57 protein-coding genes, 1 pseudogene and 1 riboswitch are annotated in these 56,526 nt (G+C 67.0%); of the genes and pseudogenes, 23 read left to right on the forward strand and 35 right to left on the reverse strand.

Translation table 11 applies throughout. The features are described 5' to 3' along the window. Positions 1–170: 170 nt before the first annotated feature. The 8 genes from MKW15_RS14110 to ftsH form a co-directional block, all read right to left on the reverse strand. Positions 171–923 carry a hypothetical protein gene (locus MKW15_RS14110; RefSeq protein WP_240859243.1) on the reverse strand — a complete coding sequence of 251 codons (753 nt, stop codon included), beginning with the start codon at positions 921–923 and terminating at the stop codon, positions 171–173. Between the two features lie 70 nt (positions 924–993). Further along, on the reverse strand, positions 994–2,211 hold the full coding sequence (locus MKW15_RS14115) for a DUF6779 domain-containing protein (protein WP_240859245.1): 1,218 nt from the start codon (positions 2,209–2,211) through the stop codon (positions 994–996). Between the two features lie 69 nt (positions 2,212–2,280). Further along, positions 2,281–2,802, reverse strand: coding sequence for a DUF3180 domain-containing protein (locus MKW15_RS14120; RefSeq protein ID WP_240859247.1), 522 nt, complete (start codon positions 2,800–2,802; stop codon positions 2,281–2,283). Then, positions 2,799–3,362 carry a 2-amino-4-hydroxy-6-hydroxymethyldihydropteridine diphosphokinase gene (gene folK, locus MKW15_RS14125; protein ID WP_240859248.1) on the reverse strand — a complete coding sequence of 188 codons (564 nt, stop codon included), beginning with the start codon at positions 3,360–3,362 and terminating at the stop codon, positions 2,799–2,801. The genes MKW15_RS14120 and folK overlap by 4 nt, the downstream gene beginning before the upstream one ends. Then, on the reverse strand, positions 3,359–3,736 hold the full coding sequence (gene folB, locus MKW15_RS14130) for a dihydroneopterin aldolase (RefSeq protein WP_240859255.1): 378 nt from the start codon (positions 3,734–3,736) through the stop codon (positions 3,359–3,361). Before folB ends, folK begins: the two co-directional genes overlap by 4 nt. Next, entirely contained in the window at positions 3,729–4,586 is an 858-nt protein-coding gene (gene folP, locus MKW15_RS14135; protein ID WP_240859480.1) for a dihydropteroate synthase, read from the reverse strand. The genes folB and folP overlap by 8 nt, the downstream gene beginning before the upstream one ends. Positions 4,587–4,609: 23 nt before the next feature. After that, the gene (folE, locus tag MKW15_RS14140; protein WP_240859257.1) at positions 4,610–5,233 is read right to left on the reverse strand and encodes a GTP cyclohydrolase I FolE; all 624 of its coding nucleotides are present in this window, start codon (positions 5,231–5,233) and stop codon (positions 4,610–4,612) included. Beyond that, complete coding sequence (gene ftsH / locus MKW15_RS14145; protein ID WP_240859265.1) at positions 5,230–7,623, reverse strand: ATP-dependent zinc metalloprotease FtsH; 2,394 nt, start codon at positions 7,621–7,623, stop codon at positions 5,230–5,232. The genes folE and ftsH overlap by 4 nt, the downstream gene beginning before the upstream one ends. 543 nt (positions 7,624–8,166) lie before the next feature. On the opposite strand from ftsH, the gene MKW15_RS14150 reads away from it, so the two are divergent. Next, the gene (locus tag MKW15_RS14150; RefSeq protein ID WP_240859268.1) at positions 8,167–8,838 is read left to right on the forward strand and encodes a DUF4395 family protein; all 672 of its coding nucleotides are present in this window, start codon (positions 8,167–8,169) and stop codon (positions 8,836–8,838) included. A gap of 16 nt (positions 8,839–8,854) precedes the next feature. Here MKW15_RS14150 and hpt read toward each other — a convergent pair whose 3' ends face one another. Both hpt and MKW15_RS14160 read right to left on the reverse strand, forming a co-directional pair. Further along, on the reverse strand, positions 8,855–9,430 hold the full coding sequence (gene hpt / locus MKW15_RS14155) for a hypoxanthine phosphoribosyltransferase (protein WP_240859270.1): 576 nt from the start codon (positions 9,428–9,430) through the stop codon (positions 8,855–8,857). 75 nt (positions 9,431–9,505) lie between these two features. After that, positions 9,506–10,174, reverse strand: a complete 669-nt coding sequence (locus tag MKW15_RS14160) for a TetR/AcrR family transcriptional regulator (RefSeq protein WP_240859277.1) — start codon at positions 10,172–10,174, stop codon at positions 9,506–9,508. 96 nt (positions 10,175–10,270) lie between these two features. Between MKW15_RS14160 and MKW15_RS14165 the strand changes: the two genes are divergently transcribed. Together MKW15_RS14165 and MKW15_RS14170 are read left to right on the forward strand one after the other, a co-directional pair. Next, the gene (locus MKW15_RS14165; RefSeq protein ID WP_240859278.1) at positions 10,271–11,713 is read left to right on the forward strand and encodes an MFS transporter; all 1,443 of its coding nucleotides are present in this window, start codon (positions 10,271–10,273) and stop codon (positions 11,711–11,713) included. Then, positions 11,706–12,218, forward strand: coding sequence for a hypothetical protein (locus MKW15_RS14170; RefSeq protein WP_240859281.1), 513 nt, complete (start codon positions 11,706–11,708; stop codon positions 12,216–12,218). The genes MKW15_RS14165 and MKW15_RS14170 overlap by 8 nt, the downstream gene beginning before the upstream one ends. Here the strand turns inward: MKW15_RS14170 and tilS are convergent. From tilS to dacB, 3 genes are read right to left on the reverse strand one after another with little or no spacing between them, the layout of a single operon-like run. Then, positions 12,213–13,166 (reverse strand): tRNA lysidine(34) synthetase TilS, encoded by a 954-nt coding sequence (gene tilS, locus MKW15_RS14175; RefSeq protein WP_240859286.1) that lies wholly within the window; start codon positions 13,164–13,166, stop codon positions 12,213–12,215. The two genes, MKW15_RS14170 and tilS, sit on opposite strands and share 6 nt — an antisense overlap. Beyond that, complete coding sequence (locus MKW15_RS14180) at positions 13,145–14,230, reverse strand: zinc-dependent metalloprotease (RefSeq protein WP_240859287.1); 1,086 nt, start codon at positions 14,228–14,230, stop codon at positions 13,145–13,147. The genes tilS and MKW15_RS14180 overlap by 22 nt, the downstream gene beginning before the upstream one ends. Continuing rightward, positions 14,221–15,618, reverse strand: coding sequence for a D-alanyl-D-alanine carboxypeptidase/D-alanyl-D-alanine endopeptidase (gene dacB / locus MKW15_RS14185; protein WP_240859293.1), 1,398 nt, complete (start codon positions 15,616–15,618; stop codon positions 14,221–14,223). The genes MKW15_RS14180 and dacB overlap by 10 nt, the downstream gene beginning before the upstream one ends. A 117-nt stretch (positions 15,619–15,735) precedes the next feature. Between dacB and MKW15_RS14190 the strand changes: the two genes are divergently transcribed. Then, a complete protein-coding gene (locus MKW15_RS14190; RefSeq protein WP_012835696.1) occupies positions 15,736–16,248 on the forward strand; it encodes an inorganic diphosphatase in 513 nt (170 codons plus the stop codon). Between the two features lie 140 nt (positions 16,249–16,388). Here the strand turns inward: MKW15_RS14190 and MKW15_RS14195 are convergent, their stop codons facing one another. Both MKW15_RS14195 and MKW15_RS14200 read right to left on the reverse strand, forming a co-directional pair. Continuing rightward, the gene (locus MKW15_RS14195; protein ID WP_240859295.1) at positions 16,389–18,077 is read right to left on the reverse strand and encodes an MDR family MFS transporter; all 1,689 of its coding nucleotides are present in this window, start codon (positions 18,075–18,077) and stop codon (positions 16,389–16,391) included. Beyond that, positions 18,074–18,556, reverse strand: a complete 483-nt coding sequence (locus tag MKW15_RS14200; RefSeq protein WP_012835698.1) for a MarR family winged helix-turn-helix transcriptional regulator — start codon at positions 18,554–18,556, stop codon at positions 18,074–18,076. Before MKW15_RS14200 ends, MKW15_RS14195 begins: the two co-directional genes overlap by 4 nt. 171 nt (positions 18,557–18,727) lie before the next feature. Here MKW15_RS14200 and alc point away from each other — a divergent pair, with 171 nt between their 5' ends. Further along, positions 18,728–19,708, forward strand: a complete 981-nt coding sequence (gene alc, locus MKW15_RS14205; protein ID WP_223375408.1) for an allantoicase — start codon at positions 18,728–18,730, stop codon at positions 19,706–19,708. Between the two features lie 732 nt (positions 19,709–20,440). Here alc and MKW15_RS14210 read toward each other — a convergent pair. Then, entirely contained in the window at positions 20,441–21,430 is a 990-nt protein-coding gene (locus MKW15_RS14210) for a DUF222 domain-containing protein (protein WP_240859298.1), read from the reverse strand. Positions 21,431–21,758: 328 nt separating this feature from the next. Between MKW15_RS14210 and MKW15_RS14215 the strand changes: the two genes are divergently transcribed. Continuing rightward, a complete protein-coding gene (locus MKW15_RS14215; RefSeq protein ID WP_240859489.1) occupies positions 21,759–21,905 on the forward strand; it encodes a hypothetical protein in 147 nt (48 codons plus the stop codon). A 95-nt stretch (positions 21,906–22,000) separates the two neighbouring features. Here MKW15_RS14215 and MKW15_RS14220 read toward each other — a convergent pair whose 3' ends face one another. Together MKW15_RS14220 and MKW15_RS14225 are read right to left on the reverse strand one after the other, a co-directional pair. Further along, entirely contained in the window at positions 22,001–22,456 is a 456-nt protein-coding gene (locus MKW15_RS14220) for a hypothetical protein (RefSeq protein WP_240859299.1), read from the reverse strand. Between the two features lie 16 nt (positions 22,457–22,472). Next, positions 22,473–23,744: an aminotransferase class V-fold PLP-dependent enzyme gene (locus MKW15_RS14225; RefSeq protein WP_240859302.1), complete on the reverse strand. Its 1,272-nt coding sequence runs from the start codon at positions 23,742–23,744 to the stop codon at positions 22,473–22,475. A 16-nt stretch (positions 23,745–23,760) separates the two neighbouring features. Further along, positions 23,761–23,874: riboswitch (SAM riboswitch) on the reverse strand. 90 nt (positions 23,875–23,964) lie between these two features. Here MKW15_RS14225 and MKW15_RS14230 point away from each other — a divergent pair. Together MKW15_RS14230 and MKW15_RS14235 are read left to right on the forward strand one after the other, a co-directional pair. Then, positions 23,965–25,089 (forward strand): isochorismate synthase, encoded by a 1,125-nt coding sequence (locus MKW15_RS14230; RefSeq protein WP_240859304.1) that lies wholly within the window; start codon positions 23,965–23,967, stop codon positions 25,087–25,089. Positions 25,090–25,125: 36 nt separating this feature from the next. Further along, positions 25,126–25,275, forward strand: coding sequence for a hypothetical protein (locus tag MKW15_RS14235; RefSeq protein ID WP_012835703.1), 150 nt, complete (start codon positions 25,126–25,128; stop codon positions 25,273–25,275). Between the two features lie 12 nt (positions 25,276–25,287). Here MKW15_RS14235 and MKW15_RS14240 read toward each other — a convergent pair whose 3' ends face one another. From MKW15_RS14240 to MKW15_RS14250, 3 genes are read right to left on the reverse strand one after another with little or no spacing between them, the layout of a single operon-like run. Then, positions 25,288–26,514 carry an O-succinylhomoserine sulfhydrylase gene (locus MKW15_RS14240; protein ID WP_223372596.1) on the reverse strand — a complete coding sequence of 409 codons (1,227 nt, stop codon included), beginning with the start codon at positions 26,512–26,514 and terminating at the stop codon, positions 25,288–25,290. Then, the gene (locus MKW15_RS14245; protein WP_012835705.1) at positions 26,499–26,912 is read right to left on the reverse strand and encodes a rhodanese-like domain-containing protein; all 414 of its coding nucleotides are present in this window, start codon (positions 26,910–26,912) and stop codon (positions 26,499–26,501) included. Before MKW15_RS14245 ends, MKW15_RS14240 begins: the two co-directional genes overlap by 16 nt. Then, the gene (locus MKW15_RS14250; RefSeq protein WP_240859305.1) at positions 26,909–27,406 is read right to left on the reverse strand and encodes an Rv0361 family membrane protein; all 498 of its coding nucleotides are present in this window, start codon (positions 27,404–27,406) and stop codon (positions 26,909–26,911) included. Before MKW15_RS14250 ends, MKW15_RS14245 begins: the two co-directional genes overlap by 4 nt. A gap of 85 nt (positions 27,407–27,491) precedes the next feature. On the opposite strand from MKW15_RS14250, the gene MKW15_RS14255 reads away from it, so the two are divergent. Further along, positions 27,492–28,511, forward strand: a complete 1,020-nt coding sequence (locus MKW15_RS14255) for an ABC transporter substrate-binding protein (protein WP_240859306.1) — start codon at positions 27,492–27,494, stop codon at positions 28,509–28,511. A 138-nt stretch (positions 28,512–28,649) separates the two neighbouring features. After that, positions 28,650–30,047 carry an FAD-dependent oxidoreductase gene (locus MKW15_RS14260; protein WP_240859307.1) on the forward strand — a complete coding sequence of 466 codons (1,398 nt, stop codon included), beginning with the start codon at positions 28,650–28,652 and terminating at the stop codon, positions 30,045–30,047. A gap of 122 nt (positions 30,048–30,169) precedes the next feature. On the opposite strand, the gene MKW15_RS14265 is transcribed toward MKW15_RS14260, so the two are convergent. Then, entirely contained in the window at positions 30,170–30,619 is a 450-nt protein-coding gene (locus MKW15_RS14265; protein WP_240859308.1) for a hypothetical protein, read from the reverse strand. Positions 30,620–30,839: 220 nt separating this feature from the next. On the opposite strand from MKW15_RS14265, the gene MKW15_RS14270 reads away from it, so the two are divergent. From MKW15_RS14270 to MKW15_RS14280, 3 genes are read left to right on the forward strand one after another with little or no spacing between them, the layout of a single operon-like run. Then, positions 30,840–31,844 carry a FecCD family ABC transporter permease gene (locus tag MKW15_RS14270; RefSeq protein ID WP_240859482.1) on the forward strand — a complete coding sequence of 335 codons (1,005 nt, stop codon included), beginning with the start codon at positions 30,840–30,842 and terminating at the stop codon, positions 31,842–31,844. Next, the gene (locus MKW15_RS14275) at positions 31,841–32,929 is read left to right on the forward strand and encodes a FecCD family ABC transporter permease (protein ID WP_240859309.1); all 1,089 of its coding nucleotides are present in this window, start codon (positions 31,841–31,843) and stop codon (positions 32,927–32,929) included. The genes MKW15_RS14270 and MKW15_RS14275 overlap by 4 nt, the downstream gene beginning before the upstream one ends. Next, positions 32,926–33,774, forward strand: a complete 849-nt coding sequence (locus MKW15_RS14280) for an ABC transporter ATP-binding protein (RefSeq protein WP_240859312.1) — start codon at positions 32,926–32,928, stop codon at positions 33,772–33,774. Before MKW15_RS14275 ends, MKW15_RS14280 begins: the two co-directional genes overlap by 4 nt. Here the strand turns inward: MKW15_RS14280 and MKW15_RS14285 are convergent. The 4 genes and pseudogenes from MKW15_RS14285 to MKW15_RS14300 all read right to left on the reverse strand — a co-directional run. Continuing rightward, a pseudogene (locus MKW15_RS14285) lies at positions 33,771–34,325 on the reverse strand (YoaK family protein); the annotation flags it as partial. The gene MKW15_RS14280 and the pseudogene MKW15_RS14285 sit on opposite strands and share 4 nt — an antisense overlap. Next, positions 34,319–34,798 carry a DUF456 domain-containing protein gene (locus tag MKW15_RS14290; protein WP_240859314.1) on the reverse strand — a complete coding sequence of 160 codons (480 nt, stop codon included), beginning with the start codon at positions 34,796–34,798 and terminating at the stop codon, positions 34,319–34,321. The gene MKW15_RS14290 and the pseudogene MKW15_RS14285, both read right to left, overlap by 7 nt. 7 nt (positions 34,799–34,805) lie before the next feature. Continuing rightward, positions 34,806–36,641 (reverse strand): formate-dependent phosphoribosylglycinamide formyltransferase, encoded by a 1,836-nt coding sequence (gene purT / locus MKW15_RS14295; RefSeq protein WP_240859316.1) that lies wholly within the window; start codon positions 36,639–36,641, stop codon positions 34,806–34,808. Between the two features lie 25 nt (positions 36,642–36,666). Further along, complete coding sequence (locus tag MKW15_RS14300; RefSeq protein WP_240859318.1) at positions 36,667–37,008, reverse strand: UBP-type zinc finger domain-containing protein; 342 nt, start codon at positions 37,006–37,008, stop codon at positions 36,667–36,669. A gap of 35 nt (positions 37,009–37,043) precedes the next feature. Here MKW15_RS14300 and MKW15_RS14305 point away from each other — a divergent pair, with 35 nt between their 5' ends. Next, entirely contained in the window at positions 37,044–38,636 is a 1,593-nt protein-coding gene (locus tag MKW15_RS14305; RefSeq protein ID WP_240859320.1) for a Na+/H+ antiporter, read from the forward strand. A gap of 498 nt (positions 38,637–39,134) precedes the next feature. Here MKW15_RS14305 and MKW15_RS14310 read toward each other — a convergent pair whose 3' ends face one another. Genes MKW15_RS14310 through MKW15_RS24670 form a run of 3 tightly spaced genes read right to left on the reverse strand, consistent with a single transcriptional unit; the run spans position 39,135 to position 40,065 of the window. Beyond that, complete coding sequence (locus MKW15_RS14310) at positions 39,135–39,338, reverse strand: hypothetical protein (RefSeq protein WP_240859326.1); 204 nt, start codon at positions 39,336–39,338, stop codon at positions 39,135–39,137. A 47-nt stretch (positions 39,339–39,385) separates the two neighbouring features. Continuing rightward, entirely contained in the window at positions 39,386–39,820 is a 435-nt protein-coding gene (locus tag MKW15_RS14315) for a type II toxin-antitoxin system VapC family toxin (RefSeq protein WP_240859329.1), read from the reverse strand. Then, the gene (locus MKW15_RS24670) at positions 39,817–40,065 is read right to left on the reverse strand and encodes a type II toxin-antitoxin system VapB family antitoxin (RefSeq protein ID WP_355279609.1); all 249 of its coding nucleotides are present in this window, start codon (positions 40,063–40,065) and stop codon (positions 39,817–39,819) included. The genes MKW15_RS14315 and MKW15_RS24670 overlap by 4 nt, the downstream gene beginning before the upstream one ends. A 244-nt stretch (positions 40,066–40,309) precedes the next feature. Here MKW15_RS24670 and MKW15_RS14320 point away from each other — a divergent pair, with 244 nt between their 5' ends. After that, complete coding sequence (locus MKW15_RS14320; RefSeq protein ID WP_240859335.1) at positions 40,310–41,401, forward strand: Fic family protein; 1,092 nt, start codon at positions 40,310–40,312, stop codon at positions 41,399–41,401. A gap of 36 nt (positions 41,402–41,437) precedes the next feature. Continuing rightward, the gene (locus tag MKW15_RS14325) at positions 41,438–42,328 is read left to right on the forward strand and encodes a DMT family transporter (protein WP_240859337.1); all 891 of its coding nucleotides are present in this window, start codon (positions 41,438–41,440) and stop codon (positions 42,326–42,328) included. Here the strand turns inward: MKW15_RS14325 and MKW15_RS14330 are convergent. Next, positions 42,313–43,863 carry an adenylate/guanylate cyclase domain-containing protein gene (locus tag MKW15_RS14330; protein WP_240859338.1) on the reverse strand — a complete coding sequence of 517 codons (1,551 nt, stop codon included), beginning with the start codon at positions 43,861–43,863 and terminating at the stop codon, positions 42,313–42,315. The genes MKW15_RS14325 and MKW15_RS14330 overlap by 16 nt on opposite strands. A 52-nt stretch (positions 43,864–43,915) precedes the next feature. On the opposite strand from MKW15_RS14330, the gene MKW15_RS24440 reads away from it, so the two are divergent. The 3 genes from MKW15_RS24440 to MKW15_RS14350 all read left to right on the forward strand — a co-directional run bounded on the left by MKW15_RS24440 (position 43,916) and on the right by MKW15_RS14350 (position 48,774). Then, positions 43,916–46,636, forward strand: coding sequence for a helix-turn-helix transcriptional regulator (locus MKW15_RS24440; protein WP_276614996.1), 2,721 nt, complete (start codon positions 43,916–43,918; stop codon positions 46,634–46,636). 102 nt (positions 46,637–46,738) lie between these two features. Next, positions 46,739–47,350, forward strand: coding sequence for a hypothetical protein (locus MKW15_RS14345; protein ID WP_240859340.1), 612 nt, complete (start codon positions 46,739–46,741; stop codon positions 47,348–47,350). Positions 47,351–47,376: 26 nt separating this feature from the next. After that, positions 47,377–48,774: a carotenoid oxygenase family protein gene (locus MKW15_RS14350; RefSeq protein ID WP_240859343.1), complete on the forward strand. Its 1,398-nt coding sequence runs from the start codon at positions 47,377–47,379 to the stop codon at positions 48,772–48,774. On the opposite strand, the gene MKW15_RS14355 is transcribed toward MKW15_RS14350, so the two are convergent. Further along, positions 48,771–50,057: an adenylosuccinate synthase gene (locus tag MKW15_RS14355; RefSeq protein WP_240859344.1), complete on the reverse strand. Its 1,287-nt coding sequence runs from the start codon at positions 50,055–50,057 to the stop codon at positions 48,771–48,773. The genes MKW15_RS14350 and MKW15_RS14355 overlap by 4 nt on opposite strands. A 78-nt stretch (positions 50,058–50,135) precedes the next feature. Between MKW15_RS14355 and MKW15_RS14360 the strand changes: the two genes are divergently transcribed. From MKW15_RS14360 to MKW15_RS14375, 4 genes are all read left to right on the forward strand, one after another. Further along, complete coding sequence (locus tag MKW15_RS14360) at positions 50,136–50,807, forward strand: hypothetical protein (protein WP_240859346.1); 672 nt, start codon at positions 50,136–50,138, stop codon at positions 50,805–50,807. Continuing rightward, a complete protein-coding gene (locus MKW15_RS14365) occupies positions 50,804–51,637 on the forward strand; it encodes a site-2 protease family protein (RefSeq protein ID WP_240859348.1) in 834 nt (277 codons plus the stop codon). Before MKW15_RS14360 ends, MKW15_RS14365 begins: the two co-directional genes overlap by 4 nt. Before the next feature lie 76 nt (positions 51,638–51,713). After that, complete coding sequence (locus tag MKW15_RS14370; RefSeq protein WP_240859350.1) at positions 51,714–52,067, forward strand: VOC family protein; 354 nt, start codon at positions 51,714–51,716, stop codon at positions 52,065–52,067. Between the two features lie 166 nt (positions 52,068–52,233). Continuing rightward, complete coding sequence (locus MKW15_RS14375; RefSeq protein WP_240859352.1) at positions 52,234–53,064, forward strand: SDR family oxidoreductase; 831 nt, start codon at positions 52,234–52,236, stop codon at positions 53,062–53,064. 4 nt (positions 53,065–53,068) lie between these two features. Here MKW15_RS14375 and MKW15_RS14380 read toward each other — a convergent pair whose 3' ends face one another. The 4 genes from MKW15_RS14380 to MKW15_RS14395 form a co-directional block, all read right to left on the reverse strand. Beyond that, positions 53,069–53,899 (reverse strand): polysaccharide deacetylase family protein, encoded by an 831-nt coding sequence (locus tag MKW15_RS14380; RefSeq protein WP_240859353.1) that lies wholly within the window; start codon positions 53,897–53,899, stop codon positions 53,069–53,071. 60 nt (positions 53,900–53,959) lie between these two features. Continuing rightward, on the reverse strand, positions 53,960–54,880 hold the full coding sequence (locus MKW15_RS14385) for a cation diffusion facilitator family transporter (protein ID WP_240859356.1): 921 nt from the start codon (positions 54,878–54,880) through the stop codon (positions 53,960–53,962). Between the two features lie 74 nt (positions 54,881–54,954). Beyond that, positions 54,955–56,058 carry an FUSC family protein gene (locus tag MKW15_RS14390; RefSeq protein WP_240859357.1) on the reverse strand — a complete coding sequence of 368 codons (1,104 nt, stop codon included), beginning with the start codon at positions 56,056–56,058 and terminating at the stop codon, positions 54,955–54,957. Continuing rightward, the gene (locus MKW15_RS14395) at positions 56,055–56,498 is read right to left on the reverse strand and encodes a DUF3151 domain-containing protein (protein WP_240859359.1); all 444 of its coding nucleotides are present in this window, start codon (positions 56,496–56,498) and stop codon (positions 56,055–56,057) included. The genes MKW15_RS14390 and MKW15_RS14395 overlap by 4 nt, the downstream gene beginning before the upstream one ends. Positions 56,499–56,526: the final 28 nt, after the last annotated feature.

A 56,526-nucleotide genomic window follows, 5' to 3' on the forward strand; every position in this document is an offset into this window, starting at 1 on the left:
CCTGCCCACCCACTACCAAGGAATCCCAGTGAAAAGGCTGACACAAGTCAGCGAATACCACACGCCCACAACACAATCCGGCACGAAATCAGCCAGACACGACCCCCGTAAACCCGATCCACGGATCCAGGCTCAGGGAGCGGTAGGAACCTCAGGGAGCGGCACGAACCTCAGGCGGCGGACGGTGCAGACGCTGTACCTCGCGAGACGATCGCTCCGAACCCGGCGTCGATCGCCCAGAGCAGAAGGATTCCGGCGATGAGGTCGGCGACGTCGCCGAAGGTTTGACGGGTGATCGGCCAGAACGGCGGGTTAGCTGCGCTCTGGATTCCGTCGGCCGTGCGCTCGAGGACGACGTCGGTCGGATTGGGGAACCATTCCGGATGCCGGCTCGCGTTGACCGCGAGCACCGCGATGATCGGCACCCCGAGCAGCCACCATGGATGTCGGCGTCGGGCGATCGACCACGCGACAATCATCAGCGCGACGAAGACCGCCGCATGCTTGGCCGCATCGATCACGAGGTTGTCCTGCGCCGAGAGGAGCAGCGGCACCTGACCACCCCAGAACCCGATCGCTCCGACCGCCGCGATGGGGGCCGCAATCACCGCCCGGCGGGGACTGCGCGCCCACCACACGATGACCGCGACGAAGTACACCACGATGATCGCCGTCAGCGCCCAACGCAGAATCAGACTCGCGTTGGGGCCGTCGGCGTTGAACGCCGCGACGCGGGCGGGACCGCTTTCGCCATGGTGCGGGTCAAATTGGTAGAGCCACAACGACATCGGCCACCAGGCGACGATCGGCACGAACAGTGCGGCGCTCACCAGACACTGCTGCCACGCGGCACCGCGCTCGCCGAGGCGAGGACCGTGATCCTCGCCTACGACCGCACTCTGGGCGTATGTCGCCGCCGTCATGGAAGCAGTCTAATGCCGTCTCACCACGCAAAACGTCGGTTGATCCGCCGACAGACGGGCAGAACGTAAGTCAGTCGGCTCGCCGACGCCTGCCGCCGGTCGACTCGGCCGCACGGAGCTGACCCAACAACTCCGAGACCGGCAAGCCTGCCGAGTGGGAGCTCTCGTTGTCGTCGACGTCGCGTCGACGCCGACGGCCGAAGCTCGCGGCCGGCGTCGCGTCGGGTCCGCCTTCGTGACGGCCCACCGCAGCGTCGGGAGCGACGTCGGCCGGGGCCTCCTTGGCTGCATTCGCGACGGCCTCCCGAGCCCACTCGTCGGTGGGGGTCTCGTCGGTGAACGGTGCCGGCGGCGTGGTCCCCGGGGCAACCGGGGGTTCGGAACCGACGTAGAACCCGCCCGAGAACGGCATCGACTGTGCGGGGGTTTCGGCGGCCTGCGGTGGCTCCTCGACGACCGGCTCCGACGGAGGTTCGACGACCTCCGCGTCCGAGACCTCACCAACGGCCTCGGTGACTGAGACCTCGTCGTCCGCAACGTCCTCGAGCGGAACCTCGGTGGCGATCCGGCCGGAGAGCGGGTCATCGATGACCACAGGGATGACCTCGGTCATCTCGTTGGGGTCGACCACCTTGTCGATGTGCCGACCGTCGTCACCGGCCGGTGCGGTGGCGGCGAAGTCACGTGCAGCGAGTGCGTCGTCGTCGGCAAATCCCGAGGAGCGACCGTAGTCGGGTGCGCCGGCACCGAAGGGTGACCCCCGAAATCCCGGGTCCCCGAATCCCGAATCCCCATAGCCCGAACCGAGACCCGACGCCAGCTCGCGCATCTTCTCGTTCGGCAGCGCCGTGCGCTGATCGGGAAGGGGCTCGCCGATGAGCATCTCGAGGCTGGAACGCAGCGCGAGGACCTGGGCCTTCAACTCGGAGAGCTCTTCGTTGGCCTCCGCGCTGACCTCGCGCCGGATGGTGGTCTCCACATCGAGTTCGTACTGTCGACGCGCGGCGATCTCGCGTTCGAGCTGCAGCTCGTAGACGAGTCGCAGGTCGCGGCTCTTGGCCTCGGCGCTCTCGGCCTGTCGACGGAATTTGGTGACGAGAATGGCGCCGATGACCGCTGCCCACAGCGCGGCGATCACCGCGAGGGAACCGGGGATCGACAGCTGATCGGTGAAGACCATCAGAATGCTCGCTGCCAGCGCCAGGACGATCAGCAGCCCGAGCAACCATTGGCCCACCGACCGACCGGAACGTCGGGGCTCGGTGGAACGGCCGTTCGAGGTCGTCATGACCGAGAACTTACCGGTTGACCGGTCATTCGTCGGCCAAGCTGTTCCGGAGAGTCATGAATCTCCGATTCAGGCCGGTGGGGAATGGTCGGACGTGGGGTCGTCGGGAGCGCGGCAGCAATACTCCAACCACAGCGCGGCGACCGCGAGAAAGACGCCGCCCACCAGCCCGATGATCGCACCCGGTTTGTCGTGATCGGCGGCCGCCAGATCGTGCTGGTTGAGCAGGAAAGCGAGCAGCCCGACCCACACCCCGATCGCGATGGCCGCCAGGATCGCCGACGCCTTGGCCAGCGCGAGCACACGCGCGGCGGTCAGTGGGTGCAGTTGCCCGTTCGCCGCACCGATGTCGCGGGACGCGACGCGGGATCGCACCACGAACGCGATCACCACTTCGAGGACGGCCAGCACATACAGCACGATGCCGGCCAGCAGCGGCAGCGGCGGCAGGTCGGAGTAGTTGTAGCGCACCAGAATCCACGACGCCACGGCGACCACCGCGGCGATGATCACCAGGTCCCGCACGCGGGTGGGACCCATCTTCGGCTCGTCGTCGTGCGGCGGGTGACCCGCAGGCAGGGGCGACGTCATGCCGAGGCCCACCCGATCGTGTCGACGCGACGAACCCCTAGCTTCTCCGAGTCGTCGAGCTGCTTCAGGAGCCCTTCGACCGGGACAACGCCGTCTGGGGTCCAGAGTGCGGCTGCCGGGTCGATCTCCAGCCACGGAATGAGCACGAACGCGCGTTGCGCGGCCCGTGGATGCGGGAGGGTCAGCACGGGGTCGTCGCTGACCACCACCCCGTCGTCATTGTCGGAGACGGTGGTGTTGTCGTCGGAGACGGTGGTGTGGTCGTCGGAGACGGTGATGACGTCGACGTCGAGGGTCCGCGGCCCCCACCGGACCTCCCGAACACGATCGGCCGCTTCTTCGAGCGCCGCGCCGCGAGCCAGCCACTGTGCCGCCGACAACGGGCCGTCGACGATCAGGGCGATGTTGTAGAAGTCGTCCTGCTCGACACCACCCCAGGGTGGGGTCGCATACACGCTCGATACCGCGACGAGTTCGTCGGCGAACCCCGACACCACACTTTCGAGGTGCGCACGCCGGTCACCCACGTTGGAGCCCGCCGACAGCACCGCGCGACTCATCGGCCGCCCATCGCCTTGCGGGAACGGCGCGTCACCACAGCGACGTCGTCGAAGGTCAACGGGATCGGCGCGGACGGTTTGTGCACGGTGACCTCGCAGGCGGCGAGTCGCTCGTCGGCCATCACCCGTTCGGCGATCTCCGCGCCGACCGTCTCGATGAGGTCGCGCGGTTCGCCCGAGACGATGTCGGCGACCGTCTGCGCCAGAACCCCGTAATCGACGGTGTCGGCGAGGTCGTCGGAAGCAGCCGCAGCGCTCAGGTCCAGCCACAGCACGACGTCGATGACGAAGTCCTGCCCGTCGCGTCGTTCGTGGTCGAAGACGCCGTGATGCCCGCGCACCCGCAGGCCACGCAACTCGATGCGGTCAGTCATGAACGCCCACCCGATCGGCGAGGTCGCCGCGCCGGCCACCGGACCGCCAGGCGTCGGCCACCGCGACCGCGTCGCGGCTGCCGGCCACGTCGTGCACCCGAACCCCCCACGCACCGTTCGCAGCAGAGAGGGCGGAGATCGACGCGGTCGCCACGTCGCGCTCCTGCGGCGGGCGGACCGCGTCACCGTCGGCCAGCAAGGTGCCGAGAAAACGCTTGCGCGACGCACCGACGAGCACCGGGAACCCCAGCCCGACGAGGGTCGGCAGCGCGTGCAGAAGAGCCCAATTGTGTTCGGCGGTTTTGGCGAACCCGAGGCCAGGGTCGAGGATGAGGCGGTCGGGGTCGACCCCTGCGGACACTGCCGCATCCACCTGGGCGAGCAGTTCGCCGCTGACCTCGGCCACCACGTCCCGATAGCCGCCGACATCGCCGATCCGATGGGTGAAGCGCCGGTCGCCGCTGTCGCCTGCCGGACGCCAGTGCATCAGAATCCACGGCACGCCGGCGTCGGCGACGACCTTGGCCATGTCGGGGTCGGCGCGGCCCCCGGACACGTCGTTGACGATGGCTGCGCCGGCGTCGATCGCGGCCGCCGCGACCGAGGCGCGCATGGTGTCGACCGAGATGCGCGCACCCTGCTCGGCGAGCGCAGCGATCACCGGTGTCACCCGCGCCGCCTCGAGGTCCGGGTCGACCCGAATCGCACCGGGCCGCGTCGATTCACCGCCGACATCGATGAGGTCGGCGCCCTGTGCCACGAGTTCGAGTCCGTGCGCGACCGCCGCATCGGCGTCGAGGTAGCGGCCACCGTCGGAGAACGAGTCGGCGGTGACGTTGATGACCCCCATGACGAGGCAGCGCGCAGACGCGGTCACCGCGTGATCAGGTCGAGCGCTTCGCCGCGGGAGACCGCGCTGGTCTTGAACAGGCCTCGGACCGCGGAAGTCGTGGTCGTCGCGCCGGGTTTGCGGATACCGCGCATCGCCATGCACAGGTGTTCGGCCTCGATCACCACGATCACCCCGCGCGGATCGAGCTTGCGCACGATCGCGTCGGCGATCTGACTGGTCAACCGTTCCTGCACCTGCGGCCGTTTGGCGTACAGGTCGACGAGCCGAGCGAGCTTCGACAACCCGGTCACCTGCCCGCTGACGCCCGGGATGTAACCGACGTGCGCGACGCCATGGAACGACACGAGGTGGTGTTCGCAGGTCGAGTACATCGGGATGTCCTTGACGAGGACGAGTTCGTCGTGGTCCTCGTCGAAGGTCGTGGCGAGCACCTCGTCGGGGTTGGTGTACAACCCGGCGAACATCTCCCGGTACGCGTTGGCGACGCGGGTTGGCGTGCGCCGCAACCCTTCTCGCTCCGGGTCCTCCCCCACCGCGATCAACAACTCGCGGACCGCTGCCTCTGCACGTGCCTGGTCGAAGCCGGCTCCGGGGACATCGGAGTCGGTGTCGAACTCGGCGTCGTGGCGTTCGCTGATCGTCATGTCCCCTGACCTGGCCCGCTGCCGTTGGTTCCGCTGCCGTTGGTGCCGTTGGTGTCACCGCTGCCGTGCCCGGTGCCGTTGATCTCTGGCGGCCGGCCCGGCGTCGGGTCCGGTGGCGTCGAGTTTTGGGGCGGCCAGCCCGGTGCCGACCAATCCCGCGGCGCGCCATAGTCGGGACGCGTGCCCCCGCCTGCGTGCTCCGGCGGAGCCGGGTACTGCGGGTTCGGATATTGGGGGTTCGGGTACTGCGGATTGGGATATTGGGGGTTCGGGTAGTTCGGTGCCGGATACTGAGGATTCGGGTACTGGGGGTAGGGCGTGCCCTGTCCGTGCTGTCCCGGATACGCCTGTCCCGGAGTTCCCGGCGGATAGGACGGGATCTGCCCGGGCACCTGGGGACCACCCGGGTACCCCGCCGCACCGACGGGCTCGGGCACCGGTTCGGGTTCCGGCGGCCACGGCTCGCCGCGCTCGATCGCCAGTTCTCCCGGTGTCTTCACCGGCGGCTTGTCGCTCGGGGTGCGCTCACCGAACTCGTTGAACGCGGTGATCCGCGGACGCTTTTCGACGTCGGAGAAGATCTTCTCGAGATCCTTGCGCGTCAGCGTCTCCTTCTCCAGCAACTCGGTGGCCAGCACGTCGAGGGTGTCGCGGTACTCCGAGAGGATCGCCCACGCCTCAGTGTGCGCGGCCTCGATGAGACGGCGCACCTCGTCGTCGATCTCGCCGGCGATCTCGGCCGAATAGTCGGTGTGCGATCCCATCGAGCGGCCCAGGAAGGGATCACCCTGATCCTGTCCGTAGCGCACCGCACCGAGTTTGGCGCTCATGCCGTATTCGGTGACCATCGCCCGGGCGATCTTGGTGGCCTGGTCGATATCGGACGACGCGCCCGTCGTCGGCTCGTGGAAGACCAGTTCCTCGGCGGCCCGGCCACCCATCGCCATCACCAGACGCGCGATCATCTCCGACCGCGTCATCAGGTCCTTGTCCTGCTCGGGCACGGCCAGCGCGTGACCCCCGGTACGGCCGCGGGCCAGGATGGTGACCTTGTAGATCGGATCCAGATCGGGCATCGCCCACGCGGCCAGCGTGTGGCCGCCCTCGTGGTAGGCCACGACCTTCTTCTCGTGCTCGCTGATGATGCGGCTCTTGCGGCGCGGCCCACCGATCACGCGGTCGACGGCCTCCTCCAGCATCTCGGCGGTGATGGTCTGCTTGTTCTCGCGCGCGGCGAGCAGCGCGGCCTCGTTGACCACGTTCGCCAGGTCGGCGCCGGACATACCGGGGGTGCGCTTGGCCAGACCGTCGAGGTCGGCGTCGGCGTCGATCGGCTTGCCCTTGGCGTGTACACGCAGGATCGCCTTGCGGCCGGCCATGTCGGGGTTGCCGACCGGGATCTGCCGGTCGAAGCGACCGGGACGCAGCAGGGCGGGATCGAGGATGTCGGGGCGGTTGGTGGCCGCGATCAGGATGACACCCGAGCGGTCGCCGAAGCCGTCCATCTCCACGAGCAGCTGATTGAGCGTCTGCTCGCGTTCGTCGTGTCCACCGCCCAGACCGGCGCCACGCTGACGACCCACAGCGTCGATCTCGTCGACGAAGATGATGCACGGGCTGTTGGTCTTGGCCTGCTCGAACAGGTCACGGACACGGGAGGCACCGACACCGACGAACATCTCGACGAAGTCCGAACCGGAGATGGTGAAGAACGGCACCCCGGCCTCACCGGCGACCGCGCGGGCCAGCAGCGTCTTGCCGGTTCCGGGCGGACCGAACAGCAGGACACCACGCGGGATCTTGGCGCCGAGCGCCTGATACCGCGTCGGATTCTGCAGGAAGTCCTTGATCTCGTAGAGCTCCTCGACCGCTTCGTCGGCTCCCGCGACGTCGGCGAAGGTGGTCTTCGGCATGTCCTTGGTGAGCTGCTTGGCCTTGGATTTGCCGAAGCCCATCACGCCACCGCGACCACCGCCCTGCATGCGGTTCATCACGAAGAAGAACAGACCGAACAACAGGATCATCGGCAGCACGAAGATGAGGATCTGCCAGAACACCGACTGCTCGTTGACGTTGGTCGTGTACGGCGCGCCGGTCGTCTTGACCGCGTCGAAGATCTGCTCACCGGCCTGCGCAGGATATTTGGTGGAGATCTGGGTGACGTCTTTGTCGTCGTGTTTGATCGACTTGTTCAGCTCGATGCGCAGCTGCTGTTCGCGGTCGTCGATGCTGATGAACTTGGCGTTCTTGTCGGCGAGCTGACTCAGCGCCACCGAGGTGTCGACGGCCGTGTACTCGCGGTCCGAGTCGCGCAACACGCTCCAGCCCCACAGGGCGAGCAGGATCAGCGCCAGGATGGCGAGGTTTCGGAAGACTGTCTTACGGTTCATGCCTGTTGGTGGGAGTCGATCCGCCGCGCGCTTCGTGACTGCGGACTACGGTGGCCGTTCCCATGTCCTTCCCACGGGTTCGTGAACGACTCTCGCGGGTTCGCGACGTCGTTCGTACACATTGAGGCTACCGGTCAACGATCACGCTGGTGAAACCGTTCCCACCGACACTTGTCCCCGGTGGCCGCCGAACCCGGATACGCCGGACGCCGACTCTCGATCGCAGCGCTTACCGACGCCGCGATGACGACCACGCCGGGCCCGCGAAAGCGATGTCGTTCGATTGGACGACACAAAGGTCACAGATCCATTTCGAATCGCAACATCCGTTTCGTCGCAGCGTTTTTTGATCCGCACATTCCCGAGCATTTGCGATAGTGCAGTCGTGTTTCCGATCCCGCTTTCGATCGGTGAGACACTCCCTCCCCCGTCGTCTCGTCGATCCCGTGCGAGCCGGTTCGAAAGGTCCTGTCGATGCCCCTTTGCGCAGCCCCCTCCTCGCCACCCCCCTCATCGTCACCGCAGCACCCACGCCGCACCACTATGTGGCTGCTGGCCGTGATTTCCCTTGCGACCATTGCCATTACATGCGCAGCCGGGACCGTGCGCGCGGCGCCGGCTGCATCCGGGCCGGTCCAGGCACTGCTCTCGATGTCGTCGAACTCCGTTCTGCTCGACATCCGCGATGGGTCGGCCTCGGTCGATTCCCGCGGATTGTCCATCCGGAACACGGCGGGTAAAGAGGTGCTGCGGATGCCTTTGCATTACCGGGTCGAGAATCGTCAATTTCCCATCGACCCGACCCTCAGCGGAAATCGGGTGCACCTTACCCCGTCGAAGAACGTAGCGCGATCGACTCTGATAGATCCCGTACAGATCAATCCCCTACGCGCTCAAATTCGCCACCTCGCGGCCGGACCGGAGACCCGTCAAGAGCGCGATGACCAGGCGTTGAACCGCTTTTCTCAGCAGTTGGCGGCAGGAATGACCGTGTCCTCGCTGATCGGTACAGCCATCGGTGCCCTGCTCGGGGGCTTCATCGGATGCGCCCTGGGCATCGTGGCCGCCGTCGTCGGCTGTCTGGTGGGTGTTGCGCCGGCGGCCGCCATCGGCGGGATCATCGGGATGTCCCTCGGCGGGGGCGGCACGGTCATCATCGCCGGTCTGCAGTACCTGCAGACGATTCAGAGCCCGTTCAAACCCCCTCGGAGGTGAGGGGCGGCCGACCGGCTCAGCTCGAGTACACCGACGGCTTCAACCGCCCGATGTAGGGCAGGTCGCGGTATCGCTCGGCGTAGTCGAGGCCGTAACCGACGACGAACTCGTTGGGGATGTCGAAGCCGACGTCGGCGACGCGCACGGGTGAGCGCACCGCTTCGGGTTTGCGCAGCAGCGTGCACACCTCGAGGCTGCGCGGCGACCGGGTGGCGAGATTCTTCATCAACCACGACAAGGTGAGTCCCGAGTCGATGATGTCCTCGACGATGAGCACGTCGCGGCCCTCGATGTCGCGGTCGAGGTCCTTGAGGATGCGCACCACGCCCGACGACGAGGTCGACGACCCGTAGCTGGACACGGCCATGAACTCCATCTGCGACGGGATCGGCAGCGCGCGGGCAAAGTCCGTCATGAACATGATGGCGCCCTTGAGGACCCCGATGAGGACCAGGTCCTGGTCGATGTCGGTGTATCTCGACGCAACTGACGCGGCCAACTCGGCGGTCCGGTCACGGATCTGATCCTCGGTGATCAGGATCGCGTCGATGTCGTCGGCGTACGGGTCTGCGACATGGAGATTTGCGGCCACGGCAACAAGGGTGCCACGTCGAGGATCGGTCGCGATACCCGGTGCCGCCCGAATCCGGATCGTTGAATCGTCCGATCATCCGTTCTGCGCGACTGCCTGCGCGAGTAGTCCGTCGACGAAGGCCTGCAGCGAATTCGCGAAGGTGTCGTGCGCGGCGATCACCGGCCAGTCCCCACCGATTGCGGCAAGCTGCGGGAAGCGCTCCGGATCAATGTCGGTCAGAAAGCCGCGCCGACGTTCCTGTGCGTCGGCGAGGTGCGCCGAACGGGATCGGACCATGATCTCGCCCGCGATGTAGTACCAGATACTGCGGAACAGTTCGACAGCCTGTTCACGGGTACAACCGATCTCCACTGCCCCGGCAAGGATTGCCTCGACCAGATCGAGGGCAGAGTCGCCGAGACGGGCAAGGAAGCCATCGGTGGCCAACACCTCGGCGGCCCACGGCCACAGTCGAAGCGACTCATGAATCATGCCGGCCGCCACAATGATTCGATCACGCGGTGCCGCGGGGAGCGAAACCTCAGATGATCGGCCGGCCTGATCGTTGAGTAGTTGGATCAGGAGGTCTTCCCGGTCCCGGATGTGGTGGTACAGCGTGGTCGCGCCGATACCGAGGTCGCTCGCGAGGCGCCTGATCGTCACCTTCTCCCACCCGTCCCGCTCGATGATGTCGCGCGCGGCGTCGAGGATCTGCGCGCGTGAGGTCACCGGCGGTCGTCCGGTACGAGTCGATCGAGTCACTCCCCCATCATGCGTGGCGAACGGCGACGCCGCGAGAATCGTGCGCGCCGCGTCGCGCCTCTTGACAGTAAGCAACTCGACTCCTACTTTCGGAACATGTTCGAAAAGTCGGTACGTTCCTCCCCCGCATGCACCCTTGCAGCCGTCGCGGTCGTTCAGTTCATGGTCTCGTTGGACCTGTCGGTGGTGAACGTGGGCCTGCCCACAATCGCCGCCGGACTCGATTTCAGTGCGCTCGGCGTCACCTGGGTAATCCACGCCTACGCACTCAGCTTTGGCGGACTACTCCTGCTGGGAGGCAAGCTCGGCGATCGATTCGGACGCGCACGCCTCCTGCTGGCAGGTCTGGCGATCTTCGGTCTGGCGTCCCTACTCGGCGGGTTGGCCCAGCAACCTGGCCATCTCATTGCCGGCCGGGCATTGCAGGGTGTCGGGGCCGCGGCGGCCGCACCGGCCGCATTAGCGCTGTTGACCTCGACATTCCCCGGCGGAGCAGCACGCGTCAGAGCCTTCGGTGTCTGGAGTGCGACGAATGCCGCCGGCGGCGCCTTCGGGGTGTTGGTCGGCGGGATCCTCACTGAGTACGCGGGCTGGCGCTGGGTCATGCTCGTCAACATCCCGATGGTTGCGATCGCCTTCGCGCTGGCGCTCACCACCATCGGCGGTGACCGCGGTACGTCGGCCCGCGGCCGACCCGACGTGATGGGTGCAATCCTGGCCACTGCCGGGATGACCGCGCTCGTTTTCGGTGTGGTCCGCACCGACGTCCACGGCTGGCTCTCGGCGCCGACCATCGGCACGCTGACGCTCGCGGTGATGCTGCTCGTCGCCTTCGGGCTCGTCGAGAAGACCACCGCGCGCGACCCGATGCTGCGTCTCGGCCTTCTCACCAGACCGTCGGTGGCCGGAGCCAACGCTTACAACCTCTTCGTCGGGGCGGCCATGGCATCCGCGTTCTACTTCGCATCGCTCTACCTGCAGCGAGTGTTTGGCGCCGGACCGGCACGGGCCGGAATCGAGTTCCTGCCATTCGCCCTCGGGGTCATCGTCGGATCTGTACTGGCGGTCAAGGCCGGTCACCGGGTCTCTGCACGCACACTGATGATTGTCGGGGCGCTGGTCACCGCAGGTGGATTCGCCTGGTTCGCCACCATCCATCCCGACGGAAGCTTCGCGGTGAACGTCCTCGGGCCGTCGATCATGGCGAGTGTCGGTTTCGGGCTGTGCCTGGCGCCGCTTGTGTCGACCGCCACCGCCGGGGTTGACCCGCGCGATGCAGGCACGGCGGCGGGCTTGCTGAACAGTTCACGGCAGATCGGCGCCTCGGTGGGCCTGGCCGTTCTCGGCACCGTCGCGGCCACCCGGACCGGGCCGTCGCAGACTCCCGAGGCACTCGGCCACGGCTACGCCCTAGGTCTCGGACTCTGCGCAGCACTCATGCTCGCCGCGGCCGTCGTGGCCACTGCCGTGCTACCCCGAGGCACCCGCCCACCCGAGGCAACCCCACACAGCGATCAAGGAGTAGGAACTCATGCATGAGAACAACCGACATGGCTATCTACCGGCCGCACTGATACTCGGCGGTCTACTCACCCTCGCCACAGCCCTGATACCGCTGATCGACCACCTCACCGTACATACGGTCGCCGATCACATCGCGAACGGCTATCCCGACTACAGCGACGCCGAGATCGACTCCGCAGCAACGGTTTACCTCGTCTACCTCACCGCACTCGGCCTCGCCGGAACACTCGGGTGGGGGTGGACACTGCGGCTGGCGCGCCGCAGTTCACCCTGGACGGGCTATCTTGCAGCCGGATTGTGTGCGACCGGATGGGCCATCGGCTTGTTCAACGCGTTGGTGCGCGACACCTCCGGCGACGTTGGACTGCCGCCGTTGATCGGCTGGATCGGGCTCGTCCCCGCGGTCGTCGGTCTCGTCGTCGTCGCCAACCTCTGGCGAGGTCGACATGGATTGCACCTCAACCGAACCGGCCGCGGCACCCCAGCCCCGGGCGATACCGATGACCTCGCCGCGTCATAGACGCGCAGACCTGCGCACCGTGAGCAGCCCATCGGCGCGCACCACCTCCAAGCGACCCTCGGTGTCGCCGCCGATGGCCACGCCACCCTGTCCCCGCCAGGTCATGACCAGCCGGTCGACGGCTCCGATGACGCGTAGTGTCGGCTCGGTGGCGCCGACCGCGCTCAGCCAGCTCCGGATGACCCTGGTCCGCACCGCGAGCGGCGCGTCGGCGAGTACGGCGACCACGAGTTCGGAATCGGACGCAGCGAGCGCGGCCACTTCCTCAGCGGCGGCATCGAGGGCGTCGTTGTCGGCCTGCAACGCCGACGCAGTTCTCGACAGCGCCTCGGCCACACCGCCGTTCAGTACGTCGTCGAGTAACGGCAGTACCTCGGAGCGCAGCCGGACCCGGGTGAATCTCGGGTCCGAGTTATGCGGATCGTGGTGGGGCATCAGACCCAGCTCGGCGCACATCGCCCGAGTCTGCGCGCGGCGCACACCGAGCAGTGGCCGACCCCACGGCGGCGACCACGGCCGCATTCCGGCGATCGACCGACCACCCGACCCGCGGCCCAGACCCAGCAGTACCGTCTCGGCCTGATCGTCCATCGTGTGCCCGAACAGCACCGGATCACCGTCGCCGGCCTCGCGCAGCGCGTCATAGCGGGCGGTCCGGGCAGCCGCCTCGAGCCCACCGTCACGTCCGACGGACACCGGCAAGATCTGTGCCGTCGCACCGAGTTCGGCGGCCGCGTGCGCCGCCCCCTCCGCGACCTCGGCAGACCCGTCCTGCAACCCATGGTCAACGATGAGCGCCCGCACCGTCAGCCCCGCCCGTAGAGCCGCGGCGGTCAACGCCAGCGAATCCGGACCACCGGACAACCCGACACAGACGTGTTCGGCGCCGGGCAGGTACTCGGCGGCGAAGTCGGCGACCGCGCGGGTTACAGCACGCGCCGAATCCATGCCGCCGGCTCGTCGATCTCCTCGGGCAGCGGCATCGTCTCCGGCGAGGTCCAGATGGTGTTGAACTGCGCCATCCCCACCTCACCGACCACCGCGTCGACGAAGGCCTTTCCCCGAATATATTGCGCCAGTTTGGCATCCATCCCGATCAGCGCACGGATGATGCGCTGCACCGGATTCTTCGGGGCGGTGCGCCTCTTGTCGAAGGCCGCGCGGATGGACTCGACGGTCGGCACCTCAGCCGGACCGACGGCGTCCATCACGTGATCGGCGTGACCCTCGAGCAGGGTGCCGAGCACCATCATCCGGCGGAAGGCGTCGTACTGCTCGGGTGTCTGCAACAGCTGCATCGCTCCCAGCACGCCCTTCTCGCGGGGCTGATCGCTCTTGAGCGCCTTGGTGAGTCGGCCCATGACCTCGGTGGCCGACTCTCCGGCGTCAGACGTCAGCACCTCGATGTTGTCGAGCATGTACTGGCGCAGCCAGGGATTCGCGGAGAACTGCACGCGGTGGGTCACCTCGTGCAGACAGACCCAGTAGCGGAAGTCCGACGGCACCACCTTGAGTGCTCGCTCCACGGCGATGATGTTGGGCGCCACCAGCATCAGCACCCCGGGGTCGGACGCGTCGGCGCCCGCGGTAAACGGGTCGTACTGGCCGAGGATGGCGGTCGAGAGGAACGCCAGCAGACCACCCGCCTGCAGTCCGCCCACCTTGGCCGCGGCCCCGGCCAGGAAACCATCCTCACCCTCAGACGCTTCGCCGCCACCGGTCAGCATCGACCGCATCGACACCGACGACGCATCGATCCACCCCTTGCGATCCAGGATGCGGGCCGTCGGGATGGGTAGTCCGTCGGCGAGTCCGGTGATCGCGCGAACCGGGCCCTCGGCGCGGCGCGCGGCCTCGTCGAGTTCGGCGAAGGCCGCGTCGCGGGTGTAGGCGGTGATCTTGGGACCCGGTCGGGTCAGGCGTTTGCCGGTCGACGCGGCCAGCCCCCAGTCGATCCGGTCACCGATCGGATCGGCTACCTGATCCGCCACGTGGGTTTCACTCACCGACATCCACACTCCCTCAGTTGGCCGATCACCGCATCGAGTGCGGGCCGCGCGTCGGCCGGCGAGGTGCCGCCCGACATCATGGCGAAGGACAACACGCGGCCGTCCACCGTCTGCACTATGCCGGTCAACGAACTGACCCCGGTGAGGGTTCCGGTCTTGGCCCGCACCCAGCCGGCACCCGGATTGGTGCGCGGATCGAACCGGTCGGACAGCGTGCCGGCCAATCCGGCCGCGACGGGCAGCCCGTCGAGCATCGGCCGCATCTTCGGCTGGGCGGGACCGCTGGCCGCGGTCATCACCACATCGAGCAGCTCGGCGGGCACCCGATTGGCGTAGGAGAGACCCGATGCGTCGTGCAGGCTGGTGCCCTCCCACTGCTGAGCGAAGGTCTGTTGCAGCGTGTTGCGCACCGCACTCACCCCGGATTCCAGGGTCGGGGACAGCCCCTGGTGCACAGCAAGCTCGACGGACAGCGTCTCGGCCAGCACGTTGTCGCTGTAGCGCAGCATGTCGTTGACGCGGGTGACCAGCGGCGCCGACTGCACCGACGCGATCACCTGACCGTTGACCGGCGCGGTGGCCTCGGCGACGTCACCGTCGACGTCGAGGGCTTTCGCCAGGGCGCGGCCGGCCGCGAAACCCGGGGTCGGCGTGCGCGGCGAATACTCGTCGAGCGGTTCGACGCGGGCCCCGTCGACCATCAGCGACTCGATGGGCGCGATGTCGCCGCCGGCGATGTCACGGCGATCCCAGGTCGAGTCCATGGTCGGGCCCTCGAACGCACTCAGGTCGATCGCGACCGACCGCACCGGGACACCCGAACGCCGGATCTGCGTCGCCAGGTCGGCGATCCGGCCCGGGTCGGTGTAGAAGGTGTCGGCGCCCACCGGCTGCGCCGAGAGAGTCGGGTCACCAGCACCCTTGAGGATGATCTGACCGTTGGTGCCGGCCACTACCGAGGTGGTGAGCCGCTGATCGTGCGGCAACGCCAGCAGCGCGGCGGACGCGGTCAGCACCTTGTCGTTGGACGCCGGAATGCGCGGGGTGCCGGCGTTGCGCGACCACAACACCTGGCCGGTGATCGCGTCACTGATCTGGCCGGTCAGGGTGCCCAGCGCCGGATCGCGCAGTTCGTCGGCGATCTCGCGGGTGACCCCGGCCGGCGTCGGCTCCGGTGCGTTCGCTGCCACCGGACGGACCTGCGGGTCGGGCGTGACGAGCGCGGGCTGCGGCGGGATCCCGGCCGGCAGCGGCTCGTCGGAGGTGTCGTCGAGTTTCAGTGCCACCACCACGGTCGCGGCGGCGACAAGCGCCAGGATGGTGACCGCGAGAAGCGTCCACAACAACAGCCGGCGACCCCGGCGCGGAGCCGGCTGGGCGGGTGCGGACACAGAACCTCCGGGTCAGTGATGTGTGGGCGGTGCGACTAACAGTATCGTTGAGGTCGCGCGCGACCCGCCGAGCACGGCGGGCGCCTGACCCCATGATCAAGACTGCCAGGAGGAACCGTGGAATTCGATGTGACCATCGAGATCCCCAAGGGTGGCCGCAACAAGTACGAGGTCGACCACGAGACAGGCAAGGTCTACCTGGACCGCTACCTGTACACCTCGATGGGCTACCCCGCCGACTACGGCTACATCGACAACACCCTCGGCGAGGACGGCGACCCACTCGACGCTATGGTCCTGCTGCCCGAGTCGGTGTTCCCCGGCATCATCGTGCGTGCCCGGATCGTCGGCATGTTCACGATGACCGACGAGGCCGGCGGCGACGACAAGCTGCTGTGCGTCCCGGCCGGCGACGTCCGCTGGGATCACATCCAGGACATCACCGATGTCTCCGAGTACGAACTCGGGCCGATCGCGCACTTCTTCGAGCACTACAAGGACCTCGAACCGGGTAAGCACGTCGACCCCGGCAAGTGGGTCGGCAAGGCCGAGGCGGAGAAGATCGCGCAGGAGGCCATCGACCGGCTCGCGGCGCAGCCCGAAGAGGCCAACGAGCCCTCGCGCGGCTGACGTCGCCGACGCACATCGGGCGCGAAAAGTAGGGGAGGAAGCTTCCTCCCCTACTTTTGGTGTCGTCCCCCGAAAACTTCGCGGGGAGGGAGCCAAAAGTGGGGGAAGAGAACTCCTCCCCCACTTTCAGCGCGTCGTCGTCAGACGGTCGTCGTCGACTCCGGGTTCCCGACGGGCCGGCCGCTACGCAGCGGGAGTTCCGGCCAGGTGAGCGTCCCGATCACCGCCAGGATCGACATGATCGACACCGCGAGGAAGACCCGGTCCATCGAGTTGGCGAAGCCGCGTTTGATCGGGTCACCGAGTTCCGGCGGCAGTTTCTCGATCACCGACGTATCCGACATCACGCTCTCCGACGACGACGCACCACCCTTCTCCGGGTTCTGCGCCGCCGCGATCAGTGACTGAGCGAAACCACTCACCTGCGTGTCGTGACTGCGAGCGGCCTCCATCACCGCGGCCCGATATTCGGGAGTCTGTGCGGCTGTGACCATCTCGTCCTTGATGTTGGGGCCCATCAGGGAGAACAGCAGTGAGAAGAACACTGCGACGCCCAGTGTTCCGCCGATCTGCCGAAAGAAGGTCGCTGTCCCCGTGGACAGCCCCATGTCCTTGGGCGGCAGGATGTTCTGCATCGCGAGCATGATCGGCTGCATCATGTTGCCCAGGCCCACACCGAGTCCGAAGGCGTAGAGCATCACCACGGCGACCGGTGTGTCGATGCCGACGGTGTGCAGCAGGAACGTCATCGCCGTGATCAGGATCGACCCGATGATGGGGAAGATCTTGTATCGACCGGTGCGCGAGATGATCTGGCCCGATGTGATGGACCCGAGCATCAGTCCCAGCACCATCGGCAGCATTTGCAGCCCGGCGACCATCGGGCTCGACCCGCGGAGCACCTGGAAGTACTGCGGCAACATGGAGATTCCGCCGAACATCACCGCACCGACGACCACCGAGATGACGATGCCCTGGGTGAACACCCGGTTGTTGAAGACCCGCAACGGGATCAGCGCATCGTCGCCCATCAGGTGCTCGATCCAGATGAACGCGGCGATGCCGGCGACCCCGATTCCGTAGCACAGCAACGCAAGTCCCGATCCCCAGCCCCATTCGCGGCCTTGCTCGGCGACGATCAGCAGCGGGGCGACGGCGACGGCGAGAGCAGTGGCACCCCAGTAGTCGGTACGACCGCCGACACCCTTCTGCTGGTCGTAATTCAGGACCCGGTAGACCACGCCGAGTGCGATGATGCCGATGGGCACATTGACCAGGAACACCCAGCGCCAGCCGGAAACCCAGAGGATCTCGGCCTGCCCGGCGAACAGTCCGCCGAGGACCGGTCCCAGCACACTCGAGGTGCCGAAGACGGCGAGGAAGTAGCCCTGATACTTGGCGCGTTCCCGGGGCGGCACGATGTCGCCGATCGTGGTGAGCGCCAACGTGAACAGACCACCCGCGCCGAGTCCCTGCAGTGCGCGGAACGCGGCGAGTTCGTACATCGACGTCGCCATGCTGCACAGCAGCGAACCGACGACGAAGATCGAGATCGCCACCAGGAAAAAGGGTTTGCGGCCGTAGAGGTCGGAGAGCTTGCCGTAGAGCGGGGTGACGATGGTCGAGGTGACCAGATAGGCGGTGGTCACCCAGGCCTGCAAGTCATAGCCCTGCAGATCGTCGGCGATGGTGCGGATGGCCGTGGACACGATGGTCTGGTCGAGGGCAGCGAGGAACATGCCCATCATCAGGCCGCCGAGGATGGTCAGGATCTGCCGATGCGTGAGACCCGCTCCCGCATGCTCCGTGTGCGCTGTGTGCTCGGTCATCGGGGTCCTTTCGAACAGTCTTGGCCGGTACCCGTCGGGAGGATCACCGTCTCAGCCGCGTCGACGAACCTGCCGAGGAGCCGGACCAACGTCCACAGCTCGTCGTCGGTCCAGTCGCCCATCGCATCGTTCAGAGCGGTCCGTCGCAGGGTCCGCATCGCCTGCACCCGCTCCATCCCGGACTCGGTGAGCACGAGTAGCGTCGCGCGACCGTCGTCGGGATCGGCCTCACGGCGAACGAAACCCTGCGCGACGAGCTGCGCCACGTATCGGCTGACCGTCGACGGGTCGGCGTGCAGCGCCTCGGCGAGCTCACTGGACCGCATCGACTGCCGGGCGAGATGGAACAGTCCTTTGTAGGCAGCCGTCTCGATCTCGCCGTCACCGGTGCGAAAGGTGGTGTGCACGGCCTTGTCCCGGATGCGCAGATATCGGGCGAGCGTGTCGAACAGCTCGTCGATGGCCGCTCCGTCCAGCATCGGAAACTCCTCCGAGATTGTTTACTTACCGCAACTAGTTTCGGGCTGCAATTAGTTGCAGTGGCCAAGTATGCGCGCGGAGAGCGGGATTGGCAAACGCCGATAGGATCAGAACCCGTGACTCCTCAACCGCCACCCGTCGCCACCGGTACCCGACCACACTTCACCTCCATGCCCGACCTGGCACTTCGAGATCTCGGCGGCGCGGTTGTCTGGACCAACGACGAGCTGTTCGCCGAGAGTCAGAACCTCATCAAGACCTCGCCCGCCCAGTACCAACCGGCCACTTTCGGGCACAAGGGTCAGGTCTATGACGGCTGGGAGACGCGGCGGCGCCGGGGGGCGGGGGTCGATCAGGCCATCGTGCGGCTCGGCGCTCCCGGTGTGGTCTACGGCGTCGTCGTCGACACGTCGTGGTTCAAGGGCAACTATCCGCCCTTCATCTCGGTGGAGGCCACCGCGGTGGAGGGCGTGGTGTCTGCCGAGGAACTCGTCTCCGACGCGGAGTGGGTCACCATCGTCGAGAAATCCCCGGCCGAGGGCGACACCCGCAACCCGTTCACCGTCGACGCCACCAACCGATTCACCCACGTGCGGCTCACCATGTACCCCGACGGCGGCGTGGCCCGATTCCGTGTGCACGGTCGTGGTGTGCCCGACCCGCACTTCTTCCGTTACGGGCACTTCGATCTCGCCGCACTGGAGAACGGCGGCCTGATCACGGCCTGCTCCAACATGTTCTACAGCTCCCCCAACAATCTGCTGATGCCCGGACGGGCCCGCAACATGGGTGAGGGCTGGGAGACCTCGCGCCGACGCGACGACGGCAACGACTGGGTCCAGGTGCGTCTCGCCGGCCAGGGCCGGGTGAGCCTCGTCGAACTCGACACCAGCTACTTCCTCGGCAACGCACCCGGCGCAGCCACCGTGCGCGGCCGCGACGGCGACGGCGACTGGTTCGAGGTCTTGCCGCGCACCGACTTACAGCCCGACACCCGGCACCGCTTCGTCATCGACCTCGACCGCCCGATGACCGAGGCCCGCCTGGACATCTATCCCGACGGTGGAATGGCGCGCCTCAAGCTGTATGGCACGCTCACCGAGGAAGCCGAGTCGCGGCTGATCGAACAGTGGGAGCGTGGCGAGGCCTGATCGGCCTGGCCAGAGTATCGGGGAGAAGCAGTGCCGTTGGTCATTGGTTCGACGTTTGCGGGATACCAGATCAATGCCGAACTCGGCAGAGACCGGACCGGAAGACATTTCCTCGTGGACCGACCCGGCGAGGACCGTGCCCGGGTCCTGAGTGCGGTCGGCTCGGCCGGGCCCGGCGTGAACGATCGGTTCTTCGCCGATGCCCGGGCCGCCTCCGCACTCGATCATCCGGCGGTGCTTCGCGTCGAGGACTACGGCATCACCGAGGACACCTGCTGGGTGGTGACCCGGCAGCTCGCCGGAACAGATCTGACCGAGCAACGTCTCACCGCCGCCGAGATCACCATGATCGTCACGCAGATCGCCGATGCCCTCGACCACGCCCGCGACCAAGGCCTGGACCGCGGCGACTTCGACGCCACCGATATCTTCGTGACCCGCACCGCCTCGGGTGCGCTCGACAGCGTCGCCCTGCGTGGGTTCGGTTTCACCGCAACCGAACCCACCGCAGACTCGACGGCACCGGCCTCCGATCAGCGCACGCTGGCCACCCTGGCGGGGCAACTCATCGCCGACGAAACACCGTGGGCCGCGGCAGCCACCCTCGATGCGCGCGACGCTGCGACCGCCCTCCGCTTTCCCGACTGCCGCGCCTTCGCTTCGGCTCTGGGCACCGCACTCGACGGCGTCGAGCACCCCGAGGCGGATGCCACGCCATCGCCGGTAGGTCCACTAGCGATCCGGCCGCACAAGAGCAAACGCGGGTGGGCGGCCATCGGCGCCGCCATCGTCGGCGTGCTCGCCCTTGATGATCAACGACACCGGCAACCCACGATGAGTCTTGCCCAACAGCCCGTCGGCGAACACCGCCGTCAGCAGGGCGTTGAGCGCATCATGGTTGCGTTGGGCCTGTGAACGCGAGTCGCGGGCGGCGGCGGCCTTGACCTGCTCGATGTCGGCGTCGTCCTCACCACCCGAGGGTGAGTCCGGGTCGTCGGGGTTGTTCATCCCGGGTTTGGCCCACACCGCCAGCATCATCTCCAGCAACGCACGCGTCTGCGGGTCGAGGTTGGCGGTCAGCTTCGACATCTTCTGCGCGTCCTGCCGATTGAGCCACAGATTACGTCGCCGTGCCCGATCCTTCGCATCGGTCAGCTCACCATCGGGGTCGAGATGGGCCAGTAGCCGCATCCCCAGCGTGGTCAACTCCGCCGGGGTGTGTTCACGCGCCAACTCCGCCAGCGTCTTCTCCGCAGCCACCTTACGGTCGTGCGGCAACCGCTGCGGGATCTTGTCCAAGATCTCGGCGACCTTACGCACATGCGCCGCCCCGACAGTCCCTTCGGCAAACCCGGCAGCCAGCGTCGGATACTTGGGGTCGGACACCTCCCCGGACAGCTGGCGGAAACTGGCCGTCGCCTCCATCTGATCGGTGCGGCGGCCCGGATCCGACACCCGCAACGCCACATTCATGAAGTTCGTCAGACTGCGGTAACCCATCTCGCGGGGCACACCGCGATCCGAGAGCGCCACGATCTGCCGATCCCCCTCGAACAACATCCGGTTGATCAGCTGCTCATGGGTACGCGCAACGTCCACCAACTCGGCATCGGTGCACTGCGACACGTCAGCGGCGGCGAGGCGATCGAGCACCCCACCGAGCTCGGCGAGCAACGCCGGAACCACCGACAACGACTGCTCGTCCGATGGCTGGTCGTTCATGCTCACCCCCGGCCCCTCCGCCGTCTCTCGAATACATGTTCGAGAGTACACAGCTTCGGTCGGGTGCGCAACCAGTTCTGACCGAACAACGTCGTGCGACTTGCTTCGCGCGGAACCTACTGCCCCGCAGATGGTTTCGACCGGCCGACAGCGATCACCCCGTGAACTCGACCCTCATTCGGTTGGGGCGCGGGTCAGGTCCACTGAGCCCGGCTTCTGTGTGATCTTGTGCCCGGATTCCGGGCACAAGATCACACGGAAACCGATTCGTCTGAACATGCGATGCCGGTCAGCCCGTCGCCTGTGATACGTCAGCTATCTCACGTCGGTGATCCACCGAGATATCAAGCCCGCCAACATCATTGTGACGCGCGACCCGGATACCAACGAGATCGACCGTGTCGTGATGCTGGATTTCGGGATCGCGAAACTCGCCGATGGCACCGACCTCACCGCCACCAACTCGCTAGTTTGAAGCGTCGCCTACCTTGCACCCGAGATCATCAATGCCCAGCCCGCGCGTCGATCGTCGGACGAGTACGCGTTCACCCTGGCTGTTGAGAGGAACTCTCACGCCACCCGACGATCAACCCCACTCACGTACGGCAGAACCTGTTCGCGCACAAGACGTTCGGAGGCCGAACCGTCGATGGGCACGATGATCACCGCATCGGCGACCTCGGCGGCATAGATGTCACGGATCAGCGTGATGAGTCCGTGCGCGGTGCCGATGTAACGGATGGTCTCCGATGCCGTCGGGTCCCGGTCGACGTCGGCATGTTCCACCGCCGCCCGCGCCGACGCGGGATGTGGTGCGATCGCAACTTCGATCTCCAGTGCCACAGCGAAATTCGCCGGGTCGTGGCTGCCGGCACGCAGCAGCGACCGGGCGCGCTGAGCGTCGCGGAGATGCTCGCGCCGGACGACGATCGGCAGCGTTCGGGCCACCGCGTCGCCGGCCACCGCGACGCGCAGCGCCGGCCGTCCGATGCTGACGGTCGCGCGAGAGTGTGTGGTGACGGTCATTGCGTTGTCCCTCTTGTCAGTTCGATCGGGTCAGTTCGATGAGTGCATCCAGCAGGCGGTCAATGTCGGCGGCGCAGCTACCCGCGCCGAAGCTGGCCCGTACGGCTCCTGCAGGATGCCCGAGGCGTTTGAGAAGTGGATGGGCACAGAACTTTCCGTCGCGCACACCGATTCCGTGGTAGTCGCTCAGGTACTCGGCGACCGCACGGGGTGCCACCCCGTCGACGACGAAGCTCGCGATGCCGACCCGGTTGCGCGCATCATCGAAGATGCGCAGTGGCGTCACCCCGTCGATCGCAGCCAGTCCGGCGTCGAGCCGTGCGCGCAGTTCCTCTTCGTGCAGTCCCAGAGCCTCCGGCCCGATCGCCGTCAGTGCGTCGCAGGCCGCGGCAATCGAGATGGCGCCCAGCACATTCGGCGAACCGGCTTCGTGCCGGGCAGGCCCGGTGTGCCAGGTTGCGGTGACGCCACCCGCGGATACGTCGCGGGTGGCACCACCGCCGGCAAGATACGGCGTTGCCGCGTCGAACCAGTCCGGACGCCCGATGAGCACGCCCGCACCGAACGGCGCGTAGGTCTTGTGACCGGAGAAGGCCAGGTAGTCGATGCCGTGGCTCACGATCGAGATCGGCTGATGCGCAACGAGTTGCGCCGCGTCGACGAGGATGCGTGCACCGTGGCGGTGGGCGATCGAGGCCAGACGGCCGATCGGCAGCACCTCGCCGGTCACATTCGATGCGGCGGTGACCGCCAGTAGCGCAGCCGGTTTCGACGCCAGCTCGGCGTCGAGAGCCGCCAGGGTGTCGGCGATGGAATCGCGCGCCTCGACGACCCGTCCCCGCACCTGCGACGCCGGGTTCACCGCGGTGGTCCACGGCAGCAGGTTGGCGTGATGCTCGATGTCGAGGACCGCCACGTCGCCGGGGGTGATGTGGGCAGCCAGGTTGATGGCGTCGGTGGTGTTGCGGGTGAAGACGACGGTGTCGTCGGTGCGTCCGCGGACGAAGCGGCGGACGGTCTCGCGGGCCGACTCGTACCGCTCGGTGGTGACCTGCGAGAGGTAACCGGCGCCGCGGTGGACGCTGGCGTAATCGCCGAGCGATCGTGCGACCACGTCAGCCACCGCGGTCAACGCCGGGGCGCTGGCCGCGTAGTCGAGGTTGGTGTAGCGCACGGCATCGCCGGTGATCAGCGGAACGCAGGTATCGGCGCCGACGACGGGGGCGAGGGGAGCCCTAACAGCAGAACCGGCCTCGCGACCAGCAGAAACAGGGATGACAGCAGTCATGACGGTACTCCTAGTGATTCCACGCTTGCCGTATTCACTCCGAATACGGCCGGGTCGTCACCCGGAGCACCCCACCGCGGAGGAGGGTTGCCGACCAGCGAGCCGGGGCTTGTCACTGGCACTCATGACCCGCATCAAGATTCACCCATCGCGCCCATGGGTGTCAATTTTCACTCAGCGTGAGTCAAAGTTAGGGCACGCTTACCGGTAGCGTGTGGGTGTGTCCACGTCCGCAGCTGGCCCTAGCCCCGACGATGTCGCCGGGAGTGTCCCCGGGGATGTCTTCGTCCTCTCCCGTCCGCACGGTACGGTCCGCGCCCGCGGGGTGCGTGAGGTGTTCACCGCCGCCGACGCCGCCTCCGACGCCCTGCGCGCAGGCCGCGTCACCGCCCTGACCGGCGCGATCGGCTTCGACGCCACCGAGACCGTGGCGCTGACCGCCCCCGAAGAGCTCACGTTTTCCGACGAGCCACTCGCCGGCCGAGCGCCGTTGCAGCAGCGCGTCGTGAGCACCACGTTCCGTCCCGACACCGCCGAACACCGCGACCGGGTTGCCCACGCGATCAAGCGGATCGCGGCCGGCGACGTCGACAAGGTGGTGCTGGCGCGGGCCGTCGACCTCGTCGTCGAACCGCGTGTCGATCCCGCCGAGATGCTCGACGCACTGGCCGCCGGCAACTCCGAACACAACGCCTTCGGCGTCGACCTCGGCACCGGGGCGTGGTTACTCGGCGCGTCGCCGGAGTTGTTGTTGCGCAAGCGAGGTCGCGAGGTGACGTGCTATCCCTACGCCGGCTCCGCCCCGCGTCATCCCGACCCGGCCACCGACCGCGCAACCGCCGAGGCGCTGGCCCGCTCCGCCAAGGACCACACCGAACACGCCTTCGTCGTCGACTATCTCCGCGAACGCCTGGAAACCCTGTGCGACGACGTCGAGGCACCGCCCGAACCGCTGGTCCTCTCCACCGGGGAGGTGTGGCACCTCGCGACCCCGATCCGCGCGACCCTGCGCGATCCGCACGTCACCTCCCTCGACCTCGCGCTGCTGCTGGGCCCGACCCCCGCGGTGTGCGGTACGCCGAGCGAGGTGGCCGCGCAGATCATCACCGAGGTGGAGGGTGACCGCGGTTTCTACGCCGGCTCGGTCGGCTGGTGCGACGCCAATGGCGACGGCGAATGGATGGTCACCATCCGCTGTTTGCAACTCGAAGCCGACCGTCACCACCTGACCACCTGGGCCGGTGGAGGCATCATCGCCGACTCCGACCCGCAGGCCGAACTCGACGAGACCGCCGTCAAACTGCGGACCGTGCTGCACGCGTTGGGTGTCGACGACCTCGACTGATCGACCGCACAGTTCATCGCCGCTGACGGAACTCGTGTGCTGCTCTGGGAGCGGCTCGAGAACTCTCTGAATTATCGGCTCATCGCCTGCGGCCCCGATGGCAGCGGCTGGACCCTCGACACCGAGAGGCTCGAACCCACCGCCTTCGGCGGCAAGGTCTACGTGGGCACTCGCCGCATACTCTGAAAACCTCGCGCCTCAACCCAACGCGCGGTCGAGATCCTCGAGCAGATCGTCGGTGCCCTCGAGCCCGACGGACAGCCGCACCACCGAGTCGGTGAGTCCGATCGATGCGCGACCCTCGGGCCCCATCGCGCGGTGGGTCGTGGTGGCCGGGTGGGTGATCAACGACTTGGAATCACCGAGATTGTTGGAGATGTCGATGACGTGCAGTCCGTTGAGTACCTCGAAGGCGCGCTTCTTGCCGTCGACGCCCCCGCGGTCGTTGAGCTCGAAGGTGACCACCGTGCCGCCCGACGACATCTGGGCGGTCGCGAGGTCGTACTGCGGATGTGATTGCAGGAACGGGTATTTCACCCAGCGGACGCGAGTGTCGGATTCCAGGAACTCGGCGATGCGCTGCGCTGAGGCGACCGAGGCGTCCAGGCGAAGCTGCATGGTCTCCAGCCCCTTCACCAGCGTCCAGGCGTTGAACGGGCTCATCGCGGGGCCGGTGTGGCGCATCAGGGTCTGCACCGGGCCGTCGATGTACTCCTTGGTGCCCAGCACCGCGCCGCCCATCACCCGGCCCTGGCCGTCGATGTGTTTGGTCGCCGAGTACACGATGACGTCGGCCCCCAAGTCCAGGCCACGCTGGCCGAGCGGAGTGGCGAAGACGTTGTCCAGCACCACCTTTGCGCCCGCGGCATGGGCGAGCTCGGACACCTTGGCGACGTCGACGAGAACCTGCATCGGGTTCGACGGCGTCTCGAAGAACACCGCGTCGGCCGGGGTGGCCAGCGCGCGCTCCCACTGGTCGAGATCCTCGCCGTCGACGAATTCGGTCTCGATCCCCCACCGCGGCAGGATCTCGTTGCAGACCACGAAGCACGAGCCGAACAGGCTGCGCGCGGCCACCAGGCGGTCGCCGGCCTTCAGCAGCGCGCCGAGCGCCACGAACACCGCCGCCATGCCGCTCGCGGTCGCGAAGCACGCCTCGGCGCCGTCGAGCAGGCGCAAGCGCTCCTGGAACATCTCGACGGTGGGATTTCCGTAGCGCGAGTAGACGAATCGCTCGTCCTCGCCGGTGAAGGCCCGCTCGGCGGCCTCCGCCGAGTCGTACACGTATCCGCTCGTCAGGTACATGGCCTCCGACGTCTCGAAGAAGCCCGACCGCGCGAGCCCGCCCCGAACCGCCAGCGTCTGCGGCGAAACCCCCTCGGGCAGTTCGTAATCGTCGATTCCGTGTGTCACGACTGCCTCCATGGCAAGTTCTCGGCGCGCCAACCCGCACGCCCGCGGTGATCGTTCTCGTCGAGGGCGCCCTCGAAGCCGTCCAGGATGTTGTAGGCAGCCTTCACGCCGTCGGCGGTGGCGGCCTCGGCGGCTCCGATGGACCGGTGACCCGAGCGGCAGATGAAGATGACCTCGTCATCGTCGGAGATCCCGGCATCGCGCAGCTCGGCCACGAACGACTCATTGTGCGAGCCGTCGGGGAAAGTGTTCCATTCGACGAAGATCGTTCTCTTGCCGAGTATTTCGAGGTCGGGAACACCGACGAAGGACCACTCCGCGCGGGTCCGACAGTCCACCAGCACGGCCTTGGGATCGTTCTCCAGCTTCTCCCAGGCCTGTCGCGGGGTCAGATCTCCGGCATAGGTCACGAGGTGCACACCTTCCACTCGCCGTTCTCGCGCACCACGACCGTCGGCACAGTGTGCTTCTGATCGGATGAGTTCTTGAGATGCCAATGTACTTGTGCTTGCGCGCGATCGCCGTCGACGGTCAGGTCGGTGATGTCGATCTGGATCGGGTTGTCGCGCCGGTCGCGGTTCTGCTCGCTGAAGACCTGCTCGGTGATGAACGACGGCGATGCCAGATCCGCCGCGCACGTGTGCTCGCGGTAGGCGGTGTAGTCCGACGCGTTACGCGCGGTGTAGTGGTCGTTGATCGCGTACTGCACACGTGTCGAGTCGGTCACCCGCTCCTCCGCCGGCCGCAGTAGATAGGAGAGCCCCAGCCCGACGACGGCGATCACGATCACGCCGAGCGCGACGAGAAACGGCCACGCGTCTTTCCACGACCGTGGCGCGGCGGGGGTACCGTCCGCATCGTCGCCGGAGCCACGTGCGGGTTTCCGGGTTCCACCTGCTGCCATGGCGCGCAGTCTATCGACCGTCTTCGGCACCTCCCGTCAGTAAGGTGAGCCTTAGAGACATTTGACCCCGACGATGAGGATTCCCATGCGCACCACCCGTCGACCCTCGCGCCCACTGCTGGCACTGCTGGGGGCCGTTGTGATCGCCGGTCTTGTCGCCGCGTGTTCGCCGCCCGACGAAACCGACGAGGTCGGCCCGCAGGTGGCCCCGGAGGCCGGAGCGCTGCCGGTGACCCTGGAGCAGGTGTACGCGCCGGTCACGGTCGAGAACGGCACCGCGAGGATCGCGGCGATGGGTGTCGGCGACGCAGACACGCTGCTCGCGCTGGGGATCAAGCCGACGGCGATCGCCACCTTCGGCGACCCGAAGCAGACCACCTCACCGTGGAACGCCGAACTCATCGGCGACAGCTCACCCACCTACCTGCCGAGCGTGTCCAGCGACTTCGGCACCGCGATCGACACCACGCTGGCCACCGACCCCGGCCTGATCACCGCGATCGGCGCGGACCCGTCGCGCGAGCAGTTCAACAGCCTGCGCAAGGTCGCCCCCACGGTGCTGCGACCCGCGCAGTTCTCCGCCTGGCAGGTCCCGTGGGAGGCGCAGGCAACCCAGGTCGGCAAGGCGGTCGGTCTGCCGATGGCGACGGCGGCCAAGATCGCCGAGACCAACGCGCTGCTGGCCGGGATCCGACGCGATCATCCGCAGTTCGCCGGCAAGACCGCCGTGGTGGTGACCGGGGCGCCCGACGGCACCGTGTCGATCTACAGCGGCGGCGACGGCCGCGGCCAGACCCTCGCCGGTTACGGCTTCACCTTCCCGCCCGCGTTGCAGCCGGCACTCACCAACGGGTTCTACGGATCGCTTCCGGCCGAGCGGCTCGACCTGCTGGATTCCGCCGACTTCGTCGTCGCCGTCGACTGGCAGGGCTCCAATGATCAGCTGCGGCGCAATGCCGCCTTCACCAGCCTCGATGTGGTCCGGTCCGGGCGCGTCGCCTACCTCGATCAAGAGGTCGGGACCGCGATGTCGGTGCCGACGGTCCTGACGATCCCATGGGTCGCCGGCAAGGCACTCGACCCGATCACGGCCGCGGTCCGCTGATCGGAGCAGCGCCAGAAGTGAGGTGAGCCTCACAGGTGATTTTGGTGCCAGGCCGTCAGCGCCTACCGTAGAAGGGATAGGCAGCATCGAGCCTGCACTTCAGACCGATCTATACAGCAGAGTCAGGGAAGCCACTCCATGAGCGACAACAGCCGCCCCTTGCGGGTTGCCATCGTCGGCGCAGGTCCGGCCGGGATCTACGCAGCGGATGCATTGATGAAATCGGACACCGCGAAAGATCGCGGCGTCAGCATCGATCTGTACGAGCGTATGCCGGCCCCGTTCGGGCTGATCCGTTACGGCGTGGCACCCGACCATCCGCGCATCAAGGGCATCATCACCGCGCTGCACAAGGTCCTCGACAAGCCGCAGGTCCGCCTGCTCGGCAACATCGACTACGGCACCGACATCACGCTCGACGAACTCCGCGACCACTACGACGCGATGATCTTCTCGACCGGTGCCACCGACGACCGCGCCCTCGACATCCCCGGCATCGACCTCGACGGCAGCTACGGTGCCGCACAGTTCGTGGCCTGGTACGACGGTCACCCCGACTTCCCGCGCACCTGGCCGCTGGATCAGGAGAAGGTCGCCGTCATCGGCGTCGGCAACGTCGCCCTCGACGTCGCGCGTGTGCTGGCCAAGACCGGCGACGAACTGCTGCCGACGGAGATCCCGGCCAACGTCTACGAGGGCCTCAAGGCCAACAAGGCCATCGAGGTGCATGTGTTCGGCCGACGCGGACCTGCGCAGGCCAAGTTCACGCCGCTCGAACTCAAGGAGCTCGACCACTCGCCCAACATCGAGGTCGTCGTCAGCCCCGAGGACATCGAGTACGACGAGGGTTCTGCCGTCGCACGCCGTGGTTCCAAGATCACCGACCAGGTCGCGACGATCATCGAGAACTACGCGATCCGCGACCCCAAGCAGGGCGCGATCCACAAGCTGTTCCTGCACTTCTTCGAGAATCCCGTCGAGATCCTCGGCGAGGACGGCAAGGTCGTCGGCCTGCGCACCGAGCGCACCCAGCTCGACGGCACCGGCAACGTCAAGCCGACCGGCAAGATGACCGACTGGGACCTCGGCGCGGTCTACCGGGCCGTCGGCTACCTGTCGGACAACCTGCCGCAGATCCCGTTCGACACGCAGGCCGGCGTCATCCCCAACGAGGCCGGACGCGTCTTCGACGAGGGTGCTCAGCTCACCGGCATCTACACCACCGGCTGGGTCAAGCGCGGTCCGGTGGGCCTCATCGGCCACACCAAGGGCGACGCGAACGAGACCGTCGACTGCATCCTCGAAGACATGACCAACGACGCCTTGCTCAACCCGGCCAACCCTTCCGAGGACGCCGTCATCAAGCTGCTCGAGTCCAAGAGCATCCCGTTCACCACCTGGGACGGCTGGTACCGCCTCGACGAGCACGAGCGCGCACTGGGTGCGGCCGAAGGACGCGAACGCGTCAAGGTCGTCGAGCGTGAGGACATGCTTGCCGCATCGGAGCCCGACAAGGTGTCGCGGCCCACGGCCTAGCAAAGCGCAAAAGAGCGGCGACCGGGAATCCATCGGTCGCCGCTCTTTTCTGTTGCGTCGGCGGGTGTTTCGGGTGCGTCCTGCCCGTCACCTCACCAGGCGCATGGCCTGTTCTCGAACTGTCAGATCGTTCGGTCGTTTCGCCAGTACCCGAAGTTGTTGGCCAGGTTCTCGGCCTCCGCGCCGATCGTGTACCCGGAGATCGAGCTCGGGAAGCAACCGGTCCAGCGGGTCTCGATGGGTCGAATCCAGCGGTTGTCCTTCTTGCTCCACTTGGACATCGTCTGTCCGGGCTTGAGCTCCTTGATGTAGACGGATTTGCCGTTGATCTCGTGGAGATTGACGTTGTGCATGGTGCTGCCGCCGATGTTGCGGACGGTCATCCAGCGGTACATGTACCACGCCTTGTTCCACGGCTGCCCCCACTGGCCGAAGTGGCATTCGACGCTGCCGGTGATCTGCAGATCGCCCGGCGTCGCTGCCTGCGATGCCCCCGTGCCTGCGAGAGTCCCGGCCGCCACACCCGCGGCGACCATCGCCGCAGTGGTTGCTCGTTTGAGAGTGGTTCTCATCGACTACCTTCCTCTGTCCCTGCTCTGCATGTCGTTTCATCCGTTGCACTTGGACTATCGACCCGCACTTGGCGAATCGTTACTCACGCCACAGGCAAATCCCAGTCTTCTGTGACGTTTGTTACGCAAGTGAAATTTGTTCGTTCTCGGTTGCATACGCGGATTTCGACGGTTGGTAAGGTGACCCTTCGTGCGCCGAATTGCGGGAATTCCCCTGCTCATGGCCGTATTGGCGGCGCTGCTGTTTTTGTCGGTCGCCGTTGGGACGCGCGTCACACCGATCGGATCGGTGTGGGACAGCTTTTCTGCCGGTGGTGCGCAGATCTGGGACGCCGTGACGCACTTCCGCATGCCTGCGATCGAGCGCAACGACGACCTCGACGACATCGTCTGGGACCTCCGGATTCCGCGCACCCTGCTCGGGCTCGTCGTCGGCCTCGCGATCGGAGCCGCTGGGGCCATCACCCAGGGGCACACGCGCAACCCGATCGCCGACCCCGGCATGCTGGGCGTCAACGCGGGTGCCGCATGCGCCGTCGTCGGGGGTATCTACGTGCTGAACATCCAGAGCCCGATCGCGTTCATGATGTTCGGTCTGATCGGCGCGGTGGTGGCGGCCGCCGCGGTGTTCGGTTTGTCGGCACTGTCCGGTGCCAGCCCGTTGACACTGGTGCTGGCCGGCACCGGGCTGACTGCGATGCTGACCGCCATAACGTCGGCGATCGTGCTGGTCGACTCGAATTCGCTTGATGCGTGGCGCTTCTGGAGCGTCGGCGCCACCGCCGGACGCGGCATGGACGTGTTCTGGGCGAGCCTGCCGTTCATCGTGGTCGGGCTCGTCCTGGCGTTGGCCAGCGGGTTCTTCCTCAACGTGCTGAGCCTCGGCGACGACATGACGCGTGCCCTGGGGTCGCGGGTCGCGGTGATCCGCGGCATCGGCATCCTGGCGATCACCTTGCTCATCGGTGCAGCGACGGCAGCGTGTGGGCCGATCGTGTTCCTCGGTCTTGTGACCCCGCACATCGCACGCGTGTTCACCGGATCCGACTACCGCTGGATCATCCCCTACTCCGCGCTCCTCGGCGCGATCCTGCTGCTCGGCTGCGACATCCTCGGCCGCGTCGTGGCGCGGCCCGCAGAAGTGCAGGTGGGCATCATGCTCGCCTTCGTCGGCGCGCCGTTCCTGATGTACATGGTCCGCAAACAGAAGCTGGCGAGCGTATGACGAAACCGGTCCGGCTCGCGGTCACGCTGCCCACGCCGCGTCGCGTCGAGGCGTCGTGGCTGATCCGACCGCGGATGGTGCTGGTCACCACGGTGCTGGCGGCACTCACCCTGCTGTTGTTCCTCACCAGCATCGGCGTCAGCGACTTCCCGCTCACCCCGATCGACGTGGCTCGCATCCTGCTCGGCGGCGGACGTCGCATCGAGAACGTGATCGTCTTCGACGTGACGCTGCCCCGCGCCCTCGTCGCGCTGCTCGTCGGCTTCGGGCTGGGCATGTGCGGCTCACTCACGCAGCTCATCGCGCAGAATCCCCTCGCGACCCCCGACATCCTGGGCATCACCGCAGGGGCGAGCGCGGCAGCCGTGGCGGCGATCGCCTTCTCCACCAGCTGGGGTGCCTGGTTCGCCGATCTCGGCGTCCCGACGTCGGCGCTGATCGGCGCCCTTGCCACGGCGGTCGCGATGTACCTGCTGGCCTGGCCGGGCCGACGGTCGAATCACGGCATCAGCCCGTTCCGGCTCGTGCTCATCGGTGTCGGCATGACGTGGATGCTGCAGGCACTGACCAGCTTCCTGCTCACCCGCGCCGAGATCAACGACGTCGCCAACGCGCAGGTGTGGCTGGTCGGGTCGGTGTCGGGTGCGACGTGGTCGCAGGTGTGGCCGGTCGCCGGCGGCCTGGCGGTCGGCATCGTCATCGTGGCGCTGCTGTCCCGGCAGATCGACGCACTGTCCCTCGGACCCGACCTCGCTCGCGCACTCGGTGTCCGCACCACCGCGATGTCGACGACCATCCTGCTCGTCGCTGTCGGGGTGACCGCGCTGTCGGTGTCGGCGGCGGGCCCGATCGCCTTTGTCGCGCTGCTCGCCCCACAGATCGCGATGCGCCTGACCGGGACCGCGGTCCCCACTCCGCTCGCCTCGGGGCTGCTGGGCTCGGCTCTGGTGCTCGGCGGTGATCTGCTGTGCCGGATCGGCGTACCCGGGCTGGACGGGCTGCCCGTCGGCATCGTCACCGCCGCACTCGGCGGCCCGTTCCTCATCTACCTGATGGTCACCATGTCCCGAAAGGCCACCACATGAGTCGCCTACGCGCCGAACATCTCTCGGTCGGCTACGACGATCGCGTCGTGATCTCCGACCTCGACCTCGCGATCCCCGACCACCAGATCACCACGCTCATCGGCGCCAACGGCTGCGGGAAGTCGACGTTGCTACGCTGCCTGGCCCGCCTCTTGCCGCCACGGGCGGGGACGGTGTACCTCGACGACGTCGACATCAACCGGGTCCGCCCCAAGCAGGTCGCCCGTACGCTGGGCATCCTGCCGCAGAATCCCGTTGCGCCGGAAGGACTCACGGTTGCCGAGCTGGTCCGCCGCGGTCGGCATCCGCATCAGCGCTGGTACTCCCAGGCGTCGTCGGAGGACGAGGCCGCGGTGTCGCAGGCGATGGAACTGACCAACACCACCGACCTCGCCGATCGCACCCTCGACGCGCTCTCGGGCGGTCAGCGCCAACGGGTGTGGATCGCCCTGACTCTGGCCCAGGGCACCGACCTGCTCCTGCTCGACGAACCGACGACCTACCTCGATCTCGCCCATTCGGTGGACATCCTGGATCTCGTCGCGACCTTGAAGGCCGACCACGGCAAGACCGTCGTCATGGTGCTGCACGACCTCAATCTTGCTGCGCGATACTCGGATTCACTGCTGGTCATGAAGGACGGCGCTATCGCCACCCAAGGAACACCCGACGACGTCATCGACGCCGAACTGCTGGACGACGCCTTCGGGCTGCGTGCTCACGTGATGACCGACCCGGTGTCGGGGGGACCGTTGATCGTTCCGCTCAGCAGCCCCACTGCCAACAGTGCGACGGCCAGCAGCGCCACCGGAATGTACAAGGCCCCCAACGCGATCCATCGGTAGGCGAATCCGCCCGCGACCGCCCCGAGTGCCAGCAGGAACCACATCCCGATACTCGCGAGCCAGGCCCGATGGTTGCGCTCGCCAGGTTCGGCGGTCACCGCGTCGGCGAGTTGTCGGGCGGCGCTCACCAGCGTGCCGGTGACGTAGGTGAGGCCGTGCCGCAGGTGGTCGCGCTCGAACACGGTGTTGATCAGCCCCGCGGCCACCGTCACGATCAGCATCGCGGCGGTGCCGGCCCCGAGCTCGGCCACCACGGCCGCCAGCGCGAGTCCCAGCGTGACCAGTCCCAGCATCGGTACCGGTGAGCGTCGCGTCCGCCGGTTGTACACCGACCCACCCAGGACGCCGCAAAAGAACAGCACGATGAGCGTCATGCAGAGGGCGGCCTCGCTCCACAGCCCCCGACTCGGTGCCGCGCCGAGAACCGTGGTGTTGCCCGACATGAACGAGACGAAGTTGCCGTTGAGAAAGACGAATGCGATCGCGTCGACAAAGCCGGCCACCAGCAGGAGCACGCACGCCACCGGACCGGCGAGCGACGCTCTCACCATGTGAATGCGCCGGCGGTCCAGATTCCGGTCGCGATGAGCGCTGCCACCAACTCGATACCGATCGTCACGGCCGCCGCCTTGCTGGCCGCGATGGTCCCCCGCCAGGCCGCCGCGCCATCGCGGGTGCGGATCAGTTCGGTGGCGGCGGCGCCGATGATGAACCCGACGAACAGTCCGACGAGCGGGATCACGAAGAACCCGACGATGGCGGCGAGACCGCCGACGATGACGGTGATGTTGGGGATACCACCCGAGCGCAGAGTGCGACCAGCGAGGAAGTACTTGACGACCTCGCCGACGGCAAGGACCACGGCCACAATCGCGAAGACCGCCCACGCCGCGCCACCGACGATGATCGCCCAGACCAGGATCGCGCCACCGACGAGCAAGGTGCCGGGCAGCACCGGGATCACGATGCCGACCAGTCCGACGAGGATCACCGCAGCGACGATCAACTCTCCGTAAAGGGGCACGTCGGCGTCAGTCGACCGGGGTTTGCGGCCCGTCGGCCGGTGCAGGCTCCCGGGCGTCCCTGCCCTCCTTGCCGCTGCTGTCCTTGCTCAGCCCGACGGGTGCAGCCGGACGAGGCGGCGGGCCCGGTGGCCGGGGTGGTCCCGGACGTGACCCGGGCGGCGATCCTTGCGGAGCCGATCCGCGCGCGGGCGGCGGACCGGGCGGACGAGCCCCCGGCGGCGGTCCGGGTGGACGAGCCCCCGGCGGCGGTCCGGGTGGACGAGCTCCCGGCGGCGGGCCGGGCACGCGAACTCCCGGCGGCGGGCCGGGCTGGCCGGCACCGGGCGGTGGTCCTCCCGCGGGACGCGGCGGTGGGTTCAGGTTCGGGGGGCTCGGGTTCTGGGCGGTCGGCTTCGGGGGGTTCGGCTTCGGGGGTTGCGGCACTCGGCGCTGCGCAGGCCGACCCGCGACCGGCGACACGATCGACGCCGCGCGGACCGCACGTTCGCGAGCCGTCGCCACATCGTCGGCGGTGGCCGTGACCACGCCCATCCGCCTGCGGTGGAAACTCTCCGGCTTGCCGAAGAGCCGGATGTCGGTCTCGGGCACGGTGAGTGCCACGGCGACGTTCTCGTAGCCGATCGCCGGCTGGTCGAGTTGGCCGTAGATCACCGCGGAGGCGCCTGGCGAGGCGAGCGTGACGTCGACCGGCAAGCCGAGGATCGCGCGTGCGTGCATCTCGAACTCGGACAGACGCTGCGTCGCCATCGTCACCAGGCCGGTGTCGTGGGGGCGCGGACTTACTTCCGAGAAGTAGACGTCGTCGCCCTTGACGAACAGTTCGACACCGAAAATCCCACGGCCACCGAGCTTTCCGTCACCCAGGCCGGTGGCGATGCGGGCGGCGATCGACGTCGCCGCGGCCTGCGCGTCGGCGCTCATATCGTGCGGCTGCCAGCTCTCGACGTAGTCGCCGTTGATCTGCCGGTGTCCGATCGGCGCGCAGAACGCGGTGGTGAGGCGACCGGTCTTCGGGTCGACGCAGCGGACCGTCAGCAGCGTGATCTCGTAGTCGAACTCGATGAAACCTTCGACGATGACGCGCTCGCTGCGCACCCGGCCGCCGGTGGCCGCGGTCTCCCACGCTGCCGCCAGATCGCCGGGCGTCTTCACCACCGACTGCCCCTTGCCCGACGACGACATCACCGGCTTGACCACGCACGGGTACCCGATCTGTTCGGCCGCGACCCGCAGTTCGTCGAGCGTGTCGGCGAACAGATAGGGCGACGTCGGCAGCCCGAGTTTCTCGTCGGCAAGCCGTCGGATGCCTTCGCGGTTCATCGTCGCGACCACGGCCGACGCGGTGGGGATGACCTCGGTGAGTCCGCGTTCGGCGGCGCTGGCCAGGGCGTCGGTGGCGATCGCCTCGATCTCCGGGACGACGTAGGCGGGCTTGTGCTTGTCGATCAGCGCGAGCACCGCGTCCGGGTCGGTCATGTCGATGACCTCGGCGTGATGTGCGACCTGGTGGCCCGGCGCGTCGGCGTACCGGTCGACGGCGACAACCTCGACACCAAGTCGCTGGAAGGCGATGACCAGCTCTTTGCCGAGTTCGCCGGCACCGAGGACCATCACCTTGGTCGCCGTCGGGCTCAGTGGTGTGCCGATGACGTCGGGCGGACCGACGCGGCTCTCCGGCTCACCCGAGTCCTCGACGGGCTTGGGGGCGTCCGCTGCCGGCGTGGCCTGTTCCGCAGCCGGCTTGACCAGGTTTGGCGCGGGCGGCTCGGCGGGGTGTGCGGTCGGCTCGACCCAGCCTTCGCCATGCGCGTCCGGTACGACGCTGTCGCTGTTCGACGTCATCCTCAAATCCTACGTTCCCCGTCTGTCATCCCATCACCTCATGGATGTAGCACCAGCGCCACGCCTCGCCGGGCTCTGCCGAACGCATGACCGGATGCCCGGTCGCCTCGAAATGCCCGGTCGCGTGACGGCGGGGGCTGGAGTCGCAGCAACCCACATGTCCGCAAGTCAAGCACATACGCAGGTGCGCCCAATGATCCTCGCCGAGCGCGACGCAGCCTTCGCACACCCGAGAGTCTCCGGTCCGGGGCGCCGGGTCGGTGCCCGCGTCGACTCCGATCTCGCCGAGCTCCGGACACCGTGCCGCCGAGGCAGTGCCGGAGTCCGCTCCCGAACGGCTGGGTCGTTGCCTTCCGAAAATACGCATGGCCGCCATTATCCCCGCCCACTACTCTTCGACGGGTGAGTCCTGAGCTGCTGCTGGTCGCGGTCGCCGCGGTACCCATCGCGGCGCTGTGCCGCCGGTACGGGTTGTCCGCCCCACTGGTCCTGGTCACGGTCGGCCTCGCGGTGGGCTGGATACCCGGTGTGCCCGAAGTGATGCTCGAACCCGACCTGGTGCTGTTCCTGATCTTGCCGCCGCTGCTCTACTCGGCCGCCCAGGACAGCTCCTACCAGGCCATCCGCGCGAATCGGCGGGCGATCGGACTGTTGGCCGTCGGTCTTCCGCTGTTCACGACGCTGGTGGTCGGTCTGGTCGCGTACTGGACCGTGCCCAATCTGCCGCTCGCGGCCGCCATGGTGCTCGGTGCGGTCGTCGCACCGCCCGACGCGGTGTCGGCGCAGGCGATCGGTCGTCGTCTCGGGTTGCCCCGGCGGATCATGACGCTGCTGGGCGGCGAGAGCCTCCTGAACGACGCCACCGCGCTCACTGCGTTCCGGATCGCGGTGGTCGCGGTCGGCGCCACCGCAAGCCTTGCCGAAGGGCTGGCGATGTTTGCTCTCGCGGCCGTGGGCGGGGTGGTGATCGGGCTGGTCATCGGGTTCGCGGTGTCGTGGCTGCGCACCTGGCTCGACGATCCGCCGATGGAGACGGCGATCGGGATCATGGTGTCGTTCGCGACGTATTTCGCCGCAGAGGAGGCCCACGCGTCGGGCGTCATCGCGGTGGTCACCGCCGGACTGTTCCTCGGATCGCGTTCGGTCCGTGCGGGTTACGCAACCCGCCTGCAGGACGAGGCGGTGCGCAAGTCGATCGACGCGATCCTCGAGGCGTTCGTCTTCCTGCTCATCGGACTGCAGATGCCCTTCCTGATCGAGGGTTTGTCCGGCGAGTCGTGGGTGCAGGTGTCCATCGATGCAGCGGCAGTGCTGGCCGCCACCATCCTGATCCGATTCGTCTGGGTGTATCCGGCCACCTACCTGCCGCGATTGTTCTCGGCGAAGATCCGTGCCCGCGAGGGCATTCCGCCGCCTGGGTGGGTGTTCGTGGTGGCGTGGTCGGGTATGCGCGGCGTGGTCTCGCTTGCCGCGGCCTTCGCCATCCCATTGACGGTGGAGCAGACCGGTGAGGATTTCCCAGGCCGGCCCGAGATTCTGTTCCTCACCTTTGTGGTGGTGATCGGCACCCTGCTGATCCAGGGCACCACGCTGCCGTGGGTGATCCGGCGCCTCGGGGTGTCGACGGACGACGAGTCCGCCGATCGTCTGGCCTACGCGGCCGCGCAGGACCGGGCGAGCCGCGAGGCCGAGCAGGTCCTCGACGGGTACGCCGCCGACATCGGTGACGACGACCCCCGACGACTCCAGGTGATGATGCTCCGCAAATGGGTCACCACCCAACGCAATTCGGCGTGGGAAGAACTCGGCCGCGGACCCGAGACCATTGGCGAGAGCCCCACCGCCGCCGGTGCCCGCATGCGCCTCGACGTCCTCAAAGTCCAGCGGTCGGTCTTCATCGACGAACACGCCGCCGGCCGCATCGGCGACGAGGTCCTCCGAATGGCACTGCGTCAGTTGGACTTCGCCGAAGCGCAAGTCGATCGCGAGGCGTGAGCACGACCGATGACCTGGGCAAATTCAGCCTGCCGAGGCGTCGCTCCCGACACTCTGTGTCCTGTTGGAGAATCTGTGTGCTGCAGCACACGGTTGACCCGACTCGGCACAGGGTGTGGTCTGAGGCCACCCATGGCACATCACCGCCCAAGTCGGGCGCGGCTTGGGCTTCGGTCTGGCCATTTCTCGCGTCGTCCTGCGAGAACTCGAGTTGAGTTGGAGAACGCGAGTGCTGCAGCACTCGCGTTCTCCGATTCGGCTCCAGTTGTCGCGGGCGCCGGCCGCGCGGAGGCTCCGGGCCGCCTATTTGCCTGGTCACGACGCCACCCGGTGGCCGCAACACTGAGGTGGAGCGCTTGCAGTTAGCGAGGAGCCTTCCTTCGCTCCCTGAGGCGCCGCCCTTGAGGAGCGAGGTTGCGAGCGTCTCGAAGGGTGCCCGAGGCGCTAGCCGAGGACCTCGAAGGGCAAGCATCCCAACAGTATTGGCACTACCGAAAGCTACGGCCAGGTGATGATCGTCCTCCCGCTCGCTGCGTGTCGCCAGATGACCGCGCGTCCTTCGGCGAGGGTGGGTATCCAGATCTCCAGATGGTCTTGGAGCAGGGCGCCCAGCGTCATCCACCGTCCGGCGGTGGCGGGTGGCACGGCGAAATGCACGCAGAGGGGTACGACAAGAATTCTCGGGCCGACAAAACTATCCACACGCGGAGTCTGTGGGCTGGGTGCCTATACAGTTCGGTTCGGGTTCATCACGACTTTGGGGCGCGATACTCCTCGCCATGTTCATAGATTTCGTCCAACGCAGACCTGACGCCGGTGTGTGAGAAGTCGTCGCCCTTCCACAGAAGCGACTCATTCCTGTGAATTGCCAATGCATACGAAAAGCAGTCACCGAAATTCAGCTTGGCGGGGTGCCCGCTGCCTCGCCCAAAGTCCCGATACGCTTGCCGACCTATGCCGATCTCCGCCACCGAAGTCGGTTCCACCTGCACGCCGATGTCAGCGAACCATGCATCGAACTCTCGGCTCGTTTGCGGTGTTCCGCGCTGGTCCATCACGATGCAGCACTCAAGATAGGTGCCGGCCGACATCCGGAGGCCACCAAGGGCAAGAGCAGCGGCGTAAGTCTCTGCATCCTCTTCGTCGAACACCACCGCCATCACTGCTGAGGTGTCCACAATCATGCGGGTAGACCTCGGTCGTCATACAGAAATGCAGTCGGGTCCTCGCCGGGCTCCAACGGTACGAGTTGCGCCCCGATCCGGGCACCGCTCCGGCGAATTTCTTCACCACGACCCGACTGTGCCTGGACTCGCAGGTGCAACTGCTCGACGGCGCGTCGGACCACGGCAGTCTGACTGTCCCCGGTCAGAGCGGAGATCTCCTTCACGAGAGCATGAACTTTCTCATCCTTGATGTTGAGCGCCATCTTCTACCCTTCTAGACAGGTTCAGGTAGAACGCTACCCTCAAAGGCGCAGCGCTGTATGTGCTGGCTGTGGTCATCGAGCGCAACGACGGTCGGCTGATGCCGCGACAACGCGTCGGCGCCCGGTGAGCAGCGTTCCGCGGAACGCGGGCGACGTGCAAAGACTGTGTACACGTCGCCACGGACATGTAAAGAATTCTTGGAAATCTTTACATGTCACGTCCACGCGTGTCAGGCTTGGGTCCGTGACCAGGTGGAATCCGGAGAAGCCGTACAACGCGCTTCCGCCGCCACCCGCGTCCAACGAGGTGGAGACCGCATCCGTCCTGAAGGCTGCCATCTCCGCGAACCGGTCGCTGGCCCGGCTCGACCAGGCGGCGATCTCGATTCCGAACCCCACAGTGTTGATCAACACGATCCCGCTGATCGAGGCGCAGGCGAGCTCGGAGATCGAGAACATCGTCACCACCACCGACGATCTGTTCAGGTTCCTCGACGACGACGACGGCGCGGACTCCGCGACGCGGGAGGCGCTGAGGTATCGGACTGCCCTGCGCGTCGGCTTCGACGAGACGCTGAATCGTCCGATCACCTCGGCGACTGCGATCACGGTGTGCAGCACCATCAAAGGCCACGACATGCGAGTACGGGATCTCCCCGGCACGCGCCTGGCGCACCCAGTGACCGGTGCAGTCACCTACAGCCCACCCGAGGGACAAGACGTCGTCGCACAAAAGCTCCACGAGTGGGAGACCTACATCCACGCCGACGACGGACTCGATCCACTGATCCGGATGACCGTAGGCCACTATCAGTTCGAGGCGATTCATCCGTTCGCCGACGGTAACGGCCGAACCGGACGCATCCTGAACATCTTGTTCCTCCGGCAGTCCGGACTGCTCGAGTCGCCTATCCTCTACCTTTCGCGCTACATCATCGCCACCAAGGCCGACTACTACCGGCTACTCCTGGCCGTCACCGCCGAGGAGGCGTGGGAGGAATGGCTGCTGTACATGCTTCGGGGAGTGGAGCTTTCCTCCGAGTCCACGCTCCGCAAGATCGCCGCGATCCGCGAACTCGAAGACACGTACGCGCAACGGGCACGGGAGTTCACACGCGGCAGCGTCGATGTCGAGCTGATGGCCGTCTTGTTCGAGCAGCCCTATTGCCGCATCTCGACCGTCGTCGAACGGTGCGGCGTGTCGCGTCCCACCGCAACGAAATGGCTCAACGCCCTCGCCGAGGCCGGCCTGCTGGAAGATGTACGCGCCGGACGCGATCGATTGTTCATCAATCGGGAGCTTCTCGATATCCTCACTCGTACCGAGCTCCGATGACGGTCTGACAGATCTACCCATCCAGGAGGATGCCACGTGATCCTGCCGATCATCCTCGCGTTGACCGCCGCGCTGCTGTTTGCCGTCGCGTCGGTCTGGCAAGCGCAGGGTACGCGAGGTCTGCCGACGGAGGGCGCCACCGGTGCGGGATTCCTGGTGACCCTGGCCAGACGCAAGACGTGGCTGATGGGCATTGCTGCCGACATTCTCGGATTCGTGGTGCAGGCGTGGGCACTGGCGGTGGGCAGCCTCATGCTGGTGCAGCCGCTGCTGGTGAGCACCTTGCTGTTTGCGCTGCCACTCGCCGCCGTCACCGAGAAGCGACGCCTGGTGGCACGCGAGTGGTTCTGGGCTGCACTGCTTTTTGCGTCACTTGTTGTGTTCATAGTGCTCGGGCAACCAACGGAAGGCATCGACGAACCGTCGTTCGCGCACTGGATCATTCCGCTCGCGATCATCATCCCGCTCGTCGCGGTCGGTGTCGGCGTCGGGTCGCGGCTACCGCACGGGGTGTCACGTTCGCTGACGCTGGCGATCGCCGCCGGTGTCCTGCTCGGCGTCTCGGCCCCGCTGACCAAGACGGCCATCTCGGGCTTCGACGACGGACTGATGCACGGTCTGCTCGGCTGGGAGTTCTGGGCGATGGCGGTAGCCGCGACACTGGGCACGCTCTGGCAGCAATCGAGCTATCAGGCCGGTTCCGTGCAGACCAGCCTTCCCACCGTCACAGTCCTCAAGCCGGTGGTGGCAATGGCGTTGGGACTGACCATCTATCAGGAGGGCCTACGGGTTGACACCGCAGGCGACATCGCCGTCGTCACAGCGCTCGCCGTGATGGCGGCGGCCACCGTCATGCTCGGACGGCTGTCGGGCCCGGCCGACGAACAGCCCGCCGACGCGGATACCCGCCGCTACTCCGACGTCTGAGCCGCGTACACCACGGTCTCCTCGGTACGGCCCCGCAGTGACGTCGATTCCTCGCGCTCCCAACGAGATTGCTCCTTCTCCGACGCAGCATCCACCGCCCGTCCCGACGCCAACGGCCGACTCGAGTCACGCTTGGCCAGCTCCGACAGTCGTGCGCTCTCGTTGACCGGGTCGCCGATCACGGTGTACTCGAATCGTTCTATCGCGCCGACGTTTCCGGCGACGACCGGCCCGTGGCTGACCCCGATGCCGGCCGACAGCTCCGGCACTTCGATGGCCAGGTCCGCGGCGATCTGCCGGGCCGCGGCCAGCGCGGCACCCGCAGCATCGTCGAGGTCGATGGGCGCCCCGAAGATCGCGAGCACCGCGTCGCCCTCGAATTTGTTGACCAGGCCCCGACGGTTCTCCACCGACGCCACGATCACCGCGAAGAACTTGTTGAGGATCTCCACCACCTCGGTCGGATTGCGTTCGGCGGCAAGCGTTGTCGAGCCGATCACGTCGACGAACAGGGTTGCGACCGTGCGCTCGGTGCCGCCGAGTTCGGGGTCGGAGCTCAGCGCTGCCTCGGCGACGTCGTGGCCGACGTGCCGCCCGAACAGGTCGCGCATCCGCTCGCGCTCGCGCAGTCCACCGACCATCGTGTTGAAACCGACCTGGAGGTCACCGAGTTCGGTGCCGTCGTAGACGACGAGGTCGGCGTCGTCGAGGTTGCCCGACTGCACCTTGTTCATGCCCGCGCGGACGCTGCGGATGGGTCCGGTGATGCTCAGACTCGACAGAAAGGTGAGCAGCAGGCCCGTGAACAGTGCGACGAGGCCGAGCACCGTGACCCCGACGAACAGATCCAGTTTGGTGGTCTCGTCGCGAGCGAGTCCGAAGGCCACGAGAACCAGGATGCCGACGATGGGAATGGCCGAACCGATGAGCCAGGAGACGATGGCCCGGGAACGCACCCCGCTGCGCTTGCGTCGGCGATACCCGGCGGAGATGATGTCAGCCGCCACCGGCCGGAGCGTGAAGTCGATGAGCAGATACGCGATCGACACCACGACGACGCCACCGAGCCCGACCACGAGGAGAGCCTTCGGGATCAGCTGCGGGTCGACGATGCCGTACATCAGCGTGAACATCACGGTGGCCACCGCCCACAGCACTCCCTGAATGGCCGTGAGTCGCCACGGCACCCGCTGCGTCCGGCGTGCGTCTTTCGGAGTCGGCGGCCGGTCACGGATCGCCCACTGCAGATCCCTGACCACCACGACCGTCCCCCAGAGGATGCCGACCACAAAGGCGAGCGCGACGTAAACAGGTACCGCGATGAAGTTGACCCACCACAGTTCGGGCGTGAACACCGATGGCTGCGGGATCCCGACCGCCGTCAGCGACACCACCATGATCGCCCCGATGAGGTTGGCCACCACGATCGAGGCGGTCAGGAGGGTCTGAATGCGGACACGCTGCCGGAAGTTGCTCTCGTTCACCGATCCCAGCAGGATCGAGCCGTAGTCGCGGCTGCCCCGCTTGGCACGCATGGGTGCAAGCTTCTCATGCACCCCGACCCCACACCCGCATTAGCATGGGCACATGTCCGCGCCGAGGATCAGCGAGCGGCGCACCATCGTGAGCGAGATCGAATCCGTGCTGGCCCGCGCGCATTCCGACGGCACACGCGACGTACCCAGAACGCTCGTCATCACCGCAGGCCCGGGCAGCGGCAAGACCCATACGCTGCGCGCGCTGACCGACGGGCTGGTGGGGCAGGTCCGGTTCGCGGGAGCCGACGAACTCTCGTGGCGACAGCCGTTCGGGGTGGCCGCCGACCTTCTCGGCGCCGAACTGCCCGCGCCGATACCCGAAAGGTTCGGCGACAAACTCTATGCGCTCGTCGACGCGATGTGCGCCGAGCGCCCACTCGTCCTGATGCTCGACGACGCGCACAACGCCGACGCGGCGAGCCTCGAACTGATCTTCCGGCTCTCGGGCGCCGCACGCGATCTACCACTGGTGATTCTGCTCGGCCGCCGACACCTACCGGAGCGCGAACTCCTGGTCCGGCTCCTCGCCCGCCCCGGCGTGCACGAGTGGCAACTGCCGCCCCTCGCCGACGCCGAGCTCGATGCGCTGACCGTCGAATACCTGGGTGCGACGCCGGATTCCGCACTGCGAGCCCTGCTCTCGACGTCCGGCGGCAATCCCATGCACGCGATCTCGCTGTTGCGTTCGCTGGAACAATCGCACCGACTCGACATCTCGGCCGGCGCCGCGTCCGTCATCCCCGGCACCGACGCCGACCTGGGCACCGAGACAACCGATGTCATCGCCGGCCATCTTGCGCTCCTCGGCCCCGACGCCCGCGCTCTCGCCCAGAAACTCGCGGTGTGGGGCGGTCCGGCAACGCTCGCCGACCTCGCCGCACTCGACGGTTCCGCTCCAGCCGCTCTCGTCGGCGCGGCGCAGACCGCCATCGACGCGGGCATCATCGGCACCGACGACGCCGGAGCCCTCGCCTTCACCCACGACCTCTACGCCGACGTCACCTACAGCCAACTCGACCCGACCCTGCGTGCGGTGCTGCACGACGCGGTGGCCAACCACCCGAGCGTCGCGGCGCAACCGCAGATGAGCGCTCACCACACTCTCGCCGCAGGCACCGATGAGTCCACCATCGCCGACGCGGTGCGCCGGGCCGAGATCGACCTCGAGAACACGCCCGCGGTCGCCGTGGATCTGCTCGACAGCATCGCCGCCCGCACCGATGGTGGCCCCCCGCCCCGCGTACACAGCGACCTCGCGATTGCCCTGGCTCGCTCGGGACAACTCGCTCGGGCTTCGGAGGTCGCTGCAGAGGGCCTCGCACATGCCGCCGGCATCGAAGAGATCGCGAGTCTGCACAGCATCCTGCTGTTCGCCCTCGTCAACAAGGGCGACACCGATCGCGCCTGTGACCTCATCGACGAGACACTGCAATTGCCGGTCGGCGACGAGGTCACCGAGACCCTCCGCGACCTGCGCGCCTACAACCGCATCCTCGACGGCAGCCGGCCGATTCCACTGACACCGCTGTTCGACGTCGACAACGAGGCACAGAAACGGTCGGTGCAGGGTGTTGTCGGCGAGGCGTTACGACGGTTCCTCGTCGGCGACCTCGACGAAGCCTTGCGCTTGAGCATGCTCGCGTCGCGCCGGGTGGGCGACGACAAGCCGGCGCCTGTGTCGGTCAACTCGTCTGCCGACGTCTGGCCTCCGCTGATCGAACTGTACGCACACGGACCCAACGCGGCAGCCGAACTTCTGACCGCCATGAGCCAGCTGCGTGCCAGCCGCGCCGCCGACTGGATGACGTCGTATCACGAACTGTCGCAGGGTGGCGTGGAGTTCTCGCTGGGCAACTTCGACGACGCCGCCGCCACATGGGACGCCGCCCTGGATCGACTGTCGGCCGCCGACATGGGCTGGACGTCGTTGGCCGAAGGCGGACAGGCGGTCATGGAAGTGCTTCGTGGTGACATCGCGGCCGCCTCGACCCGCCTCGACGAATGGGATCGAAGGTCGCTGCGGAATCAGTTCGGCATGCCCGAGGTCGAACGCGCGCGGACGCTGCTGCTCGAATCCACCCGACGTCTACGACCCGCGGCGCACCTGGCGGCGCAGACCTGGTCGCACGCCGAATCGCTCCACCTCTACACCTGGCTTGCAGTGTTCGCGCTCGACTGCGCGCGAATCGGAACCCGAGCCCGCGACAGCGATCTCCTCGACCTCGTCGCCGACGGGCTCGACGCGATGCCACACGCACCGACCCCCACGATGGCCGCGACGATCGAGTTGGCATGTGCGATGCGCTCTGGTGAACCAGCCGCGGTGATGACGACCGCCCAAGCGACCGCTGCACAACTCGCTTCCTCCGGCAACATGGTGTTGACGGCGAGCGCACTCGAGGAGTCTGCCTGTGCTGCAGCACTTCTGGGAGACAAGGACGCGGCCCGCGATGCCGCAGGGCGGGCGCTCACCCTGACCCAATCGATGGGTGCGACGACGATGTCGGCGCGAATCGCCTCCCGCCTCCGTCCGATGGGATTACGGATCGACCCGAACGCCGTCCGCGACCGGCCGCGGCACGGCTGGGAGAGCCTCACCAAGACCGAGGTCACCGTCGCCGAACTCGTGGCGGCCGGGCTCTCGGGCAGCGAGATCGCCGCCCGGCTGTTCATCTCACCACGGACCGTGCAAACGCATGTGTCACACGCGCTGTCGAAGCTGGGGCTGCGGACCCGCGTCGAGCTGGCCGCGTACGTGGCGGGTAGGTAATCGTGGTTGGCGGCAAAAACTCCGTCATGACGCAGATGTTTGCGTCATCGGGAAACGCGAGAGTGGAGACACCAACAACAACCACCTCGTAGGAGAACCCCGATGAACGCAAAATCCATGATCCTGGGACTGGCCCCCTGGTTCGTCTTCAGCTTTGCCGCCGAACGCCTCGGCGCCGATCACGTCACCCTCGCCGCGATCGCGGCCTGTCTCATCGCCTTCGGCATGACCGCCTACTCGGCAGCGAAGGGGCACGGCTGGAAGATCCTGGACGTGTCCGGGGTCGTCCTGTTCGGACTGATCGCCGCCGTCGGGATCGTCGGAAACCACCAGGTCGACGAGGCGCTGGTGTTCTTCGGACGTGGCGGCTCGGCCTTCATCCTGGCCGCGATCATGGCGGTCTCGGCGTTCACCATTCCGTTCACCGAGCAGTACGCACGTGAGTCCGTCGACAAGCAGTACTGGAATAGCCCGATCTTCCGTGCCAAGAACCGTCAGATCAGCCTGATCTGGGCCGGCGCCGTGGCCGCCATGGGTGTCTGCCACGTGATCGCCGGTGTACTGGCCGCCTCGGCCGACGTCGCGGGTGCCCATCCCGGCAACATCCTGCTGAACTGGGTGATCCCGATCGCGCTGATCGTGTTCGCCGTCAAGCGCACTCAGGCCATCGCCGAGGGCCCGACCGCCGCCACAGCACCCGCCCCCACTCGCTGACCCTCATCGTGGATTCGGAGACCATCATGACCACCGCACCGGCCCGCCCCGCACCCGTCGACCTCGCCCACCACAGCCACCTGACCGGGGTGAACGCACCCCAGCGCGAGGAGGTCGACGTAGCCGACCTCCGCATCACCGGAGAGCTCCCCGCCGATCTCGACGGCAGCTATATCCGCAACGGCCCCAACCCCCGCTTCGATCCGATCGGCTCCTTTGTCTACCCCATCGACGGCGACGGCATGGTTCACCGCCTCACCATCGCCGACGGTCGTGCCGGGTACACCAACCGGTTTGTCCGGACGCCGATGGTGGTCGCCGAAGAGGCTGCGGGACATGCCATCTGGTCGGGCATCACCGACGGCTACACACCGTCGGCCGAGGATGTCGGCGAACGGCTGGCGGGGACGGTGCGCGAGCTGCCCGACATCAACATCGTCCGCCACGGTGGGCGGCTGATGGCCATGGCCGAAGCCGATCAGCCGTATCTGCTGAACCCGAAAGACCTTGCGACGCTGACGAAGACCGACTGCGACGACGCCATGCGGGTCGGCAGCACCGCACACCCCAAGATCGATCCCGTCACCGGCGAGATGGTGCTCTTCAACTACACACTGGAGGCGCCATACCTCACCTGGTCGGTGGTCGGCGCCGACGGCCGGACCGTGCGGCCGCCGACCCCGATCGCCGGACTGACCGAACCGGTGATGATCCACGACATGGCACTCACCCAGCGATACGTCGTACTGTTCGTGTGCCCATTGATCTTCGACCTCGAAGCAGTGATGACGGGTGGTTCGCTACTGAGTTGGCGGCCCGACGACGGCACCCGGATCGCGCTGATCCCGCGCGATGGTGGCGCGGTCCGCTGGATCACCACCGAGCCGTTCTGGGTGTGGCATTTCGCCAATGCGTTTGATAGTGGGCCCGATGTGACCGTTGACTACGTCGAGTGGACCTACCCCAGCGGATTCACCGACCAGCCACGCCGCGCGGCGTCGACGATCACCCGTGCCGTGATCCACCCCGACGGGCAGATCAGCCGAGCGGTCATCAGCGACAACGCCATCGACATGGAGTTCCCCCGCGTCGACGACCGGCTACTGACCCGCGACCACCGTTGTATCGCGTCGGTGTCGAAGGGTCCGCTCGACAGTGGATCGCAGGACAGCCTGTGGTTCCACGACATCAACGCCGACCGCGAAGAATGCTGGAGCCCCGGTGTCGCCATCGGCGAACCCATCTTCATGCCCGGCACCGAGCACGACTACTGGGGCGCGATCGGCACCGATCCTGCCGACATGCGTTCGTATTTCTACGTTCTCAGCGCCGACGACCCGGCCGCCGGACCGCTCGCCACCGTCGACCTCCCCATCCGCGTCCCAGCCGGACTGCACGGGGCGTGGCTGCCGAACAGCGGCTAGACGATGGCCCGACGCACAATCGTCTGATCGCGCCCCGGTCCGACGCCGACGCACGAGATGTGTGCTCCGGCAAGATCTTCGAGTCGGAGGATGTAGTCTTGCGCGTTCTTGGGAAGTTCGTCGAAGGTGGTGCATTGCGAGATGTCTTCCCACCAGCCGGGCATCTCTTCGTAGATGGGCTTGGCGTGGTGGAAGCCGGTCTGGGTCATCGGCATGTCTTCGACACGTTCCCCGTCGACCTCGTAGGCCACGCAGATGGGGACGGTGTCGAGGCTGGAGAGCACGTCGAGCTTGGTGAGGAAGTAGTCGGTGATGCCGTTGACGCGGGTGGCGTAGCGCGCGATCACCGCGTCGAACCATCCGCAGCGACGAGCGCGACCGGTGGTGACGCCGACCTCGCCGCCCGTCTTCGCCAGGTAGGCACCCCACTCGTCGAAGAGCTCGGTCGGGAACGGCCCCGACCCCACGCGCGTGGTGTAGGCCTTCAGGATGCCGAGCACGGTGGTGATCTTGTTGGGGCCGATGCCCGCACCCACCGCAGCACCACCGGCCGTCGGGTTCGACGACGTCACATACGGGTACGTGCCGTGGTCGACGTCGAGGAGCGTGCCCTGCGAACCTTCGAGCAGGACCGTCTCCCCGGCTTCGAGGGCCTGGTTGAGCAGGAGTCGGGTGTCGGCGATGCGGTGCTTGAATCCCTCGGCCTGCGCCATCACCTCGTCGACCACCTGCGCGGGCTCCAGGGCCCGCCGGTTGTAGATCTTCACCAGGATCTGGTTCTTGAGTTCGAGCGCGGCCTCGACCTTCTGGGCGAGGATCTTCTCGTCGAGGACGTCGGCGACGCGCACGCCGACGCGGGCGATCTTGTCCTGGTAGCAGGGTCCGATGCCGCGTCCGGTGGTGCCGATCTTCTTGTTGCCGAGGAAGCGTTCGGTCACCTTGTCGATGGCCACGTGGTACGGCATCAGCAGGTGCGCGTCGGCCGAGATCATCAGGCCGGTGGTGTCGACGTCGCGTTCCTCGAGTCCGCCCAGTTCGGTGAGCAGCACACCGGGGTCGACGACCACGCCGTTGCCGATGACGTTGTTGACGCCCGGGGTGAGGATGCCGGACGGAATCAGGTGCAGAGCAAAGGTCTCGCCGCTGGGCAGTACGACGGTGTGCCCGGCGTTGTTGCCGCCCTGGTAGCGGACAACCCAGTCGAGTTTGCCGCCGAGCAGGTCGGTGGCCTTCCCCTTGCCCTCGTCGCCCCACTGGGCTCCGATAAGCACGATCGCGGGCATGTCGGGTGCTCCTTCGATGTGACGCGCTGAACAACCTGACCAACACTACTGGTTCTGGCCGGTGGATACGCTATCTGCGTGTCGTTCGTGCTCATCACCCAGGCCTGGCGGTCCGACGACAAGAAGGCCGCACAGGCTGCCGTCGCCGATGCTCTGGCCGACGCCGAGGTCAGCCGGATCATCGTCGAACCGCGGGTTGCCGACCGTGTCGCCCCGACCATCGCCGACGAGGCCGACGCCTTTCTCGCACAGATCATCGCCGCACTGATGGTCGCCGAACGTCTCGACGTCGAGGTCGCGTACGTTCCGGCCGAGGCCACCACCGCGACCCGTCGCTACGGCCTGCCCCATGGGCCCGCCGCCCGCGAACTCGCCGAGCACGGGACCGCGCAGGCGATCCCCCTCATCCGCGACGACGCCGCGACGGTCGTGGTCGGCCGGGCGCGCCACCTCGGTGCGGAAGGGGCGAAGTTGCACGGCGAGACCTACGTCGACAACGACCGACTCTTCGACGGCGAGGTTCGCAGCATCCGCATCGAACCGACCCTCGACGAACCGGGTGTGCGCGCCCAGGTGGAACGCCTGCTGCTGCCCGGCCGTTGGTTCCACGGACGGGCCGCGCAGACCGGCGGCACCAACGTCGTGGTCGAACGGGAGGGCATCGTGAATCCGCGCGTCGTGAAACGGTCGACGTTCTATCGCCACCACGTCGACCTGCTGTTGGTCCGACCCTCTCTCGCACAGCAATGAGCGCGACTCCGATCCGGCCGGGCATGCGCGACATCGCCCGCGCGGTGAGGCCCGGCCCGATCTTCCTCGGCTTGATCGCGGCGACCATCCTGGGCGGCTGGATGTGCGCGCAATCGGAGGCCGGACGCAACGGCATGGCCATCGGCGGCACCTGGCTGCTGGTGTTGAGCGGCTGGATGATCTCGCTGTGCCTGCACGAGTTCGCGCACGCCGTGACGGCATTCCGGTTCGGCGACCGCAACACCGAGACCCGCGGCTACCTCACGTTGAATCCGTTGCGCTACGCCCATGCCGGCCTGTCGATCGTGCTGCCGCTGCTGTTCATCCTGCTCGGCGGCATCGGCTTTCCCGGCGGTGCCGTCTACGTCAACCAGGCCGGGTTCACCCGGGCGCAGCGCACCATCGTGTCGCTGGCCGGTCCGGCGACCAACCTGGTTCTCGGCGCCCTGCTCCTCGGACTCGTCCGCTTCCTCGGGTCCGACGCCGACTACGGCACAATCGGCGGCTTCCTCGTCGCGGGCACCGACGGCCTCAACCTGTGGGGCGCGTTGTCGATGTTGGCGTTCCTGCAGATCACCGCGGCCGTGCTGAACCTGCTGCCGGTGCCCGGGTTCGACGGTTACGGCGCCATCGAGCCCTACCTCGCCGACAACACCCGACGCTCGGTCGAGAAGATCGCCCCGTACGGGTTCCTCATCGTGTTCGCGCTGCTGTTCATCCCGGTCCTCAACGAGGCGTTCTTCGACTTCATCTACTGGCTGTTCGGTCTCTCCGGGGTGCCGTCGGTGCTCGCATCCCTCGGCTGGAACCTCTTCATGTTCTGGCGCTGAAGGATTGGGCCGAAATGCTCTGATCTCGCGCTCGCCCGGGCAATAGTGTCGAGGGAGACCATTCAAGGAGGCACTAGTGAGCACCCACGACATCCGCATGGTCGTCTTGTCGACGGACAATCTCGACGAGTCGATCAACTTCTACAGCGAGACCCTCGGGATGGGACTGAAGTTCCGCGACGGCGCCCATTTCGCGGCACTCGACGGCGGATCCATCACCCTCGCCCTCGCCACCGCCGTCGACCACCCGATCCACGGGCAGGTCGTCGTCGGGATCAAGACCGACGACGTCGACGGTGCAGCGAAGGCCATCGAGGCGAGCGGCGGCGGGATCGTCAAAGGCCCGTACGACGACGCGCATGAACGCCGTGCCGTGGTCTACGACAACAAGGGCAACGGCCTGGTCTTCTACAGCCCACTCCATCGCTGACGCTTCCGGGACCCTTTCCGCCCGCGCCCACCGACCCCAGCCTGCGGGGAATCTGTACGTAGGAGGCCGACCAAGTGGACTGTGCACTTGGACGCGCTCCCAGGTACAGATTCCAGCGAGCATCGCTCGACATTTCTAGAACACGTTCTAGTATTGCGCCGTGGACATGACCAAGAAATCAGTACTCGTGACCGGCGGCGGTAGCGGAATCGGCGCCGGCGTAGCGGCGAACCTCGCCGAGTGTGGCGCGGCGGTGACGATCGTCGGACGCGACGCCGACCGGCTCGACGCGACCGCTGACCGCATCAACCAGAACATCGGCCGTTCGGCCGTGCACTGCCACGCAGCCGACGTGACGGACGAAGATCAAGTCGCCGCGGCCGTGGCATCCGCAGTCACTCACGGCGACGGCCTCCACGGCGTGCTGGCGTGCGCGGGCGGCAGCGAGACCATCGGCCCGATCACCCAGATGGACACCGAGGCGTGGAAACGCACCGTCGACCTCAACGTCAACGGCACCATGTTCACCGTCAAACACAGTGCGCGTGAATTGGTCCGATCTGGCGGCGGCAGTTTTGTCGCGATCTCGTCGATCGCCGCGAGCAACACGCACCGATGGTTCGGGGCCTACGGCGTCACCAAGTCGGCGGTCGACCATCTCGTCGAGCTGGCCGCCGACGAACTCGGCGCGAGTTCGGTGCGCGTCAACGGGATTCGGCCGGGACTCATCCGCACCGACCTCGTCGCACCCATTCTCGGCGACGAGACGCTGAGTGCCGATTATCGAGGCGCGACGCCACTGCCGCGGGTCGGCGAGGTCGAGGACATCGCCTGGCTGGCAACGTTCCTGCTCAGCGATCACGCGCGCTGGATCACCGGGCAGGTCATCAACGTCGACGGCGGCCAGATGCTGCGTCGCGGACCGGATTTCAGCTCGATGCTCGAGCCCCTGTTCGGCGCGGACGGCCTGCGCGGCGTGGTCGCTGCCACCGAATGACTGCTCAGCGGAACGGCAGGAAGTAGTCGTCGAGGGTGACCAGACGCAACTTTCGGTCGCGAATGATCTCGACCAGCTCGTCGTAGACATGCGTCACCGGCCTGCGGTTGGCATGCCCGATCACCACCGATTGCGGTCGAAAGTACTTGCGCGCGTTCTCGATCAGGATCTTCTCGGTGATCACGCGGGAGTCCTCCAACGTCCCGTACCAGACGGTCGACGCGGGATATCCGACGTCGGCGGCGACCGCGTCGACCCGATTGGTGCGACGCCCATACGGCGGCCGATAGTACGGCGATCCGTCGACCCCAAAGGTGTTGCGCAAGAAACGTTTCGTCTTCTGCAGTTCGTCGACGATCACCGACTCGGGCACCCGGGTCAGATTGGGATGCGTCCACGTGTGATTGCCGAGCTGGATCTGGCCCGAGTCGACGAGCCGACGCAGCCGCACTCGGTGGTCTGTCCAGCTCGGATATGAGCCGGTGACGAAGAAGGTGAACCGCGCGCCGGTGTCCTCGGCGAAACGGATGTAGGACTCCACCACGGCGGAGTCGGCGCCGTCGTCGATCGTGAGCGCCATGTGCCGGCCCGGCCCGGGCAACGCCTTGATCGGATTCGGCGGCAAGGGTCGGCGGCTCTTCACGTCGGGCGGCAACAGTCCCGCAGGCGACGGACGCTCACCGGGAACGGCCTGGGGCACCCCGGGGAGCGAGATGGGCGGCAGCCCGGGCAGTCGAATGGTCGGGCCCGGTTGCGCGGATGCCACCGGAGCCGTGACGCCCAGCGCGGTCGCGGCCCCGGCGGCAAGCACGGTCAGGAACTGGCGACGATCCATTCGAAAATGGTAATCCCACTCGCCACTTTAGTCACTTCAGTCACAAGCGGCGGTAACCCGTCACCAGGTCATTTCCTCCCGACAAGCGCGTTGCTGGGTGACCGGATCCACCTGGACCGTCGCGTGGTCGAGGCCATACCGCGCGAGAACCGCCTGCGCGGCCGGCAGCACCTCGGCGTTGGGATGACTGCTACCGAGGTGAACGGTGGCGACGTCCATACCGGTCGTCAGTGACCATACGTGCAGGTCATGCACATCGTCGACGACGTCGAGCGCAGCCAGGTCCGCTCGGAGCGCCTCCACGTCGACATGCGCGGGAGCCTGCTGGTTGAGGATGCGCAGGGCGTCGGTGGCGAGCCGGACCGCACGCGGCACCACCCACAGCGCGATGAGGACGGCGACGATCACATCCGCGTAGCCCCAGCCGGTGGTCATGGCCACGACTCCGGCGATGAGCACCCCGACACTGCCGACGGCGTCGGCCAGCACCTCGAGATAGGCACCGCGCACCGCGATCGATTCCTTGGCGTCGGCCTTCAGCAGCAGCATGACACCGAGGTTGACCGCGAGACCGATGATCGCGACGATCACCAGTGTCAGGCCAGGAACCTCGGGATCGGTGCCGATGCGTCGCACCGCCTCGTAGAGAACGAAGGCGGCAACGCCGATGAGGAGCACGGCGTTGGCGACCGCGGTGAAGACCTCGGCGCGGTACCAGCCAAAGCTGCGTGCGTCGGTCGTTCGGCCATGGCGGGCCAGCAACAACGCCGCCAGGCCCATCATCAGGGCGACCACGTCGGTGAGCATGTGCCCCGCGTCGGCGATCAGGGCCAGCGAGTTGACCACGATCCCGGTGATCAGCTCGATCACAAAGAATCCGCCGATCAGCGCGACAGCAACCGCCATCGGCCAGATCCTGCGGCCGCTCGCCGACGTCGGCGTTGGTCCGTGTGAGTGCGAATGCCCGTGTGAATGACCCATAGCCAGCTCAATATATGCATGAGTTCGCATGCATTGCAATGATTGGAATTAGGTCTACCTAATTCCGACAGTGATCATCGCAGCGTCGCGACCGCCGACGATCGTCGCAGTCCGGCAACCATCAAGAGGTCGACGAGCAAGGATCGGATCTCGGCCAGCAAGGCCGTCTCCGACAGATCCGCGCCGGCCGCGAGTTCTTTACGGGCCTTGCGCACGATCGTCCGCAGCACCCGGGCGGCGTCGGCCTCGTCGGGCTCCTCCCCCGGATCCGCCATCATCATCTTGCGCAGGATCTCGAAGGCACCCGAGAGGTCCGTGATGATCTCGACCATCTCGGGACGCACCGTCTCGCCGCGCTGCACCTTCGACAACGAGCGTCGCGCGATGATGCGAAAGTTGCGGACCGCGTTGTCAATGGGATCGGCGGTCGCCGAGATGCGTTGGATACGCAGCCGCGACGTCCAATACAGCGGCGACACCCGCGTCACCTCACGGCCGCCACGCATGTCCGAACGCATCGTGTTGATAGCGCCCTGTGTGCCACGCGCCGTCTCCAGCGCCGCCGCCACCTCTTCGGCATTGCCGGTACTGAGGCCGACGGCAAGTTGCCGAGCGGCGTCGCGCACGGTCGCGAGCACTCCGGCGGCATCCCGCCGGGCCCGCGTCGCCGGATTGACCGGGAGCAGTGCGCCAACCAGGATGCCGATCGCCCCGCCGATCAGGGCGTCGATCGCGCGATGGAATCCGGCGACCCCGCCCGGCGGCAGCAGCGTCGCCACCAGCACAGCCGACGACGCCGCCTGCATCGGGATCAGCGGTCCGTCGTCGAGGAACACCGCCACCGCCATCGCAAGCGCGACCACCACCACGATCTGCCATGTTCCCGACCCGACCTGGGAGATGAACACGTCGCCGACGAGGATGCCGATCGTCACGCCACCGACGAGTTCGACCGACCGCCGCCAACGCTGGCTCAGCGACAGTCCCAGCGAGATCACCGCCGCAATGGGCGCGAAGAACGGTTGCGGATGGCCGAAGACCTCGATCGCCACCCACCACGCGGCACCCGCGGCGAGCGAACACTGCGCGATCGGCACAAACGACAGCCACAACCGCCGAAGTCGCTGCCGCAGCGGGGCGGGCAGCGAGTTGAAATGCCTGCGCAGGCGTGCGATCACACCAAGCCGAGGTGCGCGGCGGCGCTCGGATCGCTGTCGTTGAGCAGGTCGAGGCAGCGCAGGTACTCGTCTTCTTCGCCGATGGCCTGGGCCGCACGGGCCAGCACGCCGACCGCACGCAGAAAGCCTTGATTCGGTTCGTGCTTCCACGGGACCGGGCCGAAGCCCTTCCAACCGTGGCGTCGGAGCTGGTCGAGCCCACGGTGGTATCCGGTCCGGGCGTAGGCGTATGCCTCGATCACCTTGCCGAGGTCCACGTCGTCGCCGGTTCCCGCGGCATCGATGGCGGCCTCGGCCAGGTACGCCCAGGCGATGGACGCAGTGGGATGCGCCGCCGCCACCTCGGCGGGTACCGCACCATTGAGTAGGTCAGATTCGGCCTCGTCGTCGCCGGTGAGCAGTACCGGCTGTGGGCCCAGAAGATCTCCGAATGACGTCACGTCTCCATTGAATCATCGCCTCAGGCGA

The sequence above is a fragment of the Gordonia gummivorans genome (assembly GCF_022513585.1).
Taxonomy (GTDB): Bacteria; Actinomycetota; Actinomycetes; order Mycobacteriales; family Mycobacteriaceae; genus Gordonia.

Coding starts and splice junctions, on each gene's coding strand:
- MKW15_RS14300 (WP_240859318.1), bottom strand. CDS start 37,008: ATGCGTATTTTCGGAAGGCAACGACCCAGCCGTTCGGGAGCGGACTCC.
- MKW15_RS14350 (WP_240859343.1), top strand. CDS start 47,377: ATGACCACCGCACCGGCCCGCCCCGCACCCGTCGACCTCGCCCACCAC.
- folB (WP_240859255.1), bottom strand. CDS start 3,736: ATGACTGACCGCATCGAGTTGCGTGGCCTGCGGGTGCGCGGGCATCAC.
- MKW15_RS24440 (WP_276614996.1), top strand. CDS start 43,916: ATGTCCGCGCCGAGGATCAGCGAGCGGCGCACCATCGTGAGCGAGATC.
- MKW15_RS14365 (WP_240859348.1), top strand. CDS start 50,804: ATGAGCGCGACTCCGATCCGGCCGGGCATGCGCGACATCGCCCGCGCG.
- MKW15_RS14265 (WP_240859308.1), bottom strand. CDS start 30,619: ATGAGAACCACTCTCAAACGAGCAACCACTGCGGCGATGGTCGCCGCG.
- folE (WP_240859257.1), bottom strand. CDS start 5,233: ATGACGATCAGCGAACGCCACGACGCCGAGTTCGACACCGACTCCGAT.
- MKW15_RS14150 (WP_240859268.1), top strand. CDS start 8,167: ATGTGGCTGCTGGCCGTGATTTCCCTTGCGACCATTGCCATTACATGC.
- folK (WP_240859248.1), bottom strand. CDS start 3,362: ATGAGTCGCGCGGTGCTGTCGGCGGGCTCCAACGTGGGTGACCGGCGT.
- MKW15_RS14240 (WP_223372596.1), bottom strand. CDS start 26,514: ATGGAGGCAGTCGTGACACACGGAATCGACGATTACGAACTGCCCGAG.
- MKW15_RS14330 (WP_240859338.1), bottom strand. CDS start 43,863: ATGCGTGCCAAGCGGGGCAGCCGCGACTACGGCTCGATCCTGCTGGGA.
- folP (WP_240859480.1), bottom strand. CDS start 4,586: ATGGGGGTCATCAACGTCACCGCCGACTCGTTCTCCGACGGTGGCCGC.
- MKW15_RS14165 (WP_240859278.1), top strand. CDS start 10,271: ATGTTCGAAAAGTCGGTACGTTCCTCCCCCGCATGCACCCTTGCAGCC.
- alc (WP_223375408.1), top strand. CDS start 18,728: ATGCCCGACCTGGCACTTCGAGATCTCGGCGGCGCGGTTGTCTGGACC.
- MKW15_RS14260 (WP_240859307.1), top strand. CDS start 28,650: ATGAGCGACAACAGCCGCCCCTTGCGGGTTGCCATCGTCGGCGCAGGT.
- MKW15_RS14355 (WP_240859344.1), bottom strand. CDS start 50,057: ATGCCCGCGATCGTGCTTATCGGAGCCCAGTGGGGCGACGAGGGCAAG.
- ftsH (WP_240859265.1), bottom strand. CDS start 7,623: ATGAACCGTAAGACAGTCTTCCGAAACCTCGCCATCCTGGCGCTGATC.
- MKW15_RS14275 (WP_240859309.1), top strand. CDS start 31,841: ATGACGAAACCGGTCCGGCTCGCGGTCACGCTGCCCACGCCGCGTCGC.
- MKW15_RS14110 (WP_240859243.1), bottom strand. CDS start 923: ATGACGGCGGCGACATACGCCCAGAGTGCGGTCGTAGGCGAGGATCAC.
- MKW15_RS14120 (WP_240859247.1), bottom strand. CDS start 2,802: ATGACGTCGCCCCTGCCTGCGGGTCACCCGCCGCACGACGACGAGCCG.
- MKW15_RS14375 (WP_240859352.1), top strand. CDS start 52,234: ATGACCAAGAAATCAGTACTCGTGACCGGCGGCGGTAGCGGAATCGGC.
- MKW15_RS14270 (WP_240859482.1), top strand. CDS start 30,840: ATGGCCGTATTGGCGGCGCTGCTGTTTTTGTCGGTCGCCGTTGGGACG.
- MKW15_RS14200 (WP_012835698.1), bottom strand. CDS start 18,556: ATGCTGGACGGAGCGGCCATCGACGAGCTGTTCGACACGCTCGCCCGA.
- MKW15_RS14220 (WP_240859299.1), bottom strand. CDS start 22,456: ATGACCGTCACCACACACTCTCGCGCGACCGTCAGCATCGGACGGCCG.
- tilS (WP_240859286.1), bottom strand. CDS start 13,166: ATGGATTCGGCGCGTGCTGTAACCCGCGCGGTCGCCGACTTCGCCGCC.
- MKW15_RS24670 (WP_355279609.1), bottom strand. CDS start 40,065: ATGGCGCTCAACATCAAGGATGAGAAAGTTCATGCTCTCGTGAAGGAG.
- MKW15_RS14225 (WP_240859302.1), bottom strand. CDS start 23,744: ATGACTGCTGTCATCCCTGTTTCTGCTGGTCGCGAGGCCGGTTCTGCT.
- MKW15_RS14315 (WP_240859329.1), bottom strand. CDS start 39,820: ATGATTGTGGACACCTCAGCAGTGATGGCGGTGGTGTTCGACGAAGAG.
- MKW15_RS14115 (WP_240859245.1), bottom strand. CDS start 2,211: ATGACGACCTCGAACGGCCGTTCCACCGAGCCCCGACGTTCCGGTCGG.
- MKW15_RS14345 (WP_240859340.1), top strand. CDS start 46,739: ATGAACGCAAAATCCATGATCCTGGGACTGGCCCCCTGGTTCGTCTTC.
- purT (WP_240859316.1), bottom strand. CDS start 36,641: ATGACGTCGAACAGCGACAGCGTCGTACCGGACGCGCATGGCGAAGGC.
- MKW15_RS14170 (WP_240859281.1), top strand. CDS start 11,706: ATGCATGAGAACAACCGACATGGCTATCTACCGGCCGCACTGATACTC.
- MKW15_RS14280 (WP_240859312.1), top strand. CDS start 32,926: ATGAGTCGCCTACGCGCCGAACATCTCTCGGTCGGCTACGACGATCGC.
- MKW15_RS14180 (WP_240859287.1), bottom strand. CDS start 14,230: ATGTCGGTGAGTGAAACCCACGTGGCGGATCAGGTAGCCGATCCGATC.
- MKW15_RS14250 (WP_240859305.1), bottom strand. CDS start 27,406: ATGGCAGCAGGTGGAACCCGGAAACCCGCACGTGGCTCCGGCGACGAT.
- MKW15_RS14385 (WP_240859356.1), bottom strand. CDS start 54,880: ATGGGTCATTCACACGGGCATTCGCACTCACACGGACCAACGCCGACG.
- MKW15_RS14210 (WP_240859298.1), bottom strand. CDS start 21,430: ATGAACGACCAGCCATCGGACGAGCAGTCGTTGTCGGTGGTTCCGGCG.
- MKW15_RS14255 (WP_240859306.1), top strand. CDS start 27,492: ATGCGCACCACCCGTCGACCCTCGCGCCCACTGCTGGCACTGCTGGGG.
- MKW15_RS14195 (WP_240859295.1), bottom strand. CDS start 18,077: ATGACCGAGCACACAGCGCACACGGAGCATGCGGGAGCGGGTCTCACG.
- MKW15_RS14380 (WP_240859353.1), bottom strand. CDS start 53,899: ATGGATCGTCGCCAGTTCCTGACCGTGCTTGCCGCCGGGGCCGCGACC.